The organism is Rhizobium sp. ZW T2_16, from assembly GCF_044987325.1.
In the GTDB taxonomy this organism is placed as follows: Bacteria; Pseudomonadota; Alphaproteobacteria; order Rhizobiales; family Rhizobiaceae; genus Neorhizobium; species Neorhizobium cellulosilyticum.
Genome location: NZ_JBJDRG010000022.1, coordinates 1 through 55,558 on the forward strand (window position 1 = coordinate 1; position 55,558 = coordinate 55,558).

General features: G+C 59.9%; 56 protein-coding genes and 1 pseudogene. 26 read left to right on the plus strand and 31 right to left on the minus strand.

All coding sequences use genetic code 11. The features are described from left to right. Positions 1-254, plus strand: a 254-nt coding sequence (locus ACI3K0_RS26670; RefSeq protein ID WP_404946564.1) for a DDE-type integrase/transposase/recombinase, incomplete at its 5' end; no start/stop codon positions are given. A 287-nt stretch (positions 255-541) separates the two neighbouring features. Here ACI3K0_RS26670 and ACI3K0_RS26675 read toward each other — a convergent pair. The 12 genes from ACI3K0_RS26675 to ACI3K0_RS26730 form a co-directional block, all read right to left on the minus strand. After that, on the minus strand, positions 542-853 hold the full coding sequence (locus ACI3K0_RS26675) for a type II toxin-antitoxin system RelE/ParE family toxin (protein WP_404946565.1): 312 nt from the start codon (positions 851-853) through the stop codon (positions 542-544). Next, the gene (locus tag ACI3K0_RS26680; protein WP_112507570.1) at positions 843-1,124 is read right to left on the minus strand and encodes a type II toxin-antitoxin system ParD family antitoxin; all 282 of its coding nucleotides are present in this window, start codon (positions 1,122-1,124) and stop codon (positions 843-845) included. The genes ACI3K0_RS26675 and ACI3K0_RS26680 overlap by 11 nt, the downstream gene beginning before the upstream one ends. Before the next feature lie 192 nt (positions 1,125-1,316). After that, complete coding sequence (locus ACI3K0_RS26685; protein WP_404946566.1) at positions 1,317-2,276, minus strand: FecR family protein; 960 nt, start codon at positions 2,274-2,276, stop codon at positions 1,317-1,319. A 124-nt stretch (positions 2,277-2,400) separates the two neighbouring features. Beyond that, the gene (locus tag ACI3K0_RS26690; RefSeq protein WP_404946567.1) at positions 2,401-2,943 is read right to left on the minus strand and encodes an RNA polymerase sigma factor; all 543 of its coding nucleotides are present in this window, start codon (positions 2,941-2,943) and stop codon (positions 2,401-2,403) included. A gap of 282 nt (positions 2,944-3,225) precedes the next feature. After that, positions 3,226-4,020, minus strand: a complete 795-nt coding sequence (locus ACI3K0_RS26695; protein WP_404946568.1) for an ABC transporter ATP-binding protein — start codon at positions 4,018-4,020, stop codon at positions 3,226-3,228. Next, the gene (locus tag ACI3K0_RS26700; protein ID WP_404946569.1) at positions 4,007-4,996 is read right to left on the minus strand and encodes a FecCD family ABC transporter permease; all 990 of its coding nucleotides are present in this window, start codon (positions 4,994-4,996) and stop codon (positions 4,007-4,009) included. The genes ACI3K0_RS26695 and ACI3K0_RS26700 overlap by 14 nt, the downstream gene beginning before the upstream one ends. After that, positions 4,993-6,021 (minus strand): FecCD family ABC transporter permease, encoded by a 1,029-nt coding sequence (locus tag ACI3K0_RS26705; protein WP_404946570.1) that lies wholly within the window; start codon positions 6,019-6,021, stop codon positions 4,993-4,995. The genes ACI3K0_RS26700 and ACI3K0_RS26705 overlap by 4 nt, the downstream gene beginning before the upstream one ends. Next, positions 6,018-6,950, minus strand: coding sequence for an iron-siderophore ABC transporter substrate-binding protein (locus ACI3K0_RS26710; RefSeq protein WP_404946571.1), 933 nt, complete (start codon positions 6,948-6,950; stop codon positions 6,018-6,020). The genes ACI3K0_RS26705 and ACI3K0_RS26710 overlap by 4 nt, the downstream gene beginning before the upstream one ends. Positions 6,951-7,007: 57 nt before the next feature. Further along, complete coding sequence (locus tag ACI3K0_RS26715) at positions 7,008-9,401, minus strand: TonB-dependent receptor domain-containing protein (protein ID WP_404946572.1); 2,394 nt, start codon at positions 9,399-9,401, stop codon at positions 7,008-7,010. A gap of 133 nt (positions 9,402-9,534) precedes the next feature. Beyond that, complete coding sequence (locus tag ACI3K0_RS26720) at positions 9,535-10,389, minus strand: (2Fe-2S)-binding protein (RefSeq protein WP_404946573.1); 855 nt, start codon at positions 10,387-10,389, stop codon at positions 9,535-9,537. 476 nt (positions 10,390-10,865) lie between these two features. Then, complete coding sequence (locus tag ACI3K0_RS26725; RefSeq protein WP_404946574.1) at positions 10,866-11,423, minus strand: flavin reductase family protein; 558 nt, start codon at positions 11,421-11,423, stop codon at positions 10,866-10,868. A gap of 59 nt (positions 11,424-11,482) precedes the next feature. Continuing rightward, positions 11,483-12,175 carry a FadR/GntR family transcriptional regulator gene (locus tag ACI3K0_RS26730; protein WP_404946575.1) on the minus strand — a complete coding sequence of 231 codons (693 nt, stop codon included), beginning with the start codon at positions 12,173-12,175 and terminating at the stop codon, positions 11,483-11,485. Between the two features lie 605 nt (positions 12,176-12,780). Between ACI3K0_RS26730 and ACI3K0_RS26735 the strand changes: the two genes are divergently transcribed. From ACI3K0_RS26735 to ACI3K0_RS26795, 13 genes are all read left to right on the plus strand, one after another. After that, a complete protein-coding gene (locus ACI3K0_RS26735) occupies positions 12,781-14,256 on the plus strand; it encodes a 4-hydroxyphenylacetate 3-hydroxylase N-terminal domain-containing protein (protein WP_404946576.1) in 1,476 nt (491 codons plus the stop codon). A 13-nt stretch (positions 14,257-14,269) separates the two neighbouring features. Then, positions 14,270-15,304: a leucyl aminopeptidase gene (locus ACI3K0_RS26740; RefSeq protein WP_404946577.1), complete on the plus strand. Its 1,035-nt coding sequence runs from the start codon at positions 14,270-14,272 to the stop codon at positions 15,302-15,304. A 67-nt stretch (positions 15,305-15,371) separates the two neighbouring features. After that, positions 15,372-16,301, plus strand: a complete 930-nt coding sequence (locus tag ACI3K0_RS26745; RefSeq protein WP_404946578.1) for an ABC transporter permease — start codon at positions 15,372-15,374, stop codon at positions 16,299-16,301. Beyond that, entirely contained in the window at positions 16,301-18,304 is a 2,004-nt protein-coding gene (locus ACI3K0_RS26750; protein ID WP_404946579.1) for an ATP-binding cassette domain-containing protein, read from the plus strand. The genes ACI3K0_RS26745 and ACI3K0_RS26750 overlap by 1 nt, the downstream gene beginning before the upstream one ends. A gap of 70 nt (positions 18,305-18,374) precedes the next feature. Beyond that, a complete protein-coding gene (locus ACI3K0_RS26755) occupies positions 18,375-19,445 on the plus strand; it encodes an ABC transporter substrate-binding protein (protein WP_404946580.1) in 1,071 nt (356 codons plus the stop codon). 106 nt (positions 19,446-19,551) lie between these two features. Beyond that, positions 19,552-20,685 (plus strand): ABC transporter substrate-binding protein, encoded by a 1,134-nt coding sequence (locus ACI3K0_RS26760; protein WP_404946581.1) that lies wholly within the window; start codon positions 19,552-19,554, stop codon positions 20,683-20,685. Positions 20,686-20,753: 68 nt separating this feature from the next. Further along, on the plus strand, positions 20,754-21,416 hold the full coding sequence (locus tag ACI3K0_RS26765) for an isochorismatase family protein (protein ID WP_404946582.1): 663 nt from the start codon (positions 20,754-20,756) through the stop codon (positions 21,414-21,416). Next, entirely contained in the window at positions 21,400-22,266 is an 867-nt protein-coding gene (locus ACI3K0_RS26770; RefSeq protein ID WP_404946583.1) for a hypothetical protein, read from the plus strand. Before ACI3K0_RS26765 ends, ACI3K0_RS26770 begins: the two co-directional genes overlap by 17 nt. Positions 22,267-22,277: 11 nt before the next feature. Then, entirely contained in the window at positions 22,278-23,675 is a 1,398-nt protein-coding gene (locus tag ACI3K0_RS26775; RefSeq protein WP_404946584.1) for an amidase, read from the plus strand. Then, the gene (locus tag ACI3K0_RS26780) at positions 23,672-24,970 is read left to right on the plus strand and encodes an amidase (RefSeq protein ID WP_404946585.1); all 1,299 of its coding nucleotides are present in this window, start codon (positions 23,672-23,674) and stop codon (positions 24,968-24,970) included. The genes ACI3K0_RS26775 and ACI3K0_RS26780 overlap by 4 nt, the downstream gene beginning before the upstream one ends. A gap of 4 nt (positions 24,971-24,974) precedes the next feature. After that, positions 24,975-26,033: an AbrB family transcriptional regulator gene (locus ACI3K0_RS26785; RefSeq protein ID WP_404946586.1), complete on the plus strand. Its 1,059-nt coding sequence runs from the start codon at positions 24,975-24,977 to the stop codon at positions 26,031-26,033. 25 nt (positions 26,034-26,058) lie between these two features. Then, complete coding sequence (locus ACI3K0_RS26790) at positions 26,059-26,496, plus strand: RidA family protein (RefSeq protein WP_404946587.1); 438 nt, start codon at positions 26,059-26,061, stop codon at positions 26,494-26,496. A gap of 31 nt (positions 26,497-26,527) precedes the next feature. Beyond that, complete coding sequence (locus tag ACI3K0_RS26795; RefSeq protein WP_404946588.1) at positions 26,528-28,111, plus strand: gamma-glutamyltransferase; 1,584 nt, start codon at positions 26,528-26,530, stop codon at positions 28,109-28,111. A 66-nt stretch (positions 28,112-28,177) separates the two neighbouring features. Here the strand turns inward: ACI3K0_RS26795 and ACI3K0_RS26800 are convergent, their stop codons facing one another. After that, positions 28,178-28,885 carry a FadR/GntR family transcriptional regulator gene (locus tag ACI3K0_RS26800; protein WP_404946589.1) on the minus strand — a complete coding sequence of 236 codons (708 nt, stop codon included), beginning with the start codon at positions 28,883-28,885 and terminating at the stop codon, positions 28,178-28,180. A gap of 262 nt (positions 28,886-29,147) precedes the next feature. Between ACI3K0_RS26800 and ACI3K0_RS26805 the strand changes: the two genes are divergently transcribed. Then, positions 29,148-29,288, plus strand: coding sequence for a hypothetical protein (locus tag ACI3K0_RS26805; protein WP_404946590.1), 141 nt, complete (start codon positions 29,148-29,150; stop codon positions 29,286-29,288). Between the two features lie 9 nt (positions 29,289-29,297). On the opposite strand, the gene ACI3K0_RS26810 is transcribed toward ACI3K0_RS26805, so the two are convergent. The 4 genes from ACI3K0_RS26810 to ACI3K0_RS26825 all read right to left on the minus strand — a co-directional run bounded on the left by ACI3K0_RS26810 (position 29,298) and on the right by ACI3K0_RS26825 (position 34,003). Beyond that, positions 29,298-30,230 (minus strand): ABC transporter permease, encoded by a 933-nt coding sequence (locus tag ACI3K0_RS26810; RefSeq protein ID WP_404946591.1) that lies wholly within the window; start codon positions 30,228-30,230, stop codon positions 29,298-29,300. A gap of 2 nt (positions 30,231-30,232) precedes the next feature. Then, positions 30,233-31,333, minus strand: a complete 1,101-nt coding sequence (locus ACI3K0_RS26815; protein ID WP_404946592.1) for an ABC transporter permease — start codon at positions 31,331-31,333, stop codon at positions 30,233-30,235. Beyond that, entirely contained in the window at positions 31,330-32,901 is a 1,572-nt protein-coding gene (locus ACI3K0_RS26820) for an ABC transporter ATP-binding protein (RefSeq protein WP_404946593.1), read from the minus strand. Before ACI3K0_RS26820 ends, ACI3K0_RS26815 begins: the two co-directional genes overlap by 4 nt. A gap of 79 nt (positions 32,902-32,980) precedes the next feature. Then, entirely contained in the window at positions 32,981-34,003 is a 1,023-nt protein-coding gene (locus ACI3K0_RS26825; RefSeq protein ID WP_404946594.1) for a BMP family protein, read from the minus strand. 97 nt (positions 34,004-34,100) lie between these two features. Between ACI3K0_RS26825 and ACI3K0_RS26830 the strand changes: the two genes are divergently transcribed. The 4 genes from ACI3K0_RS26830 (at position 34,101) to ACI3K0_RS26845 (ending at position 38,231) form a co-directional block, all read left to right on the plus strand. Continuing rightward, on the plus strand, positions 34,101-34,532 hold the full coding sequence (locus ACI3K0_RS26830) for a hypothetical protein (protein ID WP_404946595.1): 432 nt from the start codon (positions 34,101-34,103) through the stop codon (positions 34,530-34,532). A gap of 538 nt (positions 34,533-35,070) precedes the next feature. Continuing rightward, positions 35,071-36,561, plus strand: coding sequence for a 4-hydroxyphenylacetate 3-hydroxylase N-terminal domain-containing protein (locus tag ACI3K0_RS26835; RefSeq protein WP_404946596.1), 1,491 nt, complete (start codon positions 35,071-35,073; stop codon positions 36,559-36,561). A gap of 69 nt (positions 36,562-36,630) precedes the next feature. After that, on the plus strand, positions 36,631-37,035 hold the full coding sequence (locus ACI3K0_RS26840; RefSeq protein ID WP_404946597.1) for a nuclear transport factor 2 family protein: 405 nt from the start codon (positions 36,631-36,633) through the stop codon (positions 37,033-37,035). Positions 37,036-37,142: 107 nt separating this feature from the next. Further along, complete coding sequence (locus tag ACI3K0_RS26845) at positions 37,143-38,231, plus strand: AbrB family transcriptional regulator (protein WP_404946598.1); 1,089 nt, start codon at positions 37,143-37,145, stop codon at positions 38,229-38,231. Positions 38,232-38,354: 123 nt separating this feature from the next. Here the strand turns inward: ACI3K0_RS26845 and ACI3K0_RS26850 are convergent, their stop codons facing one another. Further along, the gene (locus ACI3K0_RS26850; protein ID WP_404946599.1) at positions 38,355-39,599 is read right to left on the minus strand and encodes a M20 aminoacylase family protein; all 1,245 of its coding nucleotides are present in this window, start codon (positions 39,597-39,599) and stop codon (positions 38,355-38,357) included. Then, entirely contained in the window at positions 39,596-40,804 is a 1,209-nt protein-coding gene (locus ACI3K0_RS26855; RefSeq protein ID WP_404946600.1) for a diaminopropionate ammonia-lyase, read from the minus strand. The genes ACI3K0_RS26850 and ACI3K0_RS26855 overlap by 4 nt, the downstream gene beginning before the upstream one ends. A gap of 116 nt (positions 40,805-40,920) precedes the next feature. Here ACI3K0_RS26855 and ACI3K0_RS26860 point away from each other — a divergent pair, with 116 nt between their 5' ends. Continuing rightward, positions 40,921-41,391: an Lrp/AsnC family transcriptional regulator gene (locus tag ACI3K0_RS26860; protein WP_404946601.1), complete on the plus strand. Its 471-nt coding sequence runs from the start codon at positions 40,921-40,923 to the stop codon at positions 41,389-41,391. A gap of 16 nt (positions 41,392-41,407) precedes the next feature. On the opposite strand, the gene ACI3K0_RS26865 is transcribed toward ACI3K0_RS26860, so the two are convergent. Continuing rightward, complete coding sequence (locus tag ACI3K0_RS26865; protein WP_404946602.1) at positions 41,408-41,845, minus strand: MarR family winged helix-turn-helix transcriptional regulator; 438 nt, start codon at positions 41,843-41,845, stop codon at positions 41,408-41,410. Positions 41,846-41,925: 80 nt separating this feature from the next. Between ACI3K0_RS26865 and ACI3K0_RS26870 the strand changes: the two genes are divergently transcribed. After that, on the plus strand, positions 41,926-42,816 hold the full coding sequence (locus ACI3K0_RS26870; protein WP_404946603.1) for an SDR family NAD(P)-dependent oxidoreductase: 891 nt from the start codon (positions 41,926-41,928) through the stop codon (positions 42,814-42,816). 428 nt (positions 42,817-43,244) lie between these two features. Here ACI3K0_RS26870 and ACI3K0_RS26875 read toward each other — a convergent pair. The 3 genes and pseudogenes from ACI3K0_RS26875 to ACI3K0_RS26885 form a co-directional block, all read right to left on the minus strand. Beyond that, positions 43,245-44,347 (minus strand): annotated as a pseudogene (locus ACI3K0_RS26875) (nucleotidyl transferase AbiEii/AbiGii toxin family protein). Beyond that, on the minus strand, positions 44,328-45,068 hold the full coding sequence (locus ACI3K0_RS26880; RefSeq protein WP_404946604.1) for a DUF6088 family protein: 741 nt from the start codon (positions 45,066-45,068) through the stop codon (positions 44,328-44,330). Before ACI3K0_RS26880 ends, ACI3K0_RS26875 begins: the two are co-directional and overlap by 20 nt. A gap of 402 nt (positions 45,069-45,470) precedes the next feature. Further along, positions 45,471-46,367, minus strand: coding sequence for a LysR family transcriptional regulator (locus ACI3K0_RS26885; protein ID WP_404946605.1), 897 nt, complete (start codon positions 46,365-46,367; stop codon positions 45,471-45,473). A 123-nt stretch (positions 46,368-46,490) separates the two neighbouring features. On the opposite strand from ACI3K0_RS26885, the gene ACI3K0_RS26890 reads away from it, so the two are divergent. Continuing rightward, positions 46,491-47,675, plus strand: coding sequence for an MFS transporter (locus tag ACI3K0_RS26890; protein ID WP_404946606.1), 1,185 nt, complete (start codon positions 46,491-46,493; stop codon positions 47,673-47,675). An 81-nt stretch (positions 47,676-47,756) separates the two neighbouring features. Here the strand turns inward: ACI3K0_RS26890 and ACI3K0_RS26895 are convergent, their stop codons facing one another. Next, positions 47,757-47,882, minus strand: coding sequence for a hypothetical protein (locus ACI3K0_RS26895; RefSeq protein ID WP_404946607.1), 126 nt, complete (start codon positions 47,880-47,882; stop codon positions 47,757-47,759). A gap of 603 nt (positions 47,883-48,485) precedes the next feature. Here ACI3K0_RS26895 and ACI3K0_RS26900 point away from each other — a divergent pair. The 4 genes from ACI3K0_RS26900 to ACI3K0_RS26915 all read left to right on the plus strand — a co-directional run bounded on the left by ACI3K0_RS26900 (position 48,486) and on the right by ACI3K0_RS26915 (position 51,129). Beyond that, positions 48,486-48,881, plus strand: coding sequence for a DUF1236 domain-containing protein (locus ACI3K0_RS26900; RefSeq protein ID WP_148148814.1), 396 nt, complete (start codon positions 48,486-48,488; stop codon positions 48,879-48,881). A 70-nt stretch (positions 48,882-48,951) separates the two neighbouring features. Further along, entirely contained in the window at positions 48,952-49,104 is a 153-nt protein-coding gene (locus ACI3K0_RS26905) for a hypothetical protein (RefSeq protein ID WP_206829578.1), read from the plus strand. A 52-nt stretch (positions 49,105-49,156) separates the two neighbouring features. After that, positions 49,157-50,509 carry an ATP-binding protein gene (locus tag ACI3K0_RS26910; protein WP_206829579.1) on the plus strand — a complete coding sequence of 451 codons (1,353 nt, stop codon included), beginning with the start codon at positions 49,157-49,159 and terminating at the stop codon, positions 50,507-50,509. Further along, on the plus strand, positions 50,506-51,129 hold the full coding sequence (locus ACI3K0_RS26915) for a response regulator transcription factor (protein WP_148148816.1): 624 nt from the start codon (positions 50,506-50,508) through the stop codon (positions 51,127-51,129). Before ACI3K0_RS26910 ends, ACI3K0_RS26915 begins: the two co-directional genes overlap by 4 nt. Before the next feature lie 89 nt (positions 51,130-51,218). Here the strand turns inward: ACI3K0_RS26915 and ACI3K0_RS26920 are convergent, their stop codons facing one another. The 7 genes from ACI3K0_RS26920 to ACI3K0_RS26950 form a co-directional block, all read right to left on the minus strand. Continuing rightward, entirely contained in the window at positions 51,219-51,518 is a 300-nt protein-coding gene (locus ACI3K0_RS26920; RefSeq protein ID WP_404946608.1) for a hypothetical protein, read from the minus strand. Positions 51,519-51,792: 274 nt separating this feature from the next. Continuing rightward, positions 51,793-52,113 (minus strand): hypothetical protein, encoded by a 321-nt coding sequence (locus ACI3K0_RS26925; RefSeq protein WP_404946609.1) that lies wholly within the window; start codon positions 52,111-52,113, stop codon positions 51,793-51,795. Positions 52,114-52,298: 185 nt separating this feature from the next. Then, the gene (locus tag ACI3K0_RS26930; RefSeq protein ID WP_206829582.1) at positions 52,299-52,898 is read right to left on the minus strand and encodes a general stress protein; all 600 of its coding nucleotides are present in this window, start codon (positions 52,896-52,898) and stop codon (positions 52,299-52,301) included. A gap of 16 nt (positions 52,899-52,914) precedes the next feature. After that, positions 52,915-53,232 carry a PepSY domain-containing protein gene (locus ACI3K0_RS26935; protein ID WP_148147075.1) on the minus strand — a complete coding sequence of 106 codons (318 nt, stop codon included), beginning with the start codon at positions 53,230-53,232 and terminating at the stop codon, positions 52,915-52,917. Positions 53,233-53,416: 184 nt separating this feature from the next. Next, positions 53,417-53,860 carry a hypothetical protein gene (locus ACI3K0_RS26940; protein ID WP_404946610.1) on the minus strand — a complete coding sequence of 148 codons (444 nt, stop codon included), beginning with the start codon at positions 53,858-53,860 and terminating at the stop codon, positions 53,417-53,419. A gap of 13 nt (positions 53,861-53,873) precedes the next feature. Next, entirely contained in the window at positions 53,874-54,266 is a 393-nt protein-coding gene (locus ACI3K0_RS26945; protein ID WP_404946611.1) for a hypothetical protein, read from the minus strand. Between the two features lie 54 nt (positions 54,267-54,320). Continuing rightward, entirely contained in the window at positions 54,321-54,815 is a 495-nt protein-coding gene (locus ACI3K0_RS26950; RefSeq protein WP_404946612.1) for a hypothetical protein, read from the minus strand. Positions 54,816-55,558 lie beyond the last annotated feature (743 nt).

Below are 55,558 nucleotides of genomic sequence, written 5' to 3' on the forward strand. Positions count from 1 at the left end.
TGCCGGCTGTCGAGCACTGGTCCCACAAGGGTCTCAACAATCGAGCGGAAAATTCTCATCTGCCGCTCCGGAAACGGGAACGCACGATGCAGGGTTTCCGATCAGCCGGCAGCTTGCAGCGGTTCATGTCGATCTTCTCGGCGCTCCGAACTCTCTTCGTCACCCCGCATCACAAACGATCCGCCCTGGCCACGCATATTCACCGCACCCGCGCAATAGCGCATTGGAAAGCCGTGACGGGCGCGATTGCCTGATCTCGGAGAGCCGCAGGCGTAGTTCGATCACCGCTCGATAACGTGACAACTCCATTGATCATTATAAATCCTCGCAGCACGACGATCCGATAGCTTTCGTCAACGACCTCTCTGCGCGGCTCCTTTGCCACATCCGTGAGGAGTGCCTGGGCCGCAACTGGGCGGCTTGATGAAGGATTCAGTGTCAAACGGACTAGTGTATCAGCCTGAAAACTGCCTGGTCTCAGGTTCACATCCCCTCAAGAGCGCGTGACCTTGCTTACAGCGTAATCCCAGCCCTTTGGCTCTCAAAACAGAGCGGAAAGGTCGCGCCGACCGTCCACTACTCGTACGATCTCAACTGCATGAAAAGGACCTTCGTCGGAGTCGGGCATTGTCTCGTAAAGTATGACATAGGGGGCTTCGACCAACATCCGGGCGGTACGGAATACCTCCGGGTGACGCTCGCCCAAACGCGGATGCGCGATGAGCATTTCCGCCTTGCGACGAAAATTGGCAAAGTATCGCTCCGCGCTGAGAGGCTGATCGCGACTTATCTCAACGTAAATTTTCTTAATGTCGGCACGCGCCTTCGGCGTCCAGAGAAGCTTAGCGGGCATGAGGAGCGGGAGACTTTACTTCCTGGCGAGCTTCCTCAAGGACTGCATCAAAATCCACTTCGACGGCAGGTCCGCTCGCTTTGCCTTCTTCCCACATCGCACGTAGCTTAGCGATATCGTCGCGCTTCTGCATCCACTTGGCCGACCAGTCACGCATGGCTTCGCGTACAACTTCGCTCCCGCTGGCATACGCGCCGCTATTAACGGCATCGCGCAACAGCTCCGCGTGTTGCGGGGTCATCGAGACGCTTACCTTTTCAACATTGGGCATAGACACCTCCACTTTGTTTGGTAGTAATTATTACCACCAAACATATAGCGCGGCAACTTCCCCGTTACAGCGCACGTCTATCGGCTCGCTTGAGCGTCACTGGGGCAATCCGTCGGATGGAGTCGGAATAGCAGGGATGTAGGTTCACATCCGCTCAAGACCTTGCTAATGACACACGGTCCGCCTGTCTAATCACCGACGAATAACAACAAGTGGCCCGAGACGGGTGACCTTCACACCGAGGACGTTTGTCAGGAATGCAAGCGCATCGTCAGTCGCAGCGACTCTAATTGTTCCGCTGACTCGCCTCTCCGCAAGCAATTGGTCCAGGATGACAATATGACCTTCGAAGTGGCGGTTCATCTCTTCCACGACATGAGATAGCTGAACATTATCGACAGCAATCTGGCCGCGTCTCCAGGCGAGCGACACGAGGCCATCGACTTTCGAGACAATCGTATCCTTCTTTGCGTAGTCGTAAACCGCCTGCTCACCTTGGCTGACGCGTATCGCGCTGGCTTTTCCTCCTTCGAATTCCATCTGAACCGCGTTTTCCGTAACGGTCACCCCAGTGTCCGCGTCGCCGTAGCGAACGTCGAACGCGGTGCCGAGTGCCGTCACGCTGCTCGAACCGGCCACCACCGTGAAGGGCCATTCAGGGGCATGGGCGACCTGGAAGAATGCCTGGCCTCGGAGAAGACGGATTGTACGACGCTTGTCCGTAAAATCCACGGCGATTGCCGATGAGGCGTTAAGCTGCACCTCGGAACCGTCCTCCAATGTGAAGACGGGCATCTCGCTTGCTCCTGCGATCATGTCAGCTTGAAGACGCAACGGTCCATCGAGCGCGAAGAAGGCGCCTGTCGCCAACATTACCACCAGCACCGCAGTGGTGATCGGCTTTGCGACGCTCCGGGGTCTTACTCTGATGTCGGCGAGGGCTGGATCGGACTGGATCGCCTTGCGTGCGTCACCGCCCAACAGGCGTTCGGCCGAACTGTAGGTGCGACAGTTCTCCGGATCGCGATCGAGCCAATCTTCGAAGCGAGCCTTCTCGGCCGGCGATTGACTCGGATCGCCGTTGCGCAAAATCCAGTCGGCCGCTTCGCGGTTGCGCTTCTTCTGAGCGTCGGTCGCTCTCTTGGCCGGCATAGGTATCTCCAGACTTGTACCTTGACCTTAAGACGTTCGACGCCGTCCGTTTGGGACTCTTAGATGAAATCGGGCATGACTGCGAGGCGGTTTTCCGCCCTTAGCGCCTGGATGTCCTGACAGTTCAGAGGAGACGGTCGAGGCAGTGGGCGAAGGCGCGGCGCAGATGGCGATCCACCATGTTCCTGGAGATGTTGAGCCGGGTGCTGATCTGGTCCGGAGTCAGATGATGCAGCCGGTGCAGGACGAAGACGATACGGCGGCGTTCCGGCAGTTCGGCGATCGCCTCCCGCAGGATTGCGATCCTCGCTTCAATTTCCAATGCCTGGTCCGGCGCGGGCCCAGCGCTTGCCACCGAAAGTGCTTGCCGATCTGATCCGGAGAAGAGCCGAGCCTCCCGAGTCTCACGCCGTTGCCGATCGATCCCCAGATTGATGGCGGCGCGGCAAAGAAAGGCCTTGATCGAGCGTTTGTTCTGCAGGACGTCCGGCCTTGCGGCGAGCTTCACATAAAGATCGTGCACCACGTCGCGCGTGGTTGACCAGGGATGCCCATGCCGACGAACAGCGCTGGTGATTTCGTCATAGTGCATTTCCATGGCCCGGTTCAGCAGGTCATTGTCGTCAACACCGTCCCAGACAAGGGGTGATGGGGAAGAGCTCAACATGGGCATACACTTTTCAAACCAACGGTCAGGTTCAGGATCACAAAAGCTGGATTTTGATGTCCAATTGGTTATCGATTCTGAAAAGCCATGCAAGTGCAATAGGTTAGAATTTTTTCTCGAATTTTCGGCAGCTCGAACAAATCAGGACTGAAATACTCACCTTTATGCCTGATTTCGTTGCCCGATTCCAGCTTTCCGGTTTTGCCGGCGGCAGTTGGTGGGGCTGGAGCACGTATCAAAAGGACGGCAGATGTAACATATTGGTAACAGCCGCCGGGCGGGTCATAGCGGAATGCAGAGCGGCGTTCCGGCAACCGGATCGCGGATCACGATCGTCTTCACCTTGAACACATCGGCAATGGTTTCGGCGGAAATAACAGTCTCGGGCATGCCCGCTGCGGTAATCCTGCCGTCTTTCAACATGACGATATGCTCCGCATAGCGCGCCGCCTGATTGATGTCGTGGAGGACTGCAACGACTGTCTTCCCATGTTTGGCGACGAGCCTGGTAATGAGGTTCATCAGTTCGATCTGATGTTCGAGATCGAGGTAGGTCGTCGGCTCATCGAGCAGGATCGCCTCGCCCTGTTGCGCCAGCGTCATGGCAATCCAGGCGCGCTGTCGCTGGCCGCCCGAGAGGCTGTCGAGCGCGCGATCGGAAAGATCGGCCAGGCCCGTCAGCATCAGCGCCTCGTCGCATGCGTCCTGATCCTCCGGCGACCACCGGCCGAATATCGATCGATGCGGATATCGACCCAGCCTCACGAGGTCAGCGACGGTCAGGCCGTCCGGTGCGACAGGTCCCTGCAGCAGGACGCCCACCTTGCGGGCGACGTCACGGGTGGACAGTTCCATCACGTCGCGGCCGTCGAGAAGAATACTGCCGCCCGAGGGTTTCATGAGCGCCGCGAAGGTGCGCAGGATCGTGGATTTGCCGCTTCCGTTCGGCCCGATCAGGGCGGTGAAGCGCCGTTCCGGAATTTCGAGATCGAGCTTTTCGACAATGCGGCGCGGACCGTAGTCGATATCGACGCCCCTGCCGGCGATCTTGACGGGAAATTCCTTATCCACGGCCATTTCGGCGTCCCCAGAGAAGATAGGCAAAGAAGGGCGCACCGACGAGGCCGGTGACGATTCCGGCCGGAAGCTGGACTGGCGGGAGGACGATGCGGCCGAGAAGATCCGCCGCGACGACGAGGCAGGCCCCGACGAGCGCTGCGACCGGGAAGATTCGGGCATGCGACGCGGTGCCGACCAGCCGGCGTGCGATATGCGGTGCGACGAGGCCCACAAAGCCGATGAGACCGGAGACGGCGACGGAAGCGCCCGACAGCACAGTGACCAGCACGATCATCCCGCCGCGTACCCGGTCGACCGGTTGGCCGAGGCTCCTTGCGGAACTGTCACCGAAGCGGATGACGTCCAGTTCGCGCGAAGCCAGAAAGGCGAGCGTGACGGGAATGACGAGCCAGAGCGCCAGCAGCCGGACCTTGGTCATGTTGGCGTCATAGACGCTGCCGGCGAGCCAGATCATTGCCCGCTGCACGTCGCCGATATCGCCGAAGGCGGAGAGGAAGGTCGTGCCAGCGGTTGCGAGCGAGGAAAGACCGATGCCGATCAGGATAATACGCAGCGAGGAAGTGCCGCCGCGCCAGGCGAGGATGTAGACCGCCAGCGCCATGGCGGCGGCCCCAAAAAAGCCCGCCACCTGCAGCAGCACGACCGGCGGATCCCGCATCAGGACGATGACCGCCATGGCGGCCGCCGCCGCGCCGCTGTTGATTCCGAGCACACCCGGTTCCGCCAGCGGATTGCGCATGATGGCGAGCGCGATCGTTCCGGCGGTCGCAAGCGCCACACCGACAAGAAGGGCGAGCAGGGTGCGTGGCAGTCGAAGGTCGAAGACGATCATCGCGCCCTGTGAACCGGTAGCGTCCATGCCGGTCGCAACATGATAGAGTTCCCGCCAGGTTAGAGCGACATCGCCGAAGGCAAGGCTTGCTGCGACGAGGAGGCAGAGCAGAAGCGTAAGGGCGATGACAATACGCATCATGCTTCGGTCTTCAGCCGCGTTCGGGCGAGATAGAGGAAGAAGGGGGCGCCGACGAGTGCGATCGTCACGCCGACCGGAAAGCTCTGGCTTCCGAAGATGATGCGCCCGGCGATGTCTGCGGTCACCACCAGAAATGCACCGGCCAGTGCCGAGAACGGGATGACCCAGCGGTAGTCGACTCCGGCGCACATACGCACGATATGCGGCACGACGAGCCCGACAAAGCCGATCGGCCCGGCAAGCGCCACGGCACTGCCTGCAAGCAGGATGATGATGGCAATCGAGACACCGCGCCAGACGACCGGGTTTTGCCCGAGGGAGCGCGACGCATCCGCCCCGAGGCTGAGCGCCGTGAGATTGCGTCCTAGAAAGAGGGCTGCAACGAGGCCGGTGAGGATGTAGGGCGCGACGGTTCTGGCCTGCGCCATTGTTCGCCCCGTCACCGATCCGGCGGTCCAGAGGCGCACGGCGTCGAGGGTGCTCTGGTCGAAGATCAGGACGGCGGTGGTGAGCGAGGTGAGGAAGGTCGCGACGATGGCCCCCGCCAGCACCAGGCCGAGCGGGGATTGTCCGGTCGTACCGAGCGAGCCCAGAGCATAGACAACGATCGCGGCGGCCGCGGCACCGAGAAAGGCGAACCAAATATAGATATCACCGGTGCTGGAGCCAAACACGGTCATGAGGCAAACGACGGCAAAGGCCGCACCGGCATTGATGCCGAGCAGACCGGGCGAGGCGAGTGGGTTGTTCGTGACCGCCTGCATGATGGCACCGGAAACGGCAAGCGCGCTGCCGGCAAGGAGTGCTGCAATGACGCGGGGCAGGCGGATGGTGGTCACAAGAAGATGGTCGTGCGAGCCGTCGAACTGAAAGATCGCGGCTGCTATGGTTGAAAATGGCATGGTGACCGTGCCGAGGGCGATCGCGCTCATGGCGGCGAGGACCAGCAGGCAGAGAAGGGCCGCCAAGGCAAACCATTGCCCGCCTTCGGCCCGCGTTTTTCGAAGCACTCTTCGGCCTGTCATCGATCCGCCAGGATATAGCGTTCGATGTCGTCGAGGATGCGGTTCGCCGAACCGATGCCGTAAAAGCTCTGCCAGGGGCCGCGATCGACCCGATGGGCGCTCCCGGCCTGAACGGCGGGCAGCAGTTGCCAGAGTGGATTTTCGATGACCTGTCTTTCCAGCGCATCGTCATGCCCGCTTTCGAAACCACTGGCGGAGACATAGAGCAGCACGTCGCCGTCGAGATTGCCGAGCTCTTCCCAGTCCGGTCGCTTGACAATCGTGCCGTCGGTCACGGTTTCATAGGCAGTGCGCTTTACCCCGGCCTCACGCAGCACGGCGAAAGGAGCATAGGCTTCCGGTCCATCAACAAAGACGACAAAGCGGTCGGGCGCAAAACGGACGGTTGAGACGGTGAGGTTCCTGTCCTTCATCCGTTCGCGGATGCCAGCGACGCGGATATCATACTCCCTGAGCGCGGTATTCGCCGCACCCTCACGATCGGTCGCCTCAGAGAGGCGGCCGAGGTATTTCTTCCAATCCATATGCTTGAACAACACCGTCGGCGCGATCTTCGCGGCCTGTTCGTATATCCCCGAGTGGGCTTCGGCAGAGCCGATGATCAGGTCCGGTTTGAGTTCCGCAACGCGTTCGAGGCTCGGCTCCCGGGGATTGCCGAGATCGACCATCTTCTCCGCCTTCACCACAGCGAGCACCTCCGCCGCTGTGATCGCCATATAGGGGGTCGCGATGACCGGCGCCTTGAGTTCGATCAGCATCCCAAGCGTGATCAACGGGTCCAGCGTTACGATGCGTTTCGGCTTCTCCGGAATGCAGATGGGCGCGTTGTAGACCGCTTCGGTTACCGTTTTACCTGTGCAGGCAGCGTGCGCCAGCGAAGCTGCGACGAGGAGCGCGAGGAGAGCGAGACAGAAGCGCAAGACAGTCACCTTTTCGTCGTCGAGGCAGGGGAAGACCGTGGGGCCGATGCCCCACGGCCGACATCATCAGAACTTGGCGCGGACGTTGAGGCCGAAGGAGCGGCGCTTGCCGGCTTGGCCGAAGGGCAGCGAATAATCCGGATCTACGAGCGTGAAGTATTTCTCATCCGTGAGATTTTCCACGAAGGCGGTGACTTCCCAATTGTCCTTCTTGAAGCCCGTCTGCGCGTTGACTATGAAGCGCGGGTCGATCTTGTACATGCCATTCGTGCCGAAGCGCGAATTGTAGCTGGTCGTGTACTTTGCATCCGCCCCGACAAAAATGCCGTTTTCGAATTCATACCGTCCACCGAAAGCCCAGCTCCATTCCGGCGCTTCCGGAAACGACTTGCCGTCCTGCGGCTGGGAGAGAGCCGCATGATTGAACTCGATGAATTTTGTGTTGAGGTACCCGATCGAGGTGAAAACGGTGAACTGGTCGTTGACCTCGAAAGTGGGCTCGATCTCGAAACCCCAAGCCCGCGACGTCGCGGCATTCGAGGTGATGCGGTAGCCAGGGATGGCCGGATCGGGGCGGATCTCGACCTGCTGGTCCTCGTATTTGGTATAGAAGAGATTGGCGTTCAGCGTCAGCCGGTCGTCGAGGAGCCTGCCCTTATAGGAGAGCTCGACATTCTGAGAATACTCCGGATCGTAGGTGCCGAGTGTACCGGTCGCCCGATCAAAGTAAGAGCCGCCAGAGCGGAAGCCTTGCGTATAAGCGAGGCCCACCGTCTGGCTGTCGCCGAACTCCTTCGAAATGCCGAGTTTGGGCACAAAGTTCAGTTCGCTAAGTGACGACGTCTCGCCGGTGAGAACTGCGGCGGGGTCTATGAGGCCGAAATAGTTCTTCTGAAGATCTCTGTCTTTCAGATAGTCCAGACGGCCGCCGAGCGTCGCGAACCAGGTCGGCGCGAATTCATAGGTCGCTTCGCCGAACACAGCGAAGTTCGAGGTTCTCCGGCGTTGCGTATCGCTCTGCTGGTAGAGGTCGAACGCCACGATATCGGTTGCGCCGTCCCAGACTTCATAGCTCCCATAGACGCCCGCGACCGCTTTCCAGGGACCGTCTTCATAGTTCAGGCGAAACTCCTGAGTGAAGATGGAATTGTCGTCTTCGCCGGTGATGCCGTTGATCACGCCGGCGGTGCCATAATCGATCGACCGACGATTGTTGATGCCGAAGCTGTAGCCGGTCTGCGAGGTGAATAGCAGAGTGTCGGAAATGTCGTGCGTGATCTCGAGCCCGAGATTGTGGACCTCGGTCCAGCGATATTCGGTGTAGGTAACAGGCGCATTGTTGAAGTCGCCGCGGCCTGAATAGAGGCCGACAAGTGCGTCGTTCGGTCGGTCTTTCGAATAGGAGTAGCTGAGCAGCGCCCGCGTATCCGGCATTTCCGACGGCGTGATCAATATCTTCGCCCGCAGGGTGCCGCTGATATCGGTGATCAGATCGTCGTGGTTATCGAAATTGCTGAAATCGGAGTAGCTGGGTTGAGCCCGGAAACGCTCGAAAGCGCCGGAGATACGCAGCGCGATCTGGTCCTCGACGAGCGGCGTGTTGACCATGAATGCGGTGCCGACAAGATGATCGGTGCCAACGGTAGCGGAGATTTCGGCCTCCTTCTCGAAAGTCGGGTCCTTTGACTTGAGGTAGACAGCGCCGACCATGGCCGCGCGGCCGGACAGTGTCGATTGCGGGCCGCGATAGACCTCGACCTGTGCCATGTCCCAGAGATTACGCGCGCCGAAACGAGCGTTGTAGCGGGTCTGCAGGATGCCATCGACATACACCGAACCAGCCGGCCCTCCGGATGGAACGAGACCCTCGGAACTCATGCCGCGAATGACGAAGCCCGCATTGACCGTGGCGCTGTCCAGCACGTTCGCCATGCGGCGGTAGGTGTCCTGTGTGGTGCGGATCTGGCTATCTGCCAAGGTTTTGGAATTCAGGACCGCAACGCTGCTGGTCGTGCCGCCAAGCGTCGTTGCATTGCGCGCGCCGTAGATGGTGATCGGTTCCAGCGTCGTACCATCATCGGAAATCGCGCCGGACGTTCCCGTGGAAGCCTGCAATGTCACCTGATTGCTACCAGCAAACCGCGCATCGACGCCGGTACCGGCAAGCAAAGTCCTCAATGCCTGTTGCGGCGCAAGCGTACCGCTCACGCCCTGGGTCATCTTTCCGTCGGTGATCGAGGCATCGAATAGAATCTGGAGTCCAGTCTGAGCCGCAAGGCTGTTCAATGCCCCTGTCAGTGAACCTGCCGGCACTGTGATCGACTGTGCGGCCACCTGCGCACGAGCCTCTTTCATCATCATTGGCGCGACAGGAAACAAGGCCCCCAGCGTGGTTCCCGCCAGGAATGCGGCCTTGATACCTGCCCGCGCCCTGCGCGAAGCGGAAGTAAACTTGTTCATTCAAACCCCCATCAGCACGGCGTTTGAGGCACCGCGGTCCACCACATGAAGCGATCGTTCAATCTGCTACTGGGGTAGACGCTCGGCATTCCGGATTTGGGACTCTCAGATGCGAAATTTTTAAAGATCCGATTCAGATGACGCCCAGATGCCGGCGCATCGCGAGGCGCAGCTCCTTATCCCGGGCAATCGGGGCCTTGAGAACGCAAGTCGGGCAAAGTTCTCCATCTTTAACCAGATAATATCGGCAGCATCCGCCGCGCTGTCGGAAGGTGTAGGAAAAAGCCTCATCTTGTTTATCGAGGACGGTGAGGTCGAAGTAGTGAAGCTGGCGATTGTTGAGCGGCGATCCTGGCATCTTGAGGATGTGCATTGCGGCCGTCTTTATCGCCTCAACTTCACTAAACTGACGCCCGAACTCAAGGAACTGACCGGCGATGGCATCGGCAGCGAGCCTCCAAAGCGCGGCCTTGGAGAGTGTGGTGCGGGCGTGAAGCACCGAGACAACAGGACGCAAATGCCGTTCGGTTTCGCATCGAAACCGCTCATTGTCAGCGGCATCACTCAACTGGCCGTGCCAGAAGGTTTCTGTCAGGAAACGGACATGCGCGCGCTTTGAGCGATGGACATGTCGCTCATGTGGTTCCTCAAGAGTATAGAAGGAAAGGGCGACAGAGCTTGGTGCAAGATCAGCCACGAGCCCAAATCCGGCAAATAGTGGGACTGTAGCCGCCGCAAGGATGTAGCCATAGTCCGTCATCAGCAACGCCCCGGCGGTCCGCAGGTCAGTGCCATCATTCAATGACTGCTCAAAGGCAAGAAATTCGTCGATCGCTTTCTCATCGGAAAAGAAGGCCTCTGCTGTCGTCCACCCTTCGCCTGGCGTGCCGATGCTCGTGCAGACATGCGGCGCATAGGCGATCTGCGTGTCGAGCGCGCGCTGGATAAATGCCTTTTCGGTGCGCAGCGTTTTGGATTCACTCGTCATCGCCAAGCTATGGACAAAGGTGGTTGGCGATCGAAACAAGCCACAGTGCCACCTGAGCTTCAGGTCTGCTCGGCGCCAGGCGACTTGCCAAATTTGGCGACTCAAACGCCCCGGCCGCATAGTCGATGTACATAAGTTCTCTCCTCTCGCGTCCTGCTGAGCGAGGCAGGTTTTGGCATCGCTCTTCTTGATGTGAGACGATTAAACGGACGAGTTTGGGATCACGGCACACATATTTTTCGCGCCGCCTTCGGTGCTTATCGGTACCTTTGATCAGCAAATCGATCGTTCATCGTGCAAAAGTAGGTGCCGCTGTTCGATACCCTTCAAGAGCACCAATATGGACGACGCTAAAGGTGCCCATAGCGAGCTACCCATCTTGGCCGCAGGCAGATGAGGCTGCATCTAGAACGAGATGGCTACACTTAAGAGTCTCTATTGCCTTACTATCAGTAAGCTTGGTCGGAACTTCGCATCTACAGCGCCTGCGGGAAGCTGAAGCGTCCGCCCGCATAAACGAGGCTTCGCGAGGCGGGCTCATGCATGATGGCCTCGACCCGGCCGACAAGGACGGCGTGGGTCGGAGAATCATACTCGCATTCCAGCCGGCAATCGAAGGCCGCGAGTGCATCGTGCAGCACCGGAGCTCCAGTTGCCAGTGTTCCCCAGGTGCCCAACTCGAAACGCTCGGGACCGTAGATTTTGGTCATTCCGGCGAACCGTTCTGCAAGTGCCGACTGGGCTTCGGCCAGAAAATTTGCCGTGAAGCAGCCATTTGCACGAATATAAGGTAATACCGCGCTCTTCGAATTGACGCAGGCGATGATCATCGGCGGCTGGTCGCTCAACGAGCAGACTGCCGATGCGGTCATGCCGTGACGCGCGTCCCCCGCGCCGGTGGTGATCACCGTCACCGGCGTCGCGACGATCCGCATCGCGGCCCGAAAGGCCTGCGCATCGACACCGGGAATCATCTCGCTCAGGGTGGCAGCGTTCGGGACCAACCCTTCTGTAAGGGGCGCAGAAGCAGTCATATTTCCGTCCTCGACTGGTTTGGGGCCGTAGCAGGCGATATGTCCGCCTCTAGGCATCGTTATTTTCCGCCCGACCGCGTGGTGTCGCCGCCGTTCAGCCATTGCAGGATTGCCAGCAGATGGTCACGCATCGCCTCTTCGGCCTCGGCTGCCCGCCGGCCACGGATGGCGTCGACGATCATCTCGTGGTGGCGCCAGCCGGTTTCGTTGGTATAGGCTGGCAGGCGTGTGCGGATCGTCTCGTCATAGGTCAGTTCCATGACCTGCTCCAGCAGGTAGCCTGCCAGGATGTTGTGGCTGGCAATGGCGATCGCGCGGTGAAAGATGTTGTCATGTCCGCGGTCGAACACCGCCGGTTCCGATTTCGCATGCGCCGCCACGATATCCTCGATCTCGGTCTGGGTGCCACGGATCGCCGCAAGGCGTGCGATCTCCGGCTCCATCAGGAGCCGGACTTCCCACAATTCCGCCGGGCTGGTTTTGCTGGCGATATTGGCCCTAGTGGCAATCGACTTACCGGCGCTGCGGATCTGTCTTTTCGATGTAGGGCTGGCTTTCAGTCGGCTTTCGGGGATCCGGTTATCATCCCGAAGCGCCGACAGCGCCTTGCGCAGGAGATGACGGCTGACGCCGATCTGCTCCGCCAACTGCCGTTCAGGCGGAACCGTGCCATCCTCGGCCATGTCGAGAACGGCGCGGGTGACCCCCTCGATAGAATTAAGCGAAATCTTCATGGCGGTATCTGCGCTCATGGGCTCCTCCGGAATTTCATATATGCGGCTCGCTTTGTTGGTTCGCGACCTTCCTGGCTTGTGTCGGGCACAGGTTGCCGAGTTTTAAAACCGTTACCGGTAGCTTCCATCCTGCAGCCCTGAACCAGATATATGGTTGAGGCAACCAAATGTCCATAGCTGATATTGGTTGCGTTTGGTTGGCGAATAATTTCCTGGTTTTGTGCCCATAAAATAACCAGGAAGATTTCTGCTTAAAAAATTTTCACCACGGATTCCTCCAAAAAAAATGTGATAAATCAGTGTGATACTCTGATATGCTTTCACAATAGCGCTCTTCTTGTCGTGAAATTATTCTGCGTCTGCGAAAATTTCCGCTTGCCACGCGTACAACCAAAGCCTAGCTTTCGAGAAACGATAGAACATCGGTTGCGAATTGGTTGTCGCAACCAAGATGTCGACGGGGTTAGACCAAAACAGTTACGAATTGCCGGCCGCGTTCATGCCGCCGAATATCACGACATGTCCCGATCCGGGCCTCCGGAGCGGCAGGATACCTGTGTGCCAATCGTTCCGGAGCGCTTCTCGCGTGGCCGGACCAGGCTGAAGAGACGGAAGCCAGACAGATGAACACGATGACAAAAATCATGCCGAAACATGCGCTGAAGACCGGTGAGGAATTCAAGGCCTCGCTGGATGATGGACGCCAGCTCTGGGTCAACGGACAGAAGCTGGACAAGGTCACCGACGAACCGGCACTGGCCGCCGGCATCGATCTGATGGCATCGATGTTCGACGACCAGTTCACGCCAGAATACGCCGATGCGACCACAGTGCTGGACCGCAAGACCGGTCTGATGACCACCCGCTCATGGCAGGTTCCGGAAACGATGGAAGACCTCATCGGTCGCCGCCAGATGATGGAATACACGTCTCGCAAGACCGTCGGTACCTTTGGCCGTCCGCCGGATCTCGGTCCGACGCTTGCCGTCGGCATTCTCGCGCATCTGCACCTCTTCAAGGACTTCAAGTCGGCGTTTCCTGAATGCCAGCCCGACTTCATCGAGAACGTTCAGCGTTATGTCGAATTCGGTCGTCTGAACTCGATCACCTGCGCCGAAAGCCTCACCGGCCCGCAGAACGACCGATCGTCGCCGCTCGCCCAGGCCGCCTCACTTCTGCGCGTCAAGCGGGTAGAGAAGGACGGCGTCTATATCTCCGGCGCCAAGTCGGTCGGCTCGATCGCAGCCCAGACCAACGAAATCTTCTTCTCCAACCTCGCCTATCCCGGTACGCCGGCGGAAGCCGCCGTCTGGGGTTCGGTGCCGATCAATTCAGACGGCATCAAGCTGGTCAGCCGCGAAATGCTGTCCAACCCGGGCGCCGATCCCTTCGACCATCCGCTCAACCACAAGGGCGAGGAAGCCGACCAGCTGGTCATCTTCAAGAATGTGTTCGTTCCCAAGGAGCGGATCTTCAATCTCGGCAACGAGCATGTCTCAGCCATCTCGGGCAAGGCGACGCTTTTTGCCCATTATCACGTGCTGACCCGCCTCAAGGTGAAGTCGGAAGTCTTCGTCGCCTGCGCCAAGCTGGTGACGGAAGTGCTCGGCACCGGCCAGATCCCCGGCGTTCGCGGCATGCTGGCCGAGATCATCGAATATAACCGCACGCTCGAAGCCTTCATCGTCGCGGCCGAAGCCAATGCGGAGATCAACGAAAGCGGTGTGATGTGCCCCGATGTGATGATGATCACGACCGGCCGTCTCTATGCGATCCGCAACTACCCGCACATCATCCATGTGCTGCAGGAAATGTGCGGCCAGGGCCTGGTGATGCGCTTCGGCAAGGCCGCTTTCGAAAATCCCGATATTGGCCCCGATCTTGCAGAGTTGCTGCCGGGCAAGGGCGTGACCGGCATGCAGAAGGAAAAGCTGATGAATTTCATCTGGGATCTGACCTGCTCGTCGCTCGCCGGCCGCGTGGCGCTGTTCGAAAACGTCAATGCCAGCCCGGCCCCGCGCATGCGCGAGCGTCTGGTCGCCGAATTCGATACCGCCGCGATGGTGGCGGATCTCAAGAAGATTGCCGCGCTGGATTGAGGATGTCCGACCAATGACTACGCAACATGAAATGGTGAAATTATTCACCGAACAGCTGAAGCTCTGCGCACTGAAGCCAGAAGAAACGATCATCATCCTTGGCGAGCACGATATCCGTGCCGATTACGCCGAGGCCTTCATGATTGCTGCGCGTGATCTCGGAGCGACGCCGTTCCAGATCACGGTCCCGTTGCGCGAACGCCGCTCTGCTCGCCAGACCACCGGCAAGACGGCGATTGCCGGCAACCGGCCGGTGATCGAGGCCCTGAAGAAGGCTGACATCATCATCGACGTGATGGGTACGCTGTTTTCGCCCGAACAGGACGAGATCTGCGCAGCCGGCGCCCGCATGCTGTTCGTCCGCGAACCCTTCGACGTTCTAGCCCAGAATTTTCCGAATACCGACCTGCGCCGCCGCATCGAGTTCGGCGAACAGCTGCTCGGCAAGGCGAAGACCCTTCGCATCTGGTCGGAAGCCGGCACCGACGCGACCTACGAGCTGGGCGGTTACCGGGTGATGACCCAGTATGGTTATACAGACACGCCTGGCCGCTGGGACCATATGGCAACCGGCCAGGTGCTGAGCCAGGCGACTGACGGCAAGGTCAACGGCACGGTCATGGTTATGCCCGGCGACACCGTCACTGCCTTCCAGCGGATGATCGAAAGCCCGGTCAAGCTGACCATCAAGGACGGCTTCGTCACCGATATCGAAGGTGACGGCATGGATGCGCCGCTGCTGCGCGACTACATGGAAAGCTTCAACGACCCGCGCGCCTACGCGATCAGCCATATCGGCTGGGGTCTTCTGAACACCGCGACCTGGTTCCACCGGGCGATCACCCGCACCCGTACCCAGGAAATCAGCGTCAACTCGCTGAGCTATTACGGCAACGTGCTGTTCTCGACCGGCCCGAATACGGAGCTCGGCGGCACCAACGATACCATGTGCCACATGGATATCCCGCTGCGCAAAAGCTCGCTGTCGCTGGATGGTGTGACGATCGTCGACAAGGGTCGCGTCGTGATCCCGGAAATGGCCGTCTGAACGTGAACCGGCCCCTGCATGCCGGGGGCCGCACTTTGATCGATCGCGGGGAATGACAGGAGAATCCATGAGTCCGATAGAAGCATCCGGACCGGCCGGGAAGGGCAGCAGGCTGTTGCCCGATGTGGCCAGCGTGACGCTCACGGCCTGGCAACGGCAGCAGCGGGGCCTGACCCTATCGCTGATGATCGTGCCGACGGTCGCCATGGTGGCGGTTTTCGTCATGCCGCTGCTCGTCCTCTTGTGGATGAGCTTCGGCGGCGGTTCGAAGACCGGGTTTTCGTTCCAGGGCTACATCGATCTCGCCCAGCCGGTCTATCTGAAGCTTTTGATGTTCACGCTGCAGCTGGCCCTGCTGACCACGGTCCTCTGCGCGCTTTTCGCCTATCCGCTTGCCTATCTGATGGTCAATGTCAGCTCCCGCTTCGCCCAGTGGATGGGCGTAGTCCTCTTCATTACGCTCTGGCTGAGCTTCCTTGCCCGCACCTTCGCCTGGATCATCATTCTGCAGCGGCGCGGCCTGGTGAACAATTTCCTGATCAATATCGGCATCATCGATAGCCCGCTGGAACTCGTCTACAACAAGCTCGGCGCCTACATCGGCATGGTGCATATCCTGCTGCCATTCATGGTCATTACCCTGATCCCGGCAATGAAGGCGATCGACCCGGCTTATGTCCGGGCGGGCCTCAGCCTTGGCTCCAGCCCGGCCAGAGTGTTCCGGGACATCTACCTGCCACTCAGCCTGCCGGGCCTGGTTGCCGGCTCGATGCTGGTCTTCACGCTTGCCTTCGGCTTCTTCATAACCCCGGCCATTCTGGGCGGCGGCCGCGCGCCCACCATCGTCATGGCGATCCGAGACCAGATCCAGCAACTCGGCAACCTGCAACTGGCGGCCGCCACATCCATGGTCCTGCTCGTCTTCTGCATCGGCCTTCTCTTTCTCTACGACCGCATTGCCGGCGTCGACCGCATCTACGCCAGGGGAGCAAAATAATGGAACTCCTGATCCAGGGAAACGCCGCGCGCGCCTTGAAGATCTACGGCTGGGTGATGCTCGTCATCATCATCATGCCGGTCCTCATGATCGTGCCGATCAGCTTCGGGGAGGGGAGCGCCATTGTCTTCCCGCCGAAGGAACTGTCGCTCGAATGGTACCGCAACCTGCTCGACGACCCGCGCTGGGGTCAGGATGCACTGCTGTCGCTGCAGGTCGCAGCCCTCGCCACGCTGATGGCAACCGTCGTCGGAACGGCTGCTGCGATCGGCATGTCGCGGATCGAGAACCAGGCGCTTTCGAAATTCCTGAAGATGTTCTTCATCGCGCCGATGATCGTGCCGCTGATGGTGATCTCCGTCGGCCTCTATATCGTCTTTGCCCGTAACGGCCTGCTCGGTTCGCTCTGGGCGCTGGCGATCGCCCATGCCATCGTCGTGCTGCCCTTCGTGGTGATGCCGGTCATGTCGCGGCTGGCAAGCCTCGACCCCGCCTATGAACGAGCATCCGCCTCGCTCGGCGCCACCCAATTGCGCACCCTGTTCGAGGTGATCCTGCCACTGTTGGTGCCTGCGATCATCGCCGCTGCCATCTTCTCCTTCGTGTTTTCCTTCGACGAAGTGGTTCTCGCCCAGTTCCTGGCCAGCCCCCGCTTCGAGACGCTGCCGCGCAAGATGTGGGACGGTCTCAGCCAGAACGGCCTCGACAAGACCATCACCTCGATTGCGTCCGTCCAGCTTTTCCTCGTGCTTACCGCCTTCGGAGGCTGGAGCCTCTGGCGGATGTCGCGCAACGGCCACCTCGCGCGCCGCAAGAAAGCCCTCGCCGCCACCGCCCTCACTGCAAACGGATCTCTCCCCATGAATGTCGCGATCAAGACCGCCGCACCTGCCACCGAGCTCGCTGCCCCTGTTGTCGCACCTCAGAAGACCGCCGCTGCGAAGGTCGGCGAACAGCATGGCTACGGCATCGATTTCCAGCACCTGAGCAAGTTCTATGGCGACAAGGTCGTCGTCGAGGAAGCGAACTTTTCCGTCAAGCCCGGCGAATTCATGACCATTCTCGGGCCGTCCGGCTCGGGCAAGACGACGCTCCTGATGCTGATCGCCGGCTTCATCTCGCCGGATGCCGGCCGCCTGATGCTCGGCAAGCGCGACATTTCCCGCGTACCGCCGCATCAGCGCGACATCGGCGTCGTGTTCCAGTCCTATGCGCTTTTCCCGCATATGACGGTCGCCCAGAATGTTGCCTATCCGCTCAGGGCCCGCGGCATCTCGAAGGCGGAGCAGCAGGCCAAGGTCAAGTGGGCGCTGGAGCGCGTCCATATGCAGGACTTCGCCGACCGCCGCATCTCCCAGCTCTCCGGCGGCCAGCAGCAGCGTATCGCGCTTGCCCGCTCGATCTCCTTCGGTCCGCGCGCGCTTTTGATGGACGAGCCGCTCTCGGCGCTCGACCGCAACCTGCGCGTCGAGATGCAGCGGGAGATCCGCAGCCTGCAGCAGAGTCTCGGCCAGACGGTGATCTTCGTCACCCATGACCAGGAAGAAGCGCTCAACATGTCGGACCGGGTTGCCGTTCTCGACCAGGGCCGCGTCCAGCAGGTCGCAAGCCCTCGTGATCTCTACCTGAAGCCGCAGAACAGCTTCGTCGCCAACTTCTTCGGCGAATCCAACCTGTTCCACGGCACCGCCGACGGCAACATCCTGACCTCCAGCGCTGGTGCGTTTCCTCTGGCCGAGGCCCGGTCAGGCGGCGCAATCCTCTGCGTCAGGCCCGAAACCGTGCGGCTTGCGACAGTCGGCGAGACGGCACCCGAATGGGCGCTTGAGGGCACGCTGACCAATGCCCGCTTCCTCGGCAGCCTGCTGCACATGCAGTTTGAGACCGCCCATGGTCCGATCACCGTCACCCGTCCGCTCGACGGCACGGTCGAGATCCCCGAGCAGGGCGCCAGCCGCCGGCTATTCTGGGTGCCTGAGACCGCGCATGTCATGACGCAGTAAAAATACTGAGAAAAAGACAAGCAATAACTACAAACGGAACCCTTCCCCCTTATTCGAACTGGAGAGACCGATGAAATCTAAACTTGGATTGGTCGCCCTTGTGGCACTCGGAATGTCATTGCCCTTCGGTCTCCAGGCGCAGGAAGCGCCGGCCGAGTTCAAGGGAACCGGCCAGCTCGTCGTCAACAACTGGGGCGGACCGACCGTCGAGAAGATGCATGCCGCATGGTATGGCGACTTCCCCAAGGCGACCGGCATCGATGTCTCCTTCACCTCCATCCCCGACGTCGCCAAGCTGAAGATCATGAGCCAGGTCGGCAATGTCGAGTGGGACGTGGTCGATTTCGAAGGCGCCCAGATGCTGCAGGCCATGAAGGACGACCTTCTCGAACCGATCGACTACGACCTGATGTATAAGCTGGTTCCCAAGGATCAGCTCGATCCTGCCCAGATGACCAAATACGGCATCGGCTCGATCGCGTTTGGCACGATCATGGCCTGGAACCATGAGACGGTCGGCAAGAAGGGCCCGGCCAACTGGACCGAATTCTTCGACAAGAAGGCCTTCCCGGGCCGCCGCGCGCTTTACGCCCGCCCGAAGCCGACACTTGAGATCATGCTGATGGCCGATGGTGTCGCCGTCAAGGATGTCTATCCGATCGATATCGATCGCGCCTTCAAGGCCCTCGAAAAATTCGGCCCGAGCGTCGATCTTTGGGTCGAAAAGACCTCGCAATGGGACGTGCTGATCCAGAACAAGGAAGTCGACCTGATGGGTTCGAGCCTCGGCCGCACGGTCACCCAGATCGACAAGGGCGAACCGCTGTCGATCAACTTCAACCAGAGCATCATGGAACAGTCTTTCTGGACGATCCCCAAGGGTGCACCGAACGTTAAGGATGCCCAGAAGCTGGTGGCCTGGATGGCGAAGGCCGAGGGCCAGCGGGCGTCGCTCAAGCTCTTTCCCTATTACAGCGTCGCCAACAAGACGGCGTATGATGGCCTGCCGCCCGAGCTTCTTGCGAAGATGCCCGGCACGCCGGAACACTCGGCAAACAGCCTGACGATCAATGCCCAATGGTGGCTGGAACACGATGCCGAAGTCCAGACACGCTGGCTGAACTGGCTGAGCAACCGCTGATCCCATCTCCTGCTCTCCGCCTTGACCGGTTCTGGACCTTTCCCAAACTGTCCGGGTCGGGGTGCCGACTGCCTGCCATATCTCATGCACTCTCTGGAGCCCTCCCATGACCAAAGATATTGACGCACCGAACAGTTCTGAACTTGGAAATATCGCAGACGCCAAAATCAATCGCCGTGGGTTCCTGGCCGGAATGAGCGCGGCCGGCCTGGCGCTTGGCACCGGCATCAAGCCTGTGCTCGCGGAGGACCTTTCGTTGATCAAGGGCTCGGGCGATGTCGTCGTCTGCACCTGGGGCGGCGCCTCGACCGACGCTATGAAGGAAGTCTGGTTCAAGCCTTTTGCCGAGGCGAGCGGCATCAATGTCTCGACCGCTTCGGTTCCGGACATTGCCAAGCTCGAAGTCATGGAAAATGTCGGCAATGTCGAATGGGACCTGATGGATGCCGAAGGCACCCAGATGGAACTGGCGGTCAGCAAGGGCCTGCTGCAGAAGATCGATTACGACCTTCTCTTCAAGATCGTGCCGAAGGAACAGATCGACCCGAAGGTGATAAAGGAATACGGCGTCGGATCGGTCGCGTTTTCCACCGTCATCGCCTGGAATACCGGCGTGTTCGGCAAGGATGGCCCGCAGGACTGGAAGGAATGGGCCGATACGACCCGTTTCAAGGGCCGTCGCGCTCTCTATGCCCAGCCGCGCCCATCCTTCGAGATCGCCCTGATGGCAGCTGGTGTTGCGCCGGAAAAGATCTACCCGATCAATATCGACGACGCCTTCAAGGCGCTCGACGAGCTGAAGCCGAAGATCGACCTGTGGGTCGAAAAGACCTCCCAATGGGGCGTTCTGATGCAGAACGGCGAGGTCGATCTGATGGGCTCCAGCCTGTCGCGCACGCTCGACGAGAAGAAGCGCACCGGCAAGGTGGATTTCACCTTCAACCAGAGCATCATCGAGCAGGATTACTGGGTCATCCCGAAATCGGCACCCGGCGGCGCCAATGCCCAGAAACTGATCGCCTATATGCTGATGGCCAAGGGTTCGCTCGGTTTCGCATCGAAAATGCCGTTCAACGTCGCTAATACCTCGATCTACGGCGACATTCCGGAAGCCATGCAGCAGCAGCTTCCTGGCTATCCCGCCAATGCCGCCCGCAACGTGCAGATCGACCAGGCTTGGTGGACTGCCAATGCCGACCAGGTACGCCTGCGTTGGCTCGACTGGTTGAGCAAGGCCTGATCCCCGAAGATCGGCCAGGCCTGAAAGGGCCTCGTCGCCAAGATTGCATTGCAGACACTGGAGCCTCCATGGAACTGTCGAATATGACCGCCCGCCAGATGTTCGAACATCTGAGCAATAACCCGACCCGCCCGCGCTATGGTTTCGGCACAAGGCCGATGCTGATCAATGTCGATCTGCAATGCGCCTATACCCAGCCTGACGTCTACAAGACCGCCTATGAGACCGACCCGAAACAGTCGGACTATGTCAACAAGCTTGCCGCGGAGACACGCAGTCTCGGCATGCCGGTGATCTGGACCTATGTGGCCTTTTCGGAATCGGGCGACGATTGTGGCGTCTTCGGCTCGCGCACGGACACGCCGGACAGCCTTCAGAACATCAAGGAGGGCTCGCCGCGGGCAGCGCTCGATCCCCGCCTCGACGTGGTCAAGGGCGACGTGGTCCTCAACAAGAAGATGCCGTCTGCCTTTTTCGAAACCCACGTCGCATCACTGGCCACCTTCCACAAGGTCGATACAGTGATCGTCACCGGCGGCTCGACGTCGGGCTGCGTCCGGTCGACCGTGGTCGACAGCCTGTCGCGCGGCTACCGGACGATCGTGCCGATCGAATGCGTCGCCGACCTGCATGAAAGCCCGCATTTCGCCAACCTTTACGACATGCACAAGAAATATGCCGACTGCATCCCCGTGTCAGAGGTCTTCGACTGGTATGCGACACTCGGCTGACATGGTCGTCACGGAGCCAGACCGCTTCGTTTCGCAAGGCCCTGCCGTCCATGACGGCAGCGGCGGCTTGAGCGAAAACCTGCGCGGTTCGGTTCTCTTGCTCGGCAATTTCGACGGCCTGCATCTCGGCCATCGGGCGCTGATTGCCGAAGCCCTGCAAAGGGCGCGCGGAACGGCAAAGCCACTGGCGATCCTGCAGTTCGACCCGCATCCGCGTCATCATTTTCGCGGTGAGGAGGGGTTTCTGATATCCGGTGCCTCGGTGCAGAAACGCCTGCTGACGGAAGCCGGCATAGACCTGATCTACGCCCCACGTTTCGACGCTGCGTTCGCGACCCAGCCGGCGGATACGTTCGTGATCGACCATCTGGTTGCCCGGTTGGCCGTTTCGGCGGTGGTGACCGGGGCCGATTTCCGGTTCGGACAGCAACGCGGTGGCGACGTGATGCTTTTGGCGGCGATCGGCCAGGCCTGCGGGTTTGCCACCCATGTGGTCGGCGAGTGCCGCGATCTGGAGGGCGCAGACAAGCGTATCTCGTCCAGCCAGGTGCGCAATCTCATCCAGAGCGGCCTCCTGGAAGACGTACAACGACTGCTTGGTCGACCATTCGAGACCGCGATAGAGGCCGGCCGGGCCGGCTGGCAGTTCGATCCGATGCAGATCCTGCCGCCGGACGGAATTTTCATGGTCGAGGCACGAGGAGCCGCCGGCCAGCCTCTAGGTCGCCGGACGCTGGTCCTCAACGGCCGGCGCCCGCAAGCCCGACTGCCGGCCGGAACATCGACACTTCTCTGGCATGCCGCAAGCATCGGGCCCGGCCCGAAAACAAGCGAAGGGCGCCAGTCTTGAAAGGACGGACAATGAACTACGACAGTCTTGATGCGCTCGCTATGGCCGATCTCGTCCGGCGCGGCGAGGTCGCTCCCGACCATTTCGTCAAGGAGGCGCGGGCGCGCATCGAAGCGCTCAATCCGGTGCTCAATGCCGTCGTGCACCACTTCCCGGACGAGGCCTCGGCGACACCGGAAGGTCTGTTCGCCGGCGTGCCGCTTCTTCTGAAAGACACCGGCGTGCCGATCAAGGACAGGCCGATCACCTCGGGCACGCGGCTCCACAAGGATGTGGTGAGCCCGGCCGACAGCACGCTGGGTACCCGGCTGCGCAACGCCGGCTTCACCTTCCTCGGGCGCACCAATACGCCGGAACTGGCGCTGAGCTTCACGACCGAAGGCCTTTTCCACGGCGTGGCGAAGAACCCCTGGGACCTGACACGCACGCCCGGCGGCTCATCCGGCGGTGCTGCCGCAGCTGTCGCAGCCGGCATCATGCCGTTGACGCAATGTTCGGATGGCGCAGGCTCGATCCGCGTTCCCGCTGCCCATTGCGGTGTTTTTGGATTGAAGCCGTCGCGTCTGCGCAATCCGTCCGGCCCGTCGATTGCCGAAGGCGTCGGCGGCATGTCGACCCTGCATGCGATCAGCCGTACGGTGCGTGACAGTGCAGCCCTGCTGGACGTGACCCACGGTGCCGATATCGGCGATCCCTGGGGTTCGCCACCGGTCGAAGGGAGCTTCCTCGACGCCGTGTCGCGGCCACCACGGGCGCTCAAGATCGGCATGGAAGTGACGGGTGACGCCGATTGCCGGGCGGCCGTCGAGGCAGCAGCGAAACTCTGCGAAGAACTCGGTCATCATATCGAGATAGCCCCGCCGGCTTACGACCGCGACGCCGTCAAGCGTGCCTGGGTCATGATCGCCGCCGTCAATATCGCCCGCGGCACCCGCAACCTTGCAAAGGCCAAGGGGATCGCCGATCCGCTCGCCGTGATGGAACCGGTCAATGCCGAATGGGTGCTGAAAGGCGAGGCGATCTCCGGCACGGACTATCTCGGCGCCATCGACGCGCTGCACCAGTCGAGCCGGGCCATGGGCCGTTATTTCTCCGACTATGACATCTATCTCTCGCCGACCACGGCCGAGATCGCGCCGAAGCTCGGTCATCTGGCCGGCACGGGCCTCGGCGTCGATGCGTTTTTCGACCGGTTCTGGGGCCATGCGCCACTGACGGCCGTCTTCAACGCCTCCGGTTGCCCGGCCATGAGCGTGCCGCTGCACTGGACCGAGGCCGACATTCCGGTCGGCGTCCATTTCGGTGCGGCCTTCGGCGCCGAAGCGCTTCTTTTCAGCCTGGCCGGTCAGCTCGAGATCGCCAGACCCTGGGCGGCCCGCCGCCCGAATATCGCAAAGGTGACAGCATGACCTCCTCCGAAACTAACTCGATGAGCGCCCGCGCCATCGCCAAGGCCGTGGCCTCCGGCACGCTCAGCGCCCAGGAAGTAACCGAGATCTGGCTTGAGCGCATCGCCACGATCGACCCCGCTCTGCGCGCCTTCATCCACCACGATCCGGAACAGGCGCGTGCACTTGCCGCGGTTGCTTCCAAGGGCCCTCTGGCGGGTGTTCCCTTCGGCATCAAGGACGTCATCGAGACCGGCGACATGCCGACGCAATATGGTTCCGCCGCCTATCTCGGCTGGAAGCCCTGCCGTGACGCGCCGGTGGTACATTTCGCCCGACAGGCCGGCGCGGTCATCATGGGCAAGACCGTCTCGACCGAGTTCGCGACGGCGGCCCCCGGCGCCACCGTCAATCCGTTCGATGCCGCCCGCACTCCCGGCGGCTCCTCCAGCGGCACGGCCGCGGCACTCGGCGCCGGCCTGATCCTGATGGGTCTCGGCACGCAAACGTCCGGCTCGACGATCCGCCCGGCCGCCTATTGCGGCGTTGCGGCCATGAAGCCGTCACCGAAGCTGATCGAAACGTTCGGTGTCAAACCGCTGTCGCAGACCCTCGACGTGGTCGGGCCGATGGCCCGCGATATCCGCGATCTGGCGCTTCTCGTTTCGGTGCTGATGCGCCGGCCGGAACTGGCGCCGGATATACTCGCCCCGGAAGGCGAGCTGCCGCTTGCAACGACGGGCCTTCTCCTGCCGGTCCACGATCCCGTCGCCGATTTCGCACCGCTCGAAAGGGCGGCCTCCATATTGGGCTCGGTAACGCCGCAGGCCGTGCCTGACTGGTTCGAGGCGCTCGGCCCCGCTCAGGACGAGGTTTTTGCCTGGGAAGCTGCCGCCTCGCTCAGCACAGACCGCGACCTGCACTGGGATAGGCTGCGCCCGGAAACACATCTCTTCATGGAACGTCAGCGCAAGGGCACGTTCGCCCTCTGGCAGGCAGGGATGACTGCTCGCGACGAGGCCCTGCGCAATCTCGATGCCCTGTTCGGTGCAAACGAGTTCCTGCTCACGCCTTCGGCACCCGGCGAGGCGCCGCTTGGCCACGCAAAGACTGGGCCGGCCACCTACAATATCCGCTGGACGCTGCTCGGTTGCCCGAGCGTCACCATACCGGCCGGCTTCGGCCCGGCCGGCCTGCCGGTCGGCGTGCAGCTGGTCGGTCGGCCGGGGCGGGATGCCGCCGTGCTGCGACAGGCGGCGGCGATCGAGGATCGCTTGCGCTCAGCCGGCATCGAGGCGCGTCCGCAGATCGCATGACATGATGAAAATCGATGCATTCCCCAGGCCGGCCCAGTGGCTGTTGCTGCTGATACCGGGCCTTGTACTGGGACAGCTGCTGCAACTGGTGTCGCTTCCCGCCGCTTTGATGCTCGGCCCGATGGTGGTCGGCATTTTCATGGCGCGGGAAAACGTCAAGGTCCGCATTCCTGGCGTCCTTCACCGCATGGCGCAGGGCATCGCAGGCTGCCTGATCGCCGCGCATCTCGATTCTGCGCTGCTGGGTCGTATGGGCGAGATCTGGCCGATCGTCATCGTCTTCGTCGGTCTGACCTTCGTTGCCTCCTGTATTGTCGGCTGGGTCGCGGGGCGCATGTCGGGCATCGATGGCGAAGTGGCGATCTGGGGTTTTCTGCCCGGCATGGCCGGCACCGTCATCGCCATGGCGCATGAACAGGGGCTCGACAGCCGCATGGTGGCGCTGATCCAGACCGTCCGGCTAATGGTGGTGATCGCCACGATGGTGGTCGCCGCCATGTTCATTGTCGGCGCTTCGGTGCCGCATCTGTCGAACGGTCAGGTGCCGGACCTGCAATCCGTGGCGATCGTGCTCGGACTTGCCGTGATCGGCACGCTCACGGCAAAACACCTGAGCTTCATTCCGTCGGCCGCCTCGCTCGTGCCGCTGACGATCGGCGGCGCGCTGCAGTTGGCTGATGTCAACATTGCCGTTCCCGCGTGGCTGATCGCATTCGCCTATCTCGCCTTCGGCGCCCATATCGGCCTGCGTATGACGCCGGATATTCTGCGGACCGGCGCCCGCGCTTTGCCGTCGCTGGTCGGCGCGGCGATGCTGCTGATGATCCTCTGCGCCGTCTCGGGCGCCGTTTTGTCGGTCGTGGCCGGCGTCGACCTGATGAGCGCGCTCTTGGCGACCGTGCCGGGCAGTATCGATTCCATCGCGCTGATCGCCGTCAACGCCGATGCCGACATGACCTTCGTGATGACGTTGCAGACACTGCGTCTCTTCGCCGTCTCGATCTTTGGACCACTCGTAGCGCGCAGCATGATCCAGATGCTGCGACGATGGCAAACCAACTGAATTTTACAGGACAAGGAAAACACCCATGCACAAGCAGATCATCAAGACCGACATTCCCGAAAACGGCGGTGCCTACAATCTCTGCGTCCGTTATGGCGATATGCTCTATCTCTCGGGGCTCGCCCCCTTCGATGCCGAGTTCTGCGCCGAGGTGGCGGCTGCCCGCGCCGCCGGCACCAAGGTACCGCCGATGCCCGATACGCCGTTTCCGCGTCAGGTCGAGATCATCATGGAGAATATCAAGAAACTAGTGGAAGCGGCCGGCTCCAACATGGATTGCCTGTTGAAGACCAATGTCTGGCTGCGCGACCAGACCCAGGCGGAAGAATTTGAAAAGGTCTATATCAAGTATTTCTCCAGCCGCGAGTCGCTGCCCGCCCGCGCCCGCATGCAGGCCGGCCGCACGCCGATGGATTGCGGCCTGGAGATCGAAGTGATCGCCTACGTGCCGAACGACGACTGACCTCTCCAACAATCCCGCCAAGGACCACATCATGAGCAATTTCTCCAAGACCCAGCGTATCACCAAGGACGTCGTGTGGACCGATGGCGGCGTCGTTGCCGCCCACCACCGGACGGCAGCCGAAGTCGGCGCCAAGGTGCTGGCCGAGGGCGGAGATGCGATGGATGCGGCAATTGCCACCTCGTTTGCGATCGGCGTCGTCGAGCCGTGGATGAGCGGCCCGATGGGCGGCGGCATGATGACGCTTTGGCGGGCAGGGGAAAAGCGGGCCGAGACGATCGAGTTCGGGATGAAGGCCCCGACCGGCCTGCAACTCGCCGATTATCCGCTGACCGGTTCGGGTGGCGTCTCTGACCTCTTCACCTGGGCCAAGGTGAAGGACGACCGCAATGTCTTCGGTCCCTATTCGATCGCCGTGCCGGGGCTTGTCGCCGGTATGGAACTTGCGCACCAGCTTTACGGCACGCGCCCCTGGGCCGAGTTGCTCGAACCTGCCGTGGCTCTCGCGAAAAAGGGCATGCTGCTCGACTGGTATGCGTCGCTGATGATCGCCTCTGTCACGAGGCAATTGGCGCAGGACAAGGATGCCGCAAAACTGTTCCTGATCGATGGGCAATGGCCGAACATTGCAGGCTGGACCGATATTCGCGAAAGTCGGCTCGACCAGTCGGTGATGGCGGTTTCATTGAAACGTCTCGCCGAAGCTGGCCCGCGGGACTTCTACGAAGGGCAGCTCGCAGAAGCGCTGGTGTCCGACATGGCCGACAAGGGCAATCCGATGTCGGCGGAAGATCTCGCCGCATACCGTGCCCGGGCCAGCCAGACGCGCACGGTGACGTATCGCGACGCGTTGATCCATGCGCCCTCCGGCCTCAGCGCCGGCGCCGATCTCGTTCGCACGCTGCAACAAATGGAGCGTGACCTCGAACCGGGTGACCAACCGGATGGCGCAAGCTTTGCGGCGATGGCGAAGGCACTGAAGGACGCGTACCAGCACCGCCTCAACCATGCCGGCGACGAGGGTGGCCATATCGAGGCACCCGCCTGCACGACCTCCTTCAGCGTCGTCGACAGGCATGGCAACATGGTCAACGTCACCCAGACGCTGCTGTCGAAATTCGGCAGCCGGGTCGTGTCCCCATCGACCGGCATGCTGATGAACAACGGCATTATGTGGTTCGACCCGGAACAGGGCAAGCCGAACTCGCTCGGGCCTGGAAAATCCTGCCTAATGAACGTCTGCCCGACGATAGGCGAACACCAAGGCCGAATGTTTGCGATTGGCGCCGCCGGCGGCCGCAAGATCATGCCAGCCGTGGCGAGCCTCACCAGCTACATGGTGGATTTCGGCATGACGCTGGAAGAGGCTTTCCACCATCCGCGCATCGACATGAGCGGGGTTTCCCAGGTGATCGCCGACGAAGACCTGTCGCCCGAGATTTGTGCTGCACTTTCAGGCGTCGCGCCGATACAGACGGCCAAGCGAACCGTCCATCCCTATGCCTTCGGCGTTCCTGTCGGCGTAATGCGTGACCATGATCTCAATTGCGGCATCGCAGAAATCATGACGCCTTGGGGCGATGCGGCACTGGAGGCCGACATCAGTGATCGCTGAAGCCGTCCGTCAAGAGTTGCGCGCGGTACAGGCCCAGTCTCAAGTAGGGAAGGGCAGTCGGCCACGTCAGGCAGCGTTCATGCTTCCGATCCCCAGGCGGCTTGCAACCTTGGTCTGCACCACGGCGAGGTGGTCCCACATGGCCTTTTCGGCCCGGTTGGGATCCCGCGCTGCGATGGCATCGGCGATCGCGGCATGTTCGGCGTCGCGCTGGGCGATACGTTCCGCTGTGGTTTCGTCGTCGCTTCCGGCAAACCGCAGTCGGCTGTCGTTCTGCACCTGATGCAGAAGAATGTGCAGCTCGCTCGCCAGGCTGTTGCGTGAGCCGGCGGCAATCGCACGGTGAAACAGCTGGTCGGCCTGGCTCGGGCTCATGCCGGCCGGCGATTTCGCGTGGGCGAGGATCCGGGCGATCTCCGCCGGCGACGCGCGCATCGCGGCGAACCGCGCCAGCGTTGGCTCGAGGATCATCCGCATTTCCATGACTTCCAGCGGATTGGTCGAGAGCACGAGCTTGGCGCTTTGCAGGCTGGTATCGGAAGACGACCGTCGCCCACTTCGGGCCGGTTCCAGTTCGCCGAAGCCGCGCAGCATCTGCAGTGCCTTGCGCAGCTGGTGACGCTTGACGTTCAGGCGTTCGGCAAGCACCCGCTCGGCCGGCAGAACGCCATCCTCGTCGATGATCCGGCGCAGGGCCTCGACCACATCGGCAGGTTCTTCCGTATCGGAAAATGGCGGTTGTCCGTCCGCCTCGCGCATATCTGGCTGCTGCATGGATGTCCCTTTCCCAAAGTTTCTATTCTCCTTGACGAGCATCAAAGAAGATCGCGCCCGAATGGAGAAGTTTCGGAATGTTCGCCGGTCCGGTTTACCTGTCTGGCCGGGCCATTTCCGCATTTTTTCCGCCAATATGTCATCGCGCCTTCCGGCACAATTGATTTGCGTCAACGCCATTCTATTATGCACCAATGTTTTGACCAATAGAATTTGTGGTAGAAAAATTGGTTGGATCTTCGGCCGTCGTTTCCCAGACTGAATGCCGGGGTCCGACTCCAAACCGATCTATGCATTGGTGGCGGTTGCCGCACTCAGTGGTGCGTTATCGCGGGTGACCGGCAAGGCTCACGATGTCGGCGCCGGATCGGCCGCCGTGATGGCGGCGATCGACGCCGGGTAATCGTTGATATTAGCGGGCGCCCCTCACATAGGCGGCGCCCAGCGCGCTCGGCAGGTTCGCCTTGCGGCCGAGAATGACCAGCACGGCCATGACCGCGAGGAAGGGCAACATCTGGATGACGTCGGTCGGGATATCGACGCCCGCCACCTGCAAGGCCGTGGTCAGGGATAGGCAGGCGCCGAACAGCGTGGCGCCGCCCAGGACCCAGAGCGGCCTGCCGCGGGCGAGCATGGCCAGCACGATGCCGATGAAGCCGTTGCCATTGGTCATGAAGGGCACGAAGATGCCGGCGCCGACCACCGCCATGAAGGCGCCGCCGAGACCGACCAGCGCGCCGGTCAACAGAACAGCGACGGAGCGGACCCCGAGCACGCCGACGCCGGACGAATCCAGCGCCGCAGGCTTGTCGCCCGCCGCCTGCAGCGCGATGCCCCAATAGGTGTAGCGGTAGATATAAGCGAACACCGCCACCATCAGCAGCGCGAAATAGACGATCGGCGGCCGGTTGAACAAGGCGGGCCCGATGATCGGAAGATCTGCGAGAAACGGGATGGCGAGCGTTTCCATGCTGCCGAGCCGTGGATAGCTCTGGGCGAACTGGAAGAAATGCAGGATCGCGGTGGCACCCTCGACGCCAAGCGTCAGCGCGATGCCGATGACGATCTGGTTGAGGCCGAGCCGCACGCAGAAGATCGCCATCAGCGACGCGATCAGCATGCCGCCGCCGGCGCCGCCGATGAAGCCGAGCAACGCCGAATCAGTCTTCCAGGCAACGAGGAAGCCGGCATAGGCCCCGGCCAGCATCATGCCTTCGATGCCGATATTCAGCACGCCGGTCTTTTCCGACAGCTGTTCGCCGAGACCGGCCAGAAGAAGCGGAATGCCCGCGGTGATGGCGCCGGCAAACAGCGCGGTCAGAAAGGCTGCAGTAAACAGGGTCACGATCAGATCCTCCGGCCGTCGCGGCGCTTCTGGTCGAGCATTTCGGAAATTCCGAGCAGGGTCAGCAGGATCGCCATGGTCACAAGGGTGAAATAATTGGGAACGCCGAGCCGTCTTGCGGCACTCTCGCTGCCGATCGACAGGACCGAGAACAGGAAGACATAGGCGATCGTCGCAAAGCCGTTGAAGCGGGCAAGGAAGACCAGCGGCACGATGGTCAGCGTATAGGCCGGGTTCCAGTCGGCGCGAACGTTGCCATACTGGCCGAGCACGGCGACCGCGCCCGACAGGCCGGAAAAGCCGGCCGAGATGGCAAAGACCGCGATCGTCAACACCGGCACCGAAAGTCCGGCATGCACCGCCGCCTTGGCATTGGCGCCGACGACGCGCAGCTTCAGGCCGAAGGCGGTGCGCGCCATCACGAAATGCACGACCAGAATGGCGACGACGCCGATCACCACGCCGCTCGAAATCGTCGTGTCGAACAGCCGGGGCAGGCGGTCTGCCACGGGCAAAGTGCGGGTCTGCGGCACGGTGGTCTCCGGATCGATGAAGACAATTTTCACCAGCATGTTGGAGAGCGAAATGCCGAGAAAGGTCATCATCATCGTGGTGATGATCTCGTTGACGCCCTGCCAGGCGCGCAGCAAGGCAGGGACCAGCGACCAGAGAGCGCCGACGATTGCGCCGACCAGAAGCCCGATGATCAGCACCATCCAGACTGGGAGCGACGCGGTCAGGAGCGGCGCCAGTGCCGCGACGAAGACGGCGCCGAGCAGGAATTGCGCATCGCCGCCAAGGTTCCAGATGCCGGCGCGAAACGCGACGATCAGGCCGGCTGCGATCAGAAGCAGCGGCCCCATCCGGGTCAGCGTCGCCTCGATGCCGGAGGGCGACAGCAGCCCGCGATTGACGATGAAGCCATAATAATCGACCGGGTTGACGCCCATCACCAGAAGGAGAAGGCCGGAGAGCAGGATCGCGGCGACCAGCGGCGCGACCGACAAGGCGATCGGCTGCAGGCGCTCCATGATCATGCGGCGGCGCTGGCCGGCATTGGCGGCGGTCACTCCATCCTCGGAACCCGTCATTTGAATGCTCATGCTGCCACACCACTCATGAATTCGCCGATCTTCTGGCGAGCCTCTCCATTGTTGTCGACGATGCCGACGATCTTCCCTTGCGACATCACCGCGATCCGGTCGCTGAGTTCGATCAGCTCGTCCAGTTCGGTCGAAAACACGATCACTGCCTTGCCGGTATCGGCCGCCTCGCGAATTCGCCGGCGCGATGCGGCAATGTTCTGCAGATCGAGCCCGTAAGTGGGTTTTGCGAAGATCACCGCCCGCGCCGTGCCCGTCAGTTCGCGGGCGAGCAGCAGTTTCTGGATATTGCCGCCGGAAAGCTTCCCCGCTGGCGTCTCGATATCCGGTGTGCGGATGTCGTAGTCCTTGACCTGTCGACGCGCATTGTCTGCGATCGCGCCGGCCTGGCTTATGCCGGAGCGCCAGAAGGGCGCCTCGCCGATCTGCTTCAGGAGAAGATTGATGGAAACCGGGAAGGCCCCGACCGTGCCTTCGCCCAACCGGTCGTCGGTGACATAACGCAGACCGCGATTGCGCCTCGCTCCGATCGGCAGATCCTCGATCGACTGGCCGTCGAGATAGATCCGGCCGTTCTTCACCGGCCGCTGGCCGGCAAGTGCCTCGGCCAGCTGCTTCTGGCCATTGCCGTCGATGCCGGCAATGCCGACGATCTCGCCGCCGCCGACCTTCAACTCGATGCCGGCGACCGGCACGCTCGCGTCATCGACCTCCAGTGCCAGGATTTCCAGAACGGGCTCGGCCTGAATGGGGATTTCGCGGCGCGGCTTCACGACCTTGCCCGCCTCGCTGCCGGAGGCTTCCGCCGAACCGAACATCAGCCGGACGATCTCGTTGGTGGCCTGTTGCGGCCCGAGTGTCTTCAACTCGTCGGGGCTGAGCGCGCCGACCTTGCGGCCGAGCCGAAGCACCGAGATCCGGTCGCCATAGGCGACGGCTTCGTTGAGCTTGTGGGTGATGAAGATGACGGCGAGACCCTGTGCGACCAGCCGGCGCATCAGCTGCCCGAGCTTTTCGGCATCCTTCGGCGTCAGCATCGCGGTCGCTTCGTCGAGGATCAGGAAACGGCTGCCGCGCATCAGTGCCCGGACGATTTCCGCCTGCTGCTGCTCGCCGAGCGACAGGCTGCTGGTGAGCGCCATCGGGTTGACCTCGACGCCGATCGATTTCGCTGTCTCGTTCATCCGGGTGTCGATCGACGCGCGGCCGGGCCTGCGCCACCAGGTTCCGCCGAGATTGACATTGTCGATCAGCGTCAGGCTGGGCACCAGCATCGAATGCTGGAAAACCGTGCCGATGCCAAGCGACAGCGCCCGCTGCGGCGAAGCGATCGCCATTTCCGCGCCATCGACGAGGATCGAGCCGTCATCCGGCTGCTGCAGGCCCGAGAGCATGCTGACCAGCGTCGACTTGCCGGCGCCGTTTTCGCCGAGCAGCACATGCACCTCGCTCGGAAAGAAGTCGATCGAGATGCTGTTATTGGCAACGATGCCCGGATAGCGCTTGGTGACGCCCTTCAGCGATACGAGCGGTTTTGGGTCTGTTGCGGGTGGGGGAGTAACTGTCATAAGGCCATTCCGTCCCGGGCATCAGGATGCCCGCAGTGATGAAAAGGGCCGGCCCTTGTCGGACCGGCCCTCGCTACGATCAGTTCATCTGGGTGACCAGGGCATGCACGGATGCGGCGTCGAACTTCGCCTCGACCTTGATCTCGCCCTTGATCATCTTGTCGCGGATATCCATCACCGAGGTCCAGACATCGTCCGGGATCTGCGGGGTCTTCAGCAGCGAGACAGAATCGTCGGCCAGCGAGATGTTGTAGTTGCGGCTGCCATACTTGTCCGCCTTGATGTCCTCGATCATCGCCGTGTAGATCGGCGTCAGGTTCCACAGCACCGAGCTCAGCAGAAAGCCCTTGTCGATCGTGGTCTTGTTGCCGATCACGTCGATGAAGAAGACCTTGCCGCCATCCGTCGCCTTGGTGGTCTCGACCGCCTGCAGCATGCCGAAGGAGGAACCGTTGCCCTGGCCGAAGATGATGTCGGCGCCGGCCGCAATCAAAGACTCGGTGACGCGCTTGCCGCCGGCGGCATCCGAATAGGCAGCCGGGCCGATGACGGCGTAGCGCACCGTCACCGATGTCTTCTCCGCCTTCACGCCTTCGGCAAAAGCCGAGGATTGGGCATTCCAGGACGGAGGCTCGCCGGAGGTGACGATGCCGACGGTGCCGGTGCGCGACATTTTTGCCGCCAGACGGCCTGCGAGATAGGCGCCGGCATGGCCGCTGGCGGTATAGTCGGCGACGGCGTCCTTTTTAAGCGATGCCGGGCTGTCGACGATCGCCACCTTGATCTTGGCCTCGGTGCCGATTTCTGTTGCTGCCGTGTTGTAACCGCCTGCATGGGCAATCAGCAGGCCGTGGCCTTCCTCGGCCAGTTCGCGCAGGGTCGGGCGGATGTCGCCATAACCCAGGTTTTCAGCGGTAATGACCTCGACGCCAGTCGCCTTGCCGGCAGCCTTGGCGCCTTCGGCACCCTGCTGGTTCCAGCCGAAATCCGTACCCTGCTCGGGCGTCAGAATGGCGATCGACTTGATTTCGGCGGCATAGGCAGCCGTCGAAAGCATAGATACAGTAAAGGCGGTAAAAATCGCCGATTTAAACCTCGTCATGTCTTCGTTCCCCTTGATTTATATATTGGAGGTTCGGTTTACTTTGGTTTTTTACGCTGTTAGCAATCCCTTCATGATAGAAGGAGCGCCATTCGCCATGAAAATAACGTCTAAAGCCTCGCTGATCGCCTTCGTGGCCTGTCTCGCTCCGGCCGTAGCGGCATCAACGACGCTGGAGCGCGGCCGCGCCGGGCTTGACGAAATCCCGCTCTCCTTTGCCAATGCCGGCACTGAGGCGATGTCCTGCGGCGCGACGCTCGCGCACTGGTATTCGCAGCCGATCGGCACGGCAGCACCCAGCGGCGTGGTGACGGGCACGCTCTGGCTGCAGCGCGACACCGGTACGGTCTTTCTGCTCAACGAGATCGAAGACCGGATGCCGGTCGAACGGCTGTGGTGCGGCAAGGACGGCGCATCCTGGAGCACCCGCAGCGAGATCCCGCTTGAACGGATCAAGGGAAAGGTCGTCGCGCCGATCCGCATGGCCTGCGCGCCGGGACCGGACAGGCTCGACTGCCGGCCGGGCTGACCCTCCCGGCCTTCAGACTGCGATATCGACGATGTCACCCGCTCTTCAACCATCACCAATCCAAATATGTCTGATGCGCGGCCAAGCTTGGGCCGCAAGAATGAACCGGAGGGCATGGCCGCAGATCCTGGTTCGGGGCGGCCTCTGTTCCTGTTCGCCGACTATAACTGCGGTCCAAAGTCGGTCAACAGAAATCCAACCATTTTATATTGGTTGAGTTATTCGCCAACATCATTCTCTGATAGATTTGCATTCTTCATGGGCATCGTCGTGGGATTGCAACGCGTCTCATGCACAAAGATTGGCGGAATTTCTCAGTTTTATCGGTGAAATGATGCTGAATTCAGCAACATTCTCAGCTTCGCTCAGTTTCTCATCAGATCAAAAAATTTCTCTAACCAATAATTATGGTTGATTTGTATTGGTTGTGATGTGTAGCTTGGTTTCGACGAATTTGCTGAAGTCTGGGTATCCGCGCAGACACGACGGATGTCGGGCCGCAGGTGGCGTCGGTGGCTCATTCATCAGGAGACGGCACATGGATACAGGTGCGGCGAGTGCCGATGCAGGGGTCATCCGGCGGCTGAAGACGGGCGAGGAGTTCAAGGCGACGCTCGATGATGGTCGCCAACTGTGGGTGGGCGGTGAAAAGATCGAGAAGGTGACGGACGTGCCGGCGCTGAAGGCCGGTATCGATCTTCTGGCCTCTATGTTCGACGATCAGTTCACCGCCGAATATGCCGACGCGACCACCTATCTGGAGCCGACCACCAACGAGATCGTCAGCCGCTCCTGGCAGGTGCCGCGCAGCCAGACGGATCTCGCCGATCGCCGCAAGATGATCGAATATACCAGCCTCAAGACCGGCGGCACCTTCGGCCGTCCGCCGGATCTCGCGCCGGCGATCGCGGTTGGGCTTGCCGCCTATCTGCCGACCTTCAAGGCGAAGAAGTCGCTGATCGACGGCTGCAACCCGGATTTCGCCGAAAACATCGAACGCTACATCGCCTTCGGCCGCGAGAACAATCTGACGGCATCCGAGAGCCTGACCGGCCCGCAGACCGATCGCTCCGACCCGAAGGCGGCCGAAGGTTCGCTGCTGCGGGTGAAGGCGATCGAGAAGGGCGGTATCCGCATTTCCGGCGCCAAGACCGTCGGTTCGATTGCCGCCCAGGCCAACGAGATCTTCTTCACCAATCTCGGCGGCATCCAGTCGACGCCGGCGGACGCCTGCATATGGGGTTCGGTGCCGATCAACACCGATGGAATCAAGATGATCTCGCGCGAAATGGTGTCACAGCCCGCCGCCGACCCGTTCGATCATCCGGTTTCGCATATGGGCGAGGAAGCCGACCAGTTCATCGTCTTCGACAACGTCTTCGTGCCGACCGACCGGATCTTCAACCTCGGTGATCCGAGCGCCATGTCCTGGTATGGCCCGGTCTGCGTCTTCGCCCACTGGCATGTGCTGACGCGGCTTGCCGTCAAGGCGGAATTGTTCGTCGGCGCCGGCCAGATGATCCTCGACGTGCTCGGCACCGACAAGATCCCGGCGGTTCAGCTGATGCTGGGCGAGCTGATCGAATATGCGCAGACATTGCGGGCTTTCGTCGTTGCCTCGGAAGCCCTTGCCAGGCCGACAGAGGCGGACGTGATGGCGCCGGATGTCAGCATGCTGACCGCCGGGCGGCTCTATTCGATCCAGCATTATCCGCGCATCATCCATACGCTGCAGGAACTCTGCGGCCAAGGCCTCGTCATGCGCTTCGGCAAGGCGGCCTTCGAAAACCCGGATGTCGGCCATTACCTGAAGGATCTGCTGCCCGGTCATGGCGTTAACGCCATGCAGAAGGAGCTGCTGATGAACTTCATCTGGGACATGACGACCGGCGCGCTTGCCGGCCGCGTTGCCCTGTTCGAAAACGTCAATGCCGGCTCATCGCCGCGCCTTCGTGCCCGTCTCTATGAAGAGGTCAAGCGCGACCGTTTTGTGGCGCAGGTGAAAAAGCTTGCCGGCATGGACTGGTAGGCACCCGAGGATCGCATTCGGACGGCGTGTTTCGCGTCGTCCGCCAAAAGCCGTTAAGAAAGCTCCGTCATGCCCAACGCCGACGCCATCGTCGATGCCTTTTACCGCGCCTATAACGACCACGACGCCCTGGCCGCGGTTCGTCTTTATGCTGAGGATGGGCGCCATGACGAAATCGCTTTCGGCGCGGCGCGCCAGGGCTATGAGGAACTGCGCAAGGGGCTCGAAGGTTTCTTCGCGATGATGCCGGATGTGTGCTGGCGCGAGCGCGAGCGGATCCGCTCGGCCGATCATGTCGCCATTCTCTACGAGATGACGGGCACCTTCCTGCCGCGTCCGAAGGAAGGTGCTTCGCTGCCATCCGCCAGGTCCGTTACGCTGGAGGGTCTGCATATGCTGGAGATCAGGGACGGTCGCATCACGGTCAGCCAGGATTACTGGGACAAGGCCGAATTCCTCGCCCAGATTGCATGAGACATGATGAATTTCAGTGAGTGTGGACCCGGACTTTCTTCTGAAGCAATCGATCTACCGATCGGATGCAGGGTCGAGATGGTCGACCAAGTTTCCGGGTCTTGCGGATGACCCCGTTGCTCAGCGAATTGCCCGAACGTCTGACAGGAATGCGCCGGCTCGTCGCCTGGCTGCCGATCTTCGCGCTTGCGGCGGTTTTTTCCTATCTGCTGGTTCTGGTCGGCTTTCCGGCTGCCACGCTTCTCGGCGCTATGGTTGCCGGCATCGTCTTCGGGGTCGGCGGCACGCGGCTTTCCGTGCCGAAGCCGGTCTATACCTTGGCACAAGGGTTTGCCGGCGTGTTCATCGCCCGCAGCCTGACGCCATCGATCCTGATCGACGTTGCCGTCCACTGGCCGCTGCTGATCTTCATGACGGCCTTGACGCTTGTCAGCGCCTTCATCGTCGGCTGGGGATTGAACCGCTGGGGCGGCGTGCCGAAGATGCCGGCCATTCTCGGAAGCCTGCCTGGCATGTCCGGGGCAATGGTGATCATCGCCTATGAGCGGGGCATCGACGGCCGCGTCGTCGCACTCATGCAATATACGCGGCTTGCCAGCGTCATCGTCGCGGTATCGCTGATGTCGCATTTCCTGCCCAATATGAGTGGCGCGGCTGTTGCTGGCGATACGGGCGTGACGATCGGCGACTGGCCGGCCGTCGTCATTTCCATGCTGCTGGCCGCAAGTTCTCTGGTCGCCGTTCGCTTCCGTTTCCTGCCGGCGGCGGCGATGCTGTTTCCGATGCTGATCGGCGCGGTATTGGAATCCTCGGGCATCTTCCACATCGTTCTCCTGGACGAAGCGATTGCGTTGACCTTTGCCGTCATAGGCTTGGAGGTCGGACTGAAATTCACCGGCGCCTCGCTCTCACAACTGGCGCGAATGATCCCGGCTATCCTCGTCTCCGGTCTTGCTCTCCTAATTCTCGGCGGATTGCTGGCGGTGCTTTTGCGGCTGATCATGCCGGTTGATCCGCTGACGGCTTTGCTGTCCACAGCACCGGGCAGTACCGAGACGGTGGCGATCGTCGCCGTCGCCGGCGATGCCGAGGTCTCGGTCGTACTTGCATTCCAGACTGTACGCATGTTTGTTGTCGTGCTCTTTGGACCGGTGATCATGCAACAGCTGTCGCGTCTGCCGATTTGGCGATCCTAAGTTACAACTACTGTACCAAATCGTCGCCTTCAGCGCGAGAAGTCAGCTCGGCGCATTGATTCAAGTTACATCGCTCTGGTCGTAGGTTCGGATCCTATCAAGGCGAAAGAAGATGAACGACCGCTAGCTGGACGGTTGATACAAGTGCTCAAATCCCGCGGCATCCAGGCTTGTCTCGGCTCCATTCGACATAGCGAGACGCCGCCGCACGATCCCTGCGTGAAACCGCAAACCGTGAACCAGTCCCTCGTCATTAAAATCATAGTTCGGATTGTGCAGTGGTGGAGACCGTTCGCCATTGCCCAGGAACACGAAGCACCCCGGCACCCTGGTGAGGAACTGGGCGAAGTCTTCCGACGCCGTCATCGGTTTCGAGCTGACTCGAACATTCGATGCGCCGAAGAGATCTCGCGCCACGTCAATCGCTTCATTTGCAAGGGTGACATCGTTGACGAGCGGAATGAATTCCCGCGTATAGTAGACATCCACTTCGATATTGTAGGCGAGAGCGGTGCCCTGCGCGATGACGCGCATCTGCTTTTCGATGTCGGCGCTGACGTCACTGCGGAAGCTTCGGGCATCACCAAGGATGCGAGCAGTCCCTGGAAGCGCGTTCCTCGTCCCGTCGGTGACCAGCTCGGTGACCGACACCACTGCGATATCGGCCGGGTCAAGACGCCGCGCGACGATCGTCTGAAGGTTGGTAACAAGTGCGCAGGCAGCGACAAGGACCTCGTTGCCGGAATGCGGCCGGGCAGCATGACCGCCGATACCCCTGAGCGTGATTTCGAAATTGTCCTCGGCCGACATGATAGCATCGGGTTTCGTCTCGAACACGCCGACAGGTAGACCCGGCATGTTGTGGATGCCATAGATCTCATCGAACGGGAGCTTTTCCAGCAGGCCATCGGACATCATCGACAGCGCACCTTTTCCCCATTCCTCCGCAGGCTGGAAGATGAAGCGAACGGTACCATCGAAACCGCCTTCTTCGGCCAGCAGTTTTGCAGCACCGAGAAGCATGGCCGTATGACCGTCGTGTCCACAGGCGTGCATCACCCCTTCGTTCATCGATTTGTAGTTCGCGGTGCCATTCTCGGTGATCCGTAGCGCATCCATATCGGCCCGCAGGGCGACGACACGATTACCGCTTCCCCGTTTCAAACTGCCGACGACGCCGGTGCCACCAATGTTCTCCGTTACATCATCGAGGCCAAATTCCCGGAGCTTGGAAGCGACAAAGGCTGCCGTCGCGTGTTCCTCGAAACCAAACTCCGGATGGGCATGAAGATGCCGACGCCACGCCGTCATTTCTGCGATCAACTGGCCGATGTCACTCACTGGCGCTGCCTTTGCTCCTGCAGTCATACCTTCGCCTCCGCTGCTCTCGCCAGAACCGATGCTGGTGGCTCGCCAACGAGCTCTTCATACCGGACAGGATCGGTTGCCCCTTCGGTGTTGATGAGGAGAATACGAGACCCGTCGCCGAGTTCGAGTGTCTGCTTGATATCCTGATCCGCAAGAGCCTTGATCAGTCCAGCCAGCCCAACACCGCCGCTTTCACCTGCAACGATTGCACGGTCGCCAAAGGCGGGACGGGCCAATCTCCTCATGGCGTCAATCGCGTCCTGCTCGTCCACTGTCATGAAGGCGTCAGCCGCGCGCGAAAGAATACGCCAGGCGACCAGCGATGGCTCATAGCATTCGAGCATCGCCATCACGGTGGGCTCCCCATGCGGAAGGACCACCGGATGTCCTGCCCGCGCGCTTTCAACAATGCACGCCGCTCTTTGCGGGTCGACTACGATGAAAATCGGCCGGTCCAAACCCATGGCTATCGACAGATGGCCAGCCACTGCAGCCGCAATGCCGCCGACGCCAGACTGCACGAAGACGTGGGTGGGAGGTTCGCTCAACTCTCTGAGCGCCTCGCGGACAAGCACCGTGTAACCTTGCATGACAAGGCCGGGTATACGCTCATAGCCGGGCCATGACGTGTCCGATACGATGGTCCAGTTCTGTTCGCCTGCAACCCTGGCCGCTTCCCTGACGGAGTCGTCGTATGACCCCTCGACACGGATCATGTCAGCGCCGAAGCGGCTGATTGCCGCGACACGTTCGTCGCTGACAAGTGCGTGAACGAATATCGCTGCCCGGGCGCCAACGATTTTTGCTCCCTGGGCCACGGATCGTCCGTGATTGCCATCGGTGGCGCAGGTGAAAGTCATGGTGCTCGCGACCGCCTTGACGTCCGGCGTGTGAAGTTCGGATATATCGACATGTCGCGACAGTCGTTTGGAGGCCTCTTCGAGAACAAGCCGTATAACGGCATAGCAACCACCAAGTGCCTTGAAGCTGCCAAGGCCGAGACGGAAACCCTCATCTTTCATGTGGATGCTCGACACCCCGAGCGCGGCGGCGAGCCCTGGAAGCGTCACCAGCGGGGTGGCAGCATTGTCTTCGCGGTAGGTGAGGTGTCGTTCGACCTCCCTGGCTGCGTCTTTGCCGAGCGTCTCGACATCACGAGGATCAAGATGAGATTTGTAGTCCGCAAGTATGTTTGGCAAAAACATGATTGGCTCCGATTTACGTCACGAAAGCATATTGCATTGGACGCGCACTGAGCGCTGAATATCCCAGCCCGATTTGCAAGTTTGTTTCGTTTACCGCCACTGGAGTCGACTACCGCGTGACCCTTGATGATTTCGACCGTAAAATCCTCGGCATCCTCCAGAAGAACAATCTCACGCCGCAGCGAACGATTGGCGAGGCGGTCAACCTTTCTGCTCCTGCCGTTCAGCGCCGCATCAGGAAAATGACCGAAGCCGGAATTATTACGGCCAATGTTGCCGTCGTTGATCCCGCAGCCCTTGGGCAGCCGATCACAATCTTCGTGGAAGTCGAGGTGATCAGCGAGACATCCGAGCAGATTGAAAGCGCCAAGCGGGCGTTCGCGGCCACGCCTGAGATCCAGCAATGTTTCTACGTGACGGGCGAAGCGGATTTCGTGCTGGTCGTTATCGTACCGTCGATGGTGGACTATGAAGCGCTGACCCGTCGGCTGTTTTTCGGCAACAATAACGTCAAGCGTTTCCGGACATTCGTGGCAATGGATCGGATCAAGGTTGGGCTCGAAGTCTCGCTACCGCAGTCCGTTTGACGGCCAGGTCTGTCGCTTATTCGTGTCGGTTGAACTTCCGGAGCAATCCTGTGAACTGGATAAGCTCGGCTTCGCTCCATCCATCTGTGCGTGCGTGGAATGCTCCGACCTTCACCGTGATCGATGCCTCAAGCCTCGATCGTCCTTCCTGCGTCAATCGATAGATGGTCGAGCGTCGGTCGTCGGGGTCGGTCACCGATTCTGTCAGCCCCAGATCGCAGAGCGACTTCAACAGCCTGCTGACCGCGCTCTTGTCCATATAGAGCTGTTCTGAAAGCTGTCTGCCTGTTGCAGAACCGCGTGCCGACAGGATCGTGGCAATCTGGAAGGCGGCGGGCTGAAGCTTCGGGTGGAACCGCTCCGCCGATGCGGCAGTGATGGCGCGTGAGGCAGCGAGCAGCGCATTGAGCTCGAGGCCAAGCTCCCTGAGATGTTCGATGCGCGTTTTCTTCATAATCACCTCGGTAGATATGGTAGACATATATCAACTAAACGAACATAGTGGATATATATCAACCAAGCGGGTTACTGCAAATGCCTCATCGTCCGAAAGTCCTCATAACAGGTGCCACCGACGGGATCGGGCAGCTCGCAGCAATCGAGTTGGCGCGTCACGGCGCCGATCTGATCCTGACGGCGAGGAGCCAGTCGAAGGCGGCCGCCACGCGCGCGCAGATCGAAGCCGCCGCCCCGGGCGCAGCCGTCGACGTGTTTTACGCGGACTTCTCCGATCTTCGGGCGGTGGTTGCGGCCGGCAGAGCCATCGCCGCCCGACATTCTCATATCGACGTGCTGATCAATAACGCTGGTCTGCATGCCTTCCAGCAGCGCGTTACCAAGGACGGTTTTGCAGAAATGGTGGCGGTGAACTGTTTCGCACCTTGGCTTTTGACATCGGTACTGCGCGACACGTTGGTACAGTCGGCTCCTGCCCGCATCGTCACAGTCGCATCGGAAGCATCTCGTCAGAGCGGCGGCCTTCGTATCGAGGCGGATCTTCTCGATATCGCCCCATTCACCCCCCGCGGCTCTTCCAGGATTTATGGCCGCACCAAGCTGCTGAATATCATGTTCTCGATCGAGCTTGCGCGACAGCTCGATGGTACGGGGGTAACAGTCAATTGCCTCGACCCTGGCTTCAATGTCACCAGTCTCGGCCGCGAGCTTGGATTCTCCGGCTCGCTCGCCAAGGCCTTAAACTGGCTGGGGATCGGCGATCCCACCCGTGGTGCTGGGATCATCAAGCGGCTCGCGATCGATCCTGAATTTGGCGTCAAAACTGGCCTTTACGTCTCCGTTAAAAATGCCAGAACGCTGATGCCCGTTGCGCCAGCGAACAGCGTGGAGCAACGTCGCCGTCTGTGGATTTCGACTGCTCAACTTCTCGGTCCTTTCCTGATGGCTGACAATGGAGTCGGCTTGTAGATTGTAGGAAGATTATGCTTCCGAGATCGTGGGTAGTCGGTTCGTTCGGACATTCGCGCGTGCTGCTCAAACTTACCGGAAGGCATAGGTCATGAGTTCGGACCTCATCAAGAGGTGGTGGTCATCCGCATTTCAGCTTGCTTAATTCCTGATATGAGACGCAGGCTTCCGGACGCCTGTGTCTAATGTTTGCCTGCGCTACGGGAGGGCGACCCAGCCGTTGTTCCGTTCTTTTCGAAAGCCTGCCGCACCTCCTTCCGCGGCAGGCTTTTTCGTCTTGGGGACTGGCTGATGAGAACCCGGGATCGAGCTGCTGTCCTTGCCCTTTTTTCGCTGTTGAGCGACGAAAAGGTGATCTTAGCCGCACCGGCCGTCTGAACGGTAGACCGAGGCGAGCAGGGTCTCTGCAATTTCCAAGATCGACGTAGTCAACCGGCGATCGGATCCTTGTTGAGGAAACGCTCCAGATCCTCGATGCTTTTCATGACAGCCTCGAAATCAGGCGGTGTCGCAAAGATCATCGCCGACATTCTGTCGTAGTCGGTCGCCAGTTTCTTGCGCATATCGGCGGTCGGCAACAGCCGGAAACTGCCGGGTACTGCCCGATCATAGCGATGGTCCGGTGCACGGAACATCAGTTCCTTGTGCTGCCGGCACGCTTCGGCAAGATCGAGCATGGATGCCGTCGCCTTTCCGTAGTCTGGATGCGTCCAGATCTGATGAACATCGTAATAGTGGCGCGAGTATCGATTGAGGTCGGGGACCTTTCTTTCCGCATTCTGGTCCGCGTTTCGTTTCTCGGTCATTTCCGTCATGGCATGAAGGATGAGGACCTTTTCCCAGAACGTCCGCTCGGGCTTGACGGTCATCACATTGGAGATCGTGAGATCCGAACTGGCCGGCATTTCGGATGCTATGTAGGGGACGATTTCTCGCCTTTCGGCTGGCACCGGATCCGGGCGTGCGCCGCCTTCGATGCGCACCGCCGCCTCGACGTAGCCGCCGCTGGTATCAAAGACGCTTCTGTATCCCAGCACCAAAATGTCGAGCGCTTCCTTCTTCCGGTAGGGATCGTACCCGAAGCCGAGCGAAAAATGTCCCGTTTGTCCGATCTCTTCTTCGACCACAGCGATTTCCTCCTCAAGCAAACGCTTGAGTGGCCCGGAGATATAATGCCGTGCTGCCTCGTCCACCTGCTCGGCCAGAGCCTTCTGTTGTTGATTGACAGAGGGGAGAGCGGCGATATCGGTCTCAAGCGGAACTTTCAGGTCCCCCTTGTAAATGCCAATGTCGATGTCCTCGGAAAAACGCTGGATCAGGCTGTAGGCCTTGCTGAGGCTGGTCCCGCCCTTAAAATAGAGGCCAATGGCATCGTCCCTCCGTCGGTTGAACAGGAAGTCAGCACCCAGCAGACGTAGAGATCCTTCTCGATATTCTCGGCCCGCGTTTCCAGATCGGACGCCGCGGTGGAGAATAGTGCTCTCCGCTCGTCAGCGCTTGAGCGAAGGATTTCAATGAAGCTCTGGCGCATGTTCAGCCTTCCCATCCGGACCTGTTGGAGTGTCTTCATCCACCGGAGCCCGCGGGTCGCGTGTTATCGTTTCTATCGCCTGGTACATCCAGGCAGGGATGGCGTTGATGTTTTCGCGCAGATCCTCGACAATCGGTTGCCTGTGGGGGCTTCGTGCCAGGTAACGGACGATACCATCGACAACCGTCTCCAGATTGGTTCGCTCATCGCGAAACCAGTGGAGGGCCTGGATCACCCGCATCGCCGGCCTGCCTGCCCAGAAAGCGGTCTTTGCCGAAATGCGCTTGAAGTCCAGGAGATAGATGACTGGTCTCACGGCATGCGTATTACCGGCATTGGCCTCGATCTCGATGGTTCGAGGATACGTATCCGCATAGATCGTGGACCGGGCCGGAACAGCCGTCGTCAGGCCAAGATCGTTGGCAGCTGTCATGCCGTCTACGCACACACGCAGCTTGTCGCGCCGTGCAATCGCATCGATAAACGAGGCGCGCGGCGGAAACACCATCTTGCCTGTCAACTGGCTGATGCCGGGCTTGTCATAGAGACCACGATGAGGTCGGCGGATGTCGCCGCGGTTGGTCAGCCTCTGCAGCGCCTTTTCGACGGCGTTCGGTGTTGCGATGTCCAGAAAATCGGCACGCGACCAAACGCCCGAAGGTGCTTTGCCGGCGATCCTTTGGTGAATGCGTTTGAGAGTGTCCGATGTGGGATCCGGCATAGCTGTCCTATCTTGTAACCGAAGATTATATACAAATTTTGGTCACTTGCAATCGACACACTCACGCTGACCATATTTTATATCTAAATATTGGTCAGTATTTGATGTCCATGGCTGGTTCGAAATCAAAACTGAAATCAACGAATCGAGTGCAACATAACGGATGTGTTGTTCGCGATCGTTGCGCATGGCAAGAATGAGGCCCCCACAGCCCGGGATAACGCCCTGCCGGGCCTCGCACGCGAGTCTTTTCCCTTCTGAATTTCACCCTTCACGCTTTCGATGACGACGAAGGTCTGACACCATCGAGCGTTGCTGCACAGTTGCCCTTTAGAAAGGCACAAGCAGCAACCGTCCAAGGCGAGCGGGCTGTGTCACAGACGACCCTTGATTGTACGGGGCTCAGACGCGAAATCGCATGGCATCCACGAAAGCCGAGAACGCTGGCGATTTTTGTTTTCTGCTGGGATAAAACAAGTGGTATCCCTCGTATATCGGACACCATTCAGACAAGCATTCGACAAGCCGCCCGTCAGATATGTAGCCGGCTGCTAGCTCCTGTGGCACCCAGATCAGCCCGATACCATCCACGGCCGCTTGGAGGGCGGCGCCCGACGTCGAGAACCTTGCTTGGCCCTCAACCCGAAGGTTGATGTCGCGACCTTCCGGTGACTTGAATTCCCAGCGCAGAAATCCCCCCGAACCCGCCAGACGAAGATTGATGCAATTGTGGTCTCGTAGTTCCTGCGGTGACTTTGGGAGAGTGCACTTCTCGAAATAGTCTGGTGATCCCACCACGCAAAATCTCCAATCAGGGCCGATCCTCGTGGCAACCATGTCTTTCTCAAGCGCTTCGCCAATTCGCACACCTGCGTCGAACCTCTCCGCGACGATATCGACCAATGCGTAGTTCATATCTAGCTCGACTTTGATTTCTGGGTACTGTCGTAAAAACGGGCCCAGCTTCGAGCGGAACACCGTTTCAATGACAGTGTCGGTGCAGGTGATGCGGATAGAGCCAGCGGGCTTGTCCCGCAACGAACCGATCTCGTCCAGTTCGAAAGCGATCTGTTCGAACAGAGGACCCACTTGCCTTTGCAGCCGTTCCCCAGCCTCGGTCGGCGCGACCGTGCGCGTCGTTCGCGAGAGCAGGCGTACCCCTAGCCGGTCTTCAAGTCCCTTTATTGTATGGCTAAGCGCAGAGGGCGTCACGCCCAGCTCAGCGGCAGCCTTCGTGAAGCTGCGCTCACGGGCAACGGCAAGGAAAGCGGTCATTTCATTGATGTGGTCGCGGGGCATTATTCATGAGCTTATTTCACAGAAGCATCAAGCTTACACGCTATAATTACAAGCGGCAATGGATGCTAGTTTTCAGCTGACTTTGCGCGCCGGCTCATCCGTGCGCCCACATCAGATGCGTTTATGACCATTCTCGACACGTCACCGGATATCGAGCGGGACCAGGCATCTGCTTGGTCTGCCGTTATCTGTATGTCTCTGCTCTGCTTTGTACTTGTTTCTTCCGAATTCATGCCGGTCAGTCTGTTGACCCCGCTTGCGGCGGACCTCGGCATTACTGAAGGACATGCAGGGCAAGCTATTTCTGTTTCCGGCTTTTTCGCTGTCGTCACTAGCCTGTTCGCAAACGCAGTTTTGTCTAAGATGGACCGTCGCAGCGCGGTGCTTCTCTATACGGCGGTGATGATCGCATCAGGCATTATTGTCACCTTCGCACCGAACTACGCCGTGTTCATGCTGGGGCGGGCTCTGATTGGCGTTGCGGTCGGCGGTTTCTGGTCGCTCTCGGCAGCTATTATTGTCCGGGTCGTCGCTCCCGCCGATGTGCCGAAAGCGATCGCGATGCTCCAAGGTGGCACCGCCTTCGCTTTGGTTATCGCAGCTCCGATGGGAAGTTTTCTTGGTAGCTTTATCGGATGGCGAGGAGCGTTCTTTACGGTTGTGCCATTGGGTTTGATCGGACTTGCGTGGCAGATGGCGGTAATCCCTCGGTTGCCGGCTGAACGCGAAGTCTCCGTCGGCAAGATTTTTGGTCTTCTGCGCAGCCGTTCATTCGCCATTGGCATGGCGGCAACCACGCTTGCTTTCATGGGGCAGTTCTCTCTATCGACGTACCTGCGGCCCTTTTTAGAAACGGTCACAGGCCACGACGTCGGCTCGCTGTCAATGTTCCTTCTGGCGCTTGGTGTCGCTGGTCTCATCGGAACACTTGTCATCGGATTTGTGCTCCGGTCTCATCTATTGCTTGCGATCATCGGCTTACCGCTTGGTCTCATGGCGATTGCCCTTCTGCTGATCGTTGCCGGAGCTTCGCCAATCGTAACGGCGGTGTTGCTGATCGCTTGGGGACTGCTTTCCACTCCGATCCCGGTATCGTGGAATACGTGGATGACGCGGGTGATCCCGGACGATCTCGAGGCCGGCGGCGCTTTGCAAGTCGCGCTCATTCAGGTCGGGATCACGGCGGGTGCGTTTTCGGGCGGCATCCTCTTCGACGCCTATGGCTGGACCAGTCCGTTCGCACTGGCATCAATTTTACTAGCCGGATCAGCAGCACTCGCGGCCCTGGTCGGTAGGAAAACCCTCTAACTTACCTCACTGGCATCGTGAAGATGCTCAACACGATAGGAGCAACTATGAAAATCGATAAAAACGGAACGCAGTCTTCCGTCAAGGGACCGACACCGCAGGTGCCCGAACCGCCCGCTGTAGGACCTTGATGACCTCATGCCCGCCTAGACCAAGATAGGTGACAGCCTTGCTGGCGATCGGCAGAAGAGTTGGATTTTCTGGCATAGCTTCTTTCCTTTCAATTAGGCAACGCAGTGATAAGGCGAACGCTTAGCTCATGCGCGCGAGCCGGAGCGTTTATGGCTCCTGGGATAGATCACTCCGTCATTCAGGAGGGTACCTTTTCAACATTGGGCATAGACACCTCCACTTTGTTTGGTAGTAATTATTACCACCAAACAAATAGCGCGGCAACTTCCCCGTTACAGCGCACGTCTATCGGCTCGCGTGAGCGTCACTGGGGCAATCCATCGGATGGAGTCGGAATAGGTTCACATCCGCTCAAGACCGTAAACGGAGAAAGCTGATCAATTCATGAAGCGGAGGATTGGGCGGATCTCCAGGTCAGCTATTGTGGTCTGCCGCTGTGTGACGACCTATCGATACTTTCAGTGAAACTGATCGAATGCGGCTTGAAAAAGCTTTTGCTCACACCGTCGGTTTTCATTCTTTTGGATGAGGGCCTTCGGTCGCTCAAGGATCCGGCACATTAGGCCTAAAGGCGTAATGATCGGCAAGGGATTGGGCACAAAGTCCCACCCTGGAACTTGTTGGACAGCTTCTCCATTTGTTGGGCGAGGAACACCTCGGTCAAAAAGGAGAAAGCAGATGAATAAGAAGCGAGCCGTAGTTTTTGCCACAGCAATGTTCGTGGCAGGTGGTGCATTGGCGCAGCAGTCCACGGTGAACGGCGCTGCCGGCGGCGCGGTGACGGGAGCAATTGTCGGCGGTCCGGTTGGTGCAGCTGTTGGCGGGGTTGTCGGCGCAATCGCGGGAACCGCTATTGACCCACCGCCGGAACGTGTTGTGACTTACGTTCGTGAGGCTCCCATGCCCACTGATTCCGTCGTTGTACAGGAAAAGGTGGTCGTTGGTGAACCGCTTCCGTCGACCGTCGTCGTCCAGCAGGTTCCGGAAAATCCGAAGTATTCCTACGCCATCGTGAACAAGCAGCGAGTCATCGTCGAGCCTTCAAGCCGCAAGGTGATCCAGGTGATCAATTAACCGGTGGGTTTGGCAAAGATGGTGTGGTGGATAGTCTCTGCCACACCAATCTTCTTATGGGAGATGGAAGATGAAGTCGCTTGTTGCAGGCATCCTCGTCATTATGGGCGGAATGGTGGTGGTGCTCATAGGCCTTAACGATCCCGTTCAGCGGCCACGCGTCGGCTTCATTTCCGAGGCCCCCGTGAGCGGTTCAAACGTTTCTTCCGGATTAATCCGCTGACAGTCTTATGTAGGTCTCCCTATACGCGGATCTTGGAACTTGGAACGGGCCGGTGAAGTCAGCTCTAGATTTCGTGAACTCCCTTAATCTCGCCAAGCAGTTTTTTCTGGCAGGAGGTGTAGTCACCGCAATTGCCACGATCATTATCGGGCTTCATGTCACAGAGCAGATCGCACAGACGGTTACGCGGAATGCTGCCGCTACCACTGCCCTATATGTCGACAGTATTATCGCGCCAGTTCTACCGGATCTGACCCGCGAGACGAAGCTGGATGAGTCCATAGAGCGGACGCTCGACGAAACCCTGGGCCAGGGTGCTCTCGGAAAGCGGCTGGTCTCGTTTCGCCTGTGGCGCAAGGACGGCATGATATTATATTCGAACGACAAGAATCTTATGGGCCGTGTCGTACCTCGTGGCGAAAATCGAAATCGAGCCTTTAATGGCGAACTTGTGGCGAAATTCGACGAGGTGGATGATCCTGAAAGCGATAGAGAACGAGCGGTTGGTGAGCCTCTGCTTGAGATATACAATCCGATCCTTCAGCCCTGGTCGGGCCAGGTTGTTGCCGTAACAGAGTTTTACGAAAGGGCGGGAGAGCTCGAGCGCAGCCTGACACGGGCGCGTTTTAGAAGCTGGGCCGTGACCATCACTGTAACGTCCGGTTTTTTCTTGATCCTCTCGGCAATCGTCCTGCGTGGAAGCCGGACAATAGAACGTCAGCTGCAGGAAAACCTCGATCTTACCCTCCGCGTCAAGAAAGGCTCTCAGCGAGCGGTCGCGCTCAACGAGAGATTTCTCAGAAGGGTGGGTGCGGACCTGCACGACGGGCCCGCACAGCTGATGGCCTACGCTGCCCTGCGCATGGATAGCGAACAGATCCTCAGCGACGACAGCAATAGAGCCACCCGCGAGGAAGAGGTTGCGACAATCAAGGAAAGCCTGGACGAAGCTATACGTGATATCCGCATCATCTGCCGTGGCTTGATCTTACCCCAAATCGAGACCTTGTCAGTCAGCGAAGCGGCCCGCCGAGCAGTCGAGCATTACCAATTACGTACAGGCGCATCGGTAGATAGTGCGATTGAGCCCTTGAATGACGAGATACCAGTGGCGGTTAAAATCTGCGCCTATAGGTTCATCCAGGAAGGACTCAATAACGGCTGGCGGCATGCCGATGCCAAAGGGCAGCGGGTCGAAGTGAAACTTCTCGGCAGCGAGATTACAGTCATCGTGCAAGATACTGGCCAAGGCTTCAAAGAAGAAAACGTGTCTTTGCTCGGTCTAGGCCTCGCAGGGCTGCGTGAACGCATCGAAAGCCTTGGCGGCAAATTCGAAATAAATTCGTCTTTTGCCGGCACTACTCTAACTATGTTCCTCAATATCCGCGATCCGATAGTGTCATGACCGAGAAAATCCGCCTTGTGCTTGTCGACGATCATCCGATGTTTCGCGCGGGGGTCTACAAAAGTTTGGGAGATCTAGGCTTCGAAATCGTCGGAGAGGGGGGCTCGGCGAGCGATGCCGTGTCTTTAGCCACGACGCACTGTCCTGAGGCTGTTTTGCTCGATATATCGATGCCGGGAAATGGGCTTTCCGCGATCCAAACCATCCTCGCCAACGCTCCTGCTACGAAAGTGATAATATTGACTGCGTCAGAAGACGGGGACGACGTGCGTGCCGCGATGCAGTCGGGAGCTTGTGGATATGTTCTTAAAGGTATCGGGTCTCGCGATCTGGCAAGCGTGGTTCGGACGGTTGTACTTGGCGGAAGTTATGTTCCCCCCAACCTGAGCGCAAGACTGATTTCAGAACGCAAACCGCATCCAGCCGCGATGCAAGAACATGATGGGCTTAGTGCGCGCGAGCGTGAGGTCATGGATCTGATCGCGGTGGGGATGAGTAACAAGTTGGTTGCGAGAAAGCTCGGCCTTCACGAGAAAACGGTCAAGCACCACGCAACCCGCATCTTCGCGAAGCTTAGCGTCTCAAATCGAACCGAGGCCGCCCTACGCTGGCGCAGGTAGATCCCTTTTTCATTTGAGCAGAGATTGAATCCGAGCCCGGTCGTCAGATGTCGCAGGGCGGTCCACGATTGTGCGCCCCCGCCGATCAGTCATCGAGAAGCGCCGATTGGTGAGGCGTTCCAGGATCCCGTTTGCATAGCGAATTTCGACGGTGCCGCCTTTGACGGAAACTGAGTAGCCGCCCGTGGCTTCGGTGACACCCGCAGAATTATTAAATCTGCCCTTGCTATTATTATCTCCTGCGGAATTTCTTCTTCCGAAGCCCTGGTCGCCGTTTCCACCGCCGTTTCCACCGCCGTTTCCACCGCCGTTTCCACCGCCGTTTCCACCGCCGTTTCCACCGCCGTTTCCACCGCCGTTTCCACCGCCGTTTCCACCGCCGTTTCCACCGCCGTTTCCACCGCCACCCTTCGCAAATGCCGGGCTAACGGTCGCAATAGTCTCCAGCGCGATGAGGCTGGCTGGTCGCGCAGCGGTATGCAAAAACGCCATTCCCGCTATGAGCGATCTGCGTGAAATCATCGGACATTCCATCTCAGACTACTTCCCGCTCGCTTGTTAATGATCTTGGGCGTGGTTCTTTTCCAGTTTTTACGACGAAAGTTTTTCGCCCGCTCCAACAATGTCGTTGCTCCCCGCTTCGACAGAGTAGTGCCTTGAGGATCAGTGTATGGTCGCGTTCGCGATCTCATGTTCCGATGGGATCGCTTGAATGGTGAACTCGCAGGCAAGTTCCACGGCTTTGACCATTGAGCAGCCCTCGGCGTCTTGAGGCGCATGCTCGAAGAATTCTAAGATTTCGGTGAGCTTCTGGGCTGCGGTAGCCCAGCGTCTTTGTGCTTGAGGATCGAGCATGCAGAAGCTGCGATCAACCTCACTTTTCAGCCCCGCAAAAAGCAACTGTCTTTGCTGATAGGTGAGACAGGTAAGGGCAGTTCGCTTTGCATTTCCCAGCTGCACTTCCGTTTCTCCCCTGTAGAACATCCGCATCCTAGCAAAGGTATCGGTGTTCGATAACCGACCAAGGTCTGAGCTAAAGTAGCTGATGTGCCCGTACCGCCTACGTAGCTATTTGGTCTTCGAATATGTCGCACTACCGACGTAATACGAGATCAGATCAGCTGTCGGGCGGCGAAAGGGGCGCCTCTTCAGGCGCCCCGCTGCTGAATTCAGATACCGCCTCGGCGATATCGAAGCCTTTCCTGTTCGACCTGCTGGGCGTCATAAGGATCGAGCGTTTCGTCGAACCTTGTCCAGCCTTGCCGTTCATACGAAACGCGACGTTCTGCAGGATCGACCCAGTTGGAGCGCTTGAGGATAGCTTCAGCTTCCGGCGCTAGAGCGTCCTCCACCTTGGCAGTCACGAGTGTGCCACCGCGCCGGACGCCTTCTGCATAGAAATGCGCATCGCGTTCCGGGACGCCGGAGCTCGTCAGCCCACCGATAATACCGCCGGCGGCCCCACCAGCAACTGCGCCGGCTGCAGCACCGGCCGCCGTTGCGACAAGCCACCCTGCTGCCACGACCGGGCCAACGCCTGGGATTGCCATCAGGCCGAGACCGGTGAGCAGGCCACCCGCGCCACCGACGACCGCGCCTATCCCTGCGCCGGTTCCTGCTCCTTCTGCGGCGTTTGAGTCGCCATGCCGCTGATCCGCGTTGTTTGAAACAATGCTTATGTCGTCGGACCGCACGCCTGCGGTTTCTAGCTCGCCAACCGCGGCGCTGGCATCGGCATAATCGTCAAAAAGTCCAGTGACAGTTCTCATCGGTAATCTCCCTTCGTTACTTGGCGACGACATTGCCCTGATAGTCGAGCGCGATCGAAACGCTCTTGCCGTCTTTCATTCCAGCAGCATTCCAGATGCCCTTGTCATCCTTTTTAAGATCCTTGACGCCGGTGTAGCCGGCCTCTTCGATCCGTTCCTTGGCTTGGTCTTCTGTAAAACTGTTGGCGCCTTCTACAGGAGCTGTCGGGTTCTTGGTGTCGGGCGTAGCGACAGCAGGTGTGTTCCCCTCGCTATTGGCTGCAGGCGCGGTCTGCGAGAATGCTGACAAAGCTGAAACGGAGACAAAGGCGGCGGTCAGAATAAGTCTATGCATGGTTTCCTCCTAGCTCGGATCTTCGTCGCGAGATCCGCTGGGTTATAATCCCTTGATGTTTACGATCGTTCCAGCATCGGACTTAAGGCCGACGCGGTAGGAAAGCCGCGGCCACGAAGCCGCTAAGTGCGTCTGGTGCTTGGCGGGTGACCGGTCTGCGCCCATACGACCGACTAGTGGCGTCTCACGGTTGCGGTAGCACAACGATGCTGTCGGTGGTGCTCTTCACCGGCTTTTCGCCTGGCACATGGGACATGCTGCGTGTCCTGCTCTGAAGTTCATCACCCTTCACGCGAGTCTTTGTCTGCGACTTGCTAAAGGTGCCCTTATCCATCGCCTGTGCTCTGGATTGCGCGCTCAACTGTCTCGGGTTTTCGTTCACCTTCGTCTGGCTTTTCGACTTGCCGTCCGCGGCGGCAGCACTAGAGGCTGAACCGATCGAGGCTGTCGTACCTCCGTCTGTCTGGCAGGCACCTGCTGTGCCAACTGTACTGGCGGAGGTTCCCCCTGCGGCGGCGCTGCCAGCAGAACCCACAGTGCCCGTGGCAATACAATCTTGTGCGAGTACCGGCGTGGAGAAGACCGAGGCGAGAAGGGCAATACCTGCCATCGTGATCATTTTAAGCATAATGATTTCTCCTCTATTTCGTAGGTTTCGTGACGTCGCAGGTCCCGTCGGAGCGGCGAGTGATGATGGTCCCGTCAGGACGGGTGACGCTCGCTGTCGAAAAAGACTGCGTACCAGCCGTGCCGGTCGTAATCGACGAACCCGCGCTTGAGGATGTCGAGCCATTGCGTGACTGTACTGTTGTCGTCGTGCCGCCGATCGTCGTCGAAGACGACACACCACCGCCACCAGCGGTAACTGACGTCGATGACCCATTTCCCGCCGAGCTGCCGCTTTCAATGACGCTACACGTAGTACCGTCGTTGAGCTTGATGGTTTCGTTGGCCAAAGCCGCACCGGCGATGATTATCGCGAAAATCAGCGGCAGGGCGAAGGCGCTCTTATGTGAGAATGATGCCGAGGTCATACCCGGTCCTCCTAAAGAGAGGAAGGAAGCGCTATCGCTTCCGCCCATAGATGATTAGCAGGAACTGCCGTCCTTTTTAGCTTGGCCAGGAGGGCATCCTTTTTTGCTTTTGCCATGATCGTCGCCGGCTGCCCCGGCCGAACTCCCGCCTGTACCGACCGAGCTTGAGGACTGGCCGCCGCCAGCCGAGGTGCCACCGGTTCCGAGCGTGGACGCCGAACCAGAACCACTACCTGATCCCGCAGCCGAACCACCGGTTCCGACAGAACTGCTCGACTGCCCGTCACCGGCAGACGTGCCACCGGTACCAAGCGTCGATGCGGAGCCCGAACCGCTGCCGGAGCCTGCGGCCGAACCGCCGGTGCCCACGGAGCTGCTGGAGGTGCCGCCGCCGGCAGAGCTGCCGCCGGTGCCAACGGAGCTGCTGGATGTTCCGCCACCCGCTGCAGTGCCCCCGGTACCGACCGTGCTGCTGGTCTGGGCATAAGCCGACAGGGCTGTGCCTGTGAGAAGTGCTGCGGCCAACGCCGCACGTACTGCGATATTCATGCTCATCTCCTTGGTTTTCCTCCAGCTTCTGACGCACATCGCGTTCTCGAAGCTACATGGGAAACATTAGATAGAGACTGTTGTTCCTACTGCGGGCCGTCAGTCGGACTGAAGGTGAGACCTTGGGCCCAGCTGTACTACCAATGTCCGAACTAGATCATGCTCCTGAAAATGGTGTAATTGGGAGTTCGACGGAGCCGTACTCTCAAGCATCGAATCAATGAATTTTGCCAATGTTAGATTCCGGCACCACGAGTCCTCCGGACGCCCAGGAAGTTCTGCAACGCGACGAATACCATCCGGAAGCTTTTTATCGGGTGGTGGGCCAGCTAGGGTATTTTAGAGGCTTTAGGAGACGAGGATTCGCTATCCTTTGAAAATCGCCGGACTAGAATTGCCCTGACCCTAGAGATTTTGGTATTTGATCAAGCGAGAGCGATCGGCTCGATGCTAGCGCAAAAGCGAGATTTGAGCCCGGAATACGGGAGACGAGTGACGGACTATATTCGGCGCTATAGCCACTTGTTCCCCCCGGAAAATATGACGGATGGGAGAAGTCACCGCGAGGTCGTCAACGAACCCGATCTCAGTTTGCACTCGCATCGCAAGTTTGCAGAGGTTGGTGGGATGTTTATATAGGTCCTCTGCAATCAGTGATCCACACCCTTGGTGATTGCTCGACGGCGAGGTTTGTATCTTGTCGGGGATACAGGCATGTGAAACATCAGCCTCACATGCCCTAG

Bases quoted from the DNA above. Each gene is read 5' to 3' on its own strand.
- ACI3K0_RS26675 (WP_404946565.1), bottom strand. From the start codon at position 853: ATGCCCGCTAAGCTTCTCTGGACGCCGAAGGCGCGTGCCGACATTAAG.
- ACI3K0_RS26680 (WP_112507570.1), bottom strand. From the start codon at position 1,124: ATGCCCAATGTTGAAAAGGTAAGCGTCTCGATGACCCCGCAACACGCG.
- ACI3K0_RS26685 (WP_404946566.1), bottom strand. From the start codon at position 2,276: ATGCCGGCCAAGAGAGCGACCGACGCTCAGAAGAAGCGCAACCGCGAA.
- ACI3K0_RS26690 (WP_404946567.1), bottom strand. From the start codon at position 2,943: ATGTTGAGCTCTTCCCCATCACCCCTTGTCTGGGACGGTGTTGACGAC.
- ACI3K0_RS26695 (WP_404946568.1), bottom strand. From the start codon at position 4,020: ATGGCCGTGGATAAGGAATTTCCCGTCAAGATCGCCGGCAGGGGCGTC.
- ACI3K0_RS26700 (WP_404946569.1), bottom strand. From the start codon at position 4,996: ATGATGCGTATTGTCATCGCCCTTACGCTTCTGCTCTGCCTCCTCGTC.
- ACI3K0_RS26705 (WP_404946570.1), bottom strand. From the start codon at position 6,021: ATGACAGGCCGAAGAGTGCTTCGAAAAACGCGGGCCGAAGGCGGGCAA.
- ACI3K0_RS26715 (WP_404946572.1), bottom strand. From the start codon at position 9,401: ATGAACAAGTTTACTTCCGCTTCGCGCAGGGCGCGGGCAGGTATCAAG.
- ACI3K0_RS26720 (WP_404946573.1), bottom strand. From the start codon at position 10,389: ATGACGAGTGAATCCAAAACGCTGCGCACCGAAAAGGCATTTATCCAG.
- ACI3K0_RS26725 (WP_404946574.1), bottom strand. From the start codon at position 11,423: ATGACTGCTTCTGCGCCCCTTACAGAAGGGTTGGTCCCGAACGCTGCC.
- ACI3K0_RS26730 (WP_404946575.1), bottom strand. From the start codon at position 12,175: ATGAGCGCAGATACCGCCATGAAGATTTCGCTTAATTCTATCGAGGGG.
- ACI3K0_RS26735 (WP_404946576.1), top strand. From the start codon at position 12,781: ATGAACACGATGACAAAAATCATGCCGAAACATGCGCTGAAGACCGGT.
- ACI3K0_RS26740 (WP_404946577.1), top strand. From the start codon at position 14,270: ATGACTACGCAACATGAAATGGTGAAATTATTCACCGAACAGCTGAAG.
- ACI3K0_RS26745 (WP_404946578.1), top strand. From the start codon at position 15,372: ATGAGTCCGATAGAAGCATCCGGACCGGCCGGGAAGGGCAGCAGGCTG.
- ACI3K0_RS26750 (WP_404946579.1), top strand. From the start codon at position 16,301: ATGGAACTCCTGATCCAGGGAAACGCCGCGCGCGCCTTGAAGATCTAC.
- ACI3K0_RS26755 (WP_404946580.1), top strand. From the start codon at position 18,375: ATGAAATCTAAACTTGGATTGGTCGCCCTTGTGGCACTCGGAATGTCA.
- ACI3K0_RS26760 (WP_404946581.1), top strand. From the start codon at position 19,552: ATGACCAAAGATATTGACGCACCGAACAGTTCTGAACTTGGAAATATC.
- ACI3K0_RS26765 (WP_404946582.1), top strand. From the start codon at position 20,754: ATGGAACTGTCGAATATGACCGCCCGCCAGATGTTCGAACATCTGAGC.
- ACI3K0_RS26770 (WP_404946583.1), top strand. From the start codon at position 21,400: ATGCGACACTCGGCTGACATGGTCGTCACGGAGCCAGACCGCTTCGTT.
- ACI3K0_RS26775 (WP_404946584.1), top strand. From the start codon at position 22,278: ATGAACTACGACAGTCTTGATGCGCTCGCTATGGCCGATCTCGTCCGG.
- ACI3K0_RS26780 (WP_404946585.1), top strand. From the start codon at position 23,672: ATGACCTCCTCCGAAACTAACTCGATGAGCGCCCGCGCCATCGCCAAG.
- ACI3K0_RS26785 (WP_404946586.1), top strand. From the start codon at position 24,975: ATGAAAATCGATGCATTCCCCAGGCCGGCCCAGTGGCTGTTGCTGCTG.
- ACI3K0_RS26790 (WP_404946587.1), top strand. From the start codon at position 26,059: ATGCACAAGCAGATCATCAAGACCGACATTCCCGAAAACGGCGGTGCC.
- ACI3K0_RS26795 (WP_404946588.1), top strand. From the start codon at position 26,528: ATGAGCAATTTCTCCAAGACCCAGCGTATCACCAAGGACGTCGTGTGG.
- ACI3K0_RS26800 (WP_404946589.1), bottom strand. From the start codon at position 28,885: ATGCAGCAGCCAGATATGCGCGAGGCGGACGGACAACCGCCATTTTCC.
- ACI3K0_RS26805 (WP_404946590.1), top strand. From the start codon at position 29,148: ATGCCGGGGTCCGACTCCAAACCGATCTATGCATTGGTGGCGGTTGCC.
- ACI3K0_RS26815 (WP_404946592.1), bottom strand. From the start codon at position 31,333: ATGAGCATTCAAATGACGGGTTCCGAGGATGGAGTGACCGCCGCCAAT.
- ACI3K0_RS26820 (WP_404946593.1), bottom strand. From the start codon at position 32,901: ATGACAGTTACTCCCCCACCCGCAACAGACCCAAAACCGCTCGTATCG.
- ACI3K0_RS26825 (WP_404946594.1), bottom strand. From the start codon at position 34,003: ATGACGAGGTTTAAATCGGCGATTTTTACCGCCTTTACTGTATCTATG.
- ACI3K0_RS26830 (WP_404946595.1), top strand. From the start codon at position 34,101: ATGAAAATAACGTCTAAAGCCTCGCTGATCGCCTTCGTGGCCTGTCTC.
- ACI3K0_RS26835 (WP_404946596.1), top strand. From the start codon at position 35,071: ATGGATACAGGTGCGGCGAGTGCCGATGCAGGGGTCATCCGGCGGCTG.
- ACI3K0_RS26840 (WP_404946597.1), top strand. From the start codon at position 36,631: ATGCCCAACGCCGACGCCATCGTCGATGCCTTTTACCGCGCCTATAAC.
- ACI3K0_RS26845 (WP_404946598.1), top strand. From the start codon at position 37,143: ATGACCCCGTTGCTCAGCGAATTGCCCGAACGTCTGACAGGAATGCGC.
- ACI3K0_RS26850 (WP_404946599.1), bottom strand. From the start codon at position 39,599: ATGACTGCAGGAGCAAAGGCAGCGCCAGTGAGTGACATCGGCCAGTTG.
- ACI3K0_RS26855 (WP_404946600.1), bottom strand. From the start codon at position 40,804: ATGTTTTTGCCAAACATACTTGCGGACTACAAATCTCATCTTGATCCT.
- ACI3K0_RS26865 (WP_404946602.1), bottom strand. From the start codon at position 41,845: ATGAAGAAAACGCGCATCGAACATCTCAGGGAGCTTGGCCTCGAGCTC.
- ACI3K0_RS26870 (WP_404946603.1), top strand. From the start codon at position 41,926: ATGCCTCATCGTCCGAAAGTCCTCATAACAGGTGCCACCGACGGGATC.
- ACI3K0_RS26880 (WP_404946604.1), bottom strand. From the start codon at position 45,068: ATGCCGGATCCCACATCGGACACTCTCAAACGCATTCACCAAAGGATC.
- ACI3K0_RS26885 (WP_404946605.1), bottom strand. From the start codon at position 46,367: ATGCCCCGCGACCACATCAATGAAATGACCGCTTTCCTTGCCGTTGCC.
- ACI3K0_RS26890 (WP_404946606.1), top strand. From the start codon at position 46,491: ATGACCATTCTCGACACGTCACCGGATATCGAGCGGGACCAGGCATCT.
- ACI3K0_RS26895 (WP_404946607.1), bottom strand. From the start codon at position 47,882: ATGCCAGAAAATCCAACTCTTCTGCCGATCGCCAGCAAGGCTGTCACC.
- ACI3K0_RS26900 (WP_148148814.1), top strand. From the start codon at position 48,486: ATGAATAAGAAGCGAGCCGTAGTTTTTGCCACAGCAATGTTCGTGGCA.
- ACI3K0_RS26905 (WP_206829578.1), top strand. From the start codon at position 48,952: ATGAAGTCGCTTGTTGCAGGCATCCTCGTCATTATGGGCGGAATGGTG.
- ACI3K0_RS26915 (WP_148148816.1), top strand. From the start codon at position 50,506: ATGACCGAGAAAATCCGCCTTGTGCTTGTCGACGATCATCCGATGTTT.
- ACI3K0_RS26925 (WP_404946609.1), bottom strand. From the start codon at position 52,113: ATGTTCTACAGGGGAGAAACGGAAGTGCAGCTGGGAAATGCAAAGCGA.
- ACI3K0_RS26930 (WP_206829582.1), bottom strand. From the start codon at position 52,898: ATGAGAACTGTCACTGGACTTTTTGACGATTATGCCGATGCCAGCGCC.
- ACI3K0_RS26935 (WP_148147075.1), bottom strand. From the start codon at position 53,232: ATGCATAGACTTATTCTGACCGCCGCCTTTGTCTCCGTTTCAGCTTTG.
- ACI3K0_RS26940 (WP_404946610.1), bottom strand. From the start codon at position 53,860: ATGCTTAAAATGATCACGATGGCAGGTATTGCCCTTCTCGCCTCGGTC.
- ACI3K0_RS26945 (WP_404946611.1), bottom strand. From the start codon at position 54,266: ATGACCTCGGCATCATTCTCACATAAGAGCGCCTTCGCCCTGCCGCTG.
- ACI3K0_RS26950 (WP_404946612.1), bottom strand. From the start codon at position 54,815: ATGAATATCGCAGTACGTGCGGCGTTGGCCGCAGCACTTCTCACAGGC.